Origin of the sequence: Pseudomonas sp. Xaverov 259 (assembly GCF_019352915.1) — a bacterium.
Lineage (GTDB): Bacteria > Pseudomonadota > Gammaproteobacteria > Pseudomonadales > Pseudomonadaceae > Aquipseudomonas.
Window position 1 is genome coordinate 35497 of record NZ_JAAAFV010000072.1, and the last position, 41671, is coordinate 77167.

Genomic DNA, 41671 nt, shown 5'->3' on the forward strand with positions numbered 1-41671 from the left:
GGCAAGCCTGCTCGCCACAGGGGGCATGGGGGTGCCTTCAAACATTGTCAGCCAGCTCCCACAGAAAATCTTTGGTATGTCAGGGATTGAGGCGGCAGCCTTGGCGATCACCCAGCCACCGCGCCGTGTGCGTGCGCCCTAAGCCGCTTGCCGTGACTTCACTGCGTTCCGGCGAGTCGGTGAACGCACTGATCGGCACGTACTGCTTCACATACTCCAGGCAATACTCCGCCGGGTTGTTCTCCACATACCGGCACGAGCAGTACTCCTTGGCCGTGTACGCCGCGATGATGTCGGGGAAGGCTTGCAGGTTGACGCGCTCGTGCCACACCCAGCCCAACAGGGCGAGCAACAGCAGCAAAAACACACTGATAAACGGATGACGGCGGATCATGGTTGCACCGCCGCCAGCACGCGTTTGAGCAGTTCGTTGTGGCGGTAAGTGCCGTCACGGTCATCGCCGTAGCGCACGATCACCAGGTGTTCGTCGGGCAGCACGTACAGCGCCTGGCCCCAGTGGCCGAGGGCGGCGAAGGTGTCGGCAGGCGCATCGGGCCAGGGTCTTGGGGCGCCTTGTACTTCGAGGTTGAGCCACCATTGCCCGCCGGGGACGGCTTCGTCCTGGCCAGCCTGGTATTTTTCGAACGGCTGGCGGTTGAAGGCCACCCACTCTTTCGGCAGTAGTTGCTGTTCCCCCCAACGACCGTCGCGCGCCATCAGCAGGCCGACTCGCGCTAAATCGCGGGCAGTGAGGTAGGCGTAGGAGGAGGCGACGAAGGTTTCGTCGGCGTCGGTTTCCCACGTGGCGTTGTGAATGCCCAGCGGCTTGAACAGCGCGTCCCACGGGTAGCTCATATAGGCCTTGTGGCCGAGCATGCCTTTGAGAGCGGCGGACAGAATATTGCTGTCGCCACTGGAATAACGAAAGGCCTGACCCGGTGCGGCGGCGGCCTCGGTGCCTGCGGCGAACTCGGCCATGTCGCTGCGGCCACGGGTGTAGAGCATCGCCACCACGGAGGATTTGAGTGGGGCGTACTCGTAGTCTTCCTGCCAGTCCAGGCCCGAGGCCCAGTGCAGCAGGTCGGCCATGCTCACTTTGGGGTGCTGCTTCATCGGTGGATAAAAACGCGCGGCCGGGTCAGTGAGTTTGAAGCGGTTTTCGCCGTAGGCCACGCCGAGCACGGTGGCCATCAGGCTTTTGCTCACCGACCAGGTCAGGTGTGGGGTGCTGGCGGTGGTGGGCACGCCGTAGCGCTCGTAAACGATCACGCCATCGCGGATCACCAGCAGTGCATCGGTGCGGATGCCTTCGCGGGTGGCGTTGTCACGGGGTGGGAAAGCGTAGGCATTCAGCGCGTCGACAGCGGGGCCTTCGAGCGGCGCGCCCTTGGCCCATTCCTTGTCCGGCCAGGTTTCGGCGTGGGCGGCAGCGGTGACTAACAGCAGGGCAACGCACAACAGGCCTCGGACCATGGACGCAAACTCAAGGGGGCTTTCAAGCCCGCGAGCCTAGCCCAGGCGCATGACAGATTTGCGACAGGAAGGCCTGTCATCCAAGCGTCACCATAACTTCATGGAGCTGACACCGAGCCTACATAGCCTGAGTTTGGACAAACAAGTCGACCGGCCGGTACGTGGCCGGCACTCGGAGATTCGCCATGACTCAGATCGCCCGCATCAGCGACACCGGCAATGAACGCCGTCTGCAAGCCGAACGCCTGGTTGGCGCCAAGGCTTTGCAGGAAGCCCAGGCCCTGCGTTTCAACGTGTTCAGCGGCGAGTTCAACGCCAAGCTGAAAGGTGCGGAACAGGGTTTGGACATGGATGACTATGATGTTCACTGCAGCCACATCGGCGTGCGGGATTTGAACAGCGGTCGACTGGTGGCCACCACCCGTTTGCTCGACCACCAGGCCGCCAGCACCTTGGGCCGGTTCTACAGCGAAGAAGAATTCAGCCTGCATGGCTTGCTGCACTTGCAAGGCCCGATCCTGGAGATCGGCCGCACCTGCGTCGACCCGGCCTACCGCAACGGCGGCACCATCGCGGTGTTGTGGGGCGAGTTGGCCGAAGTGCTCAACCAGGGCGGTTACAGCTACTTGATGGGGTGCGCGAGCATCCCGATGCACGACGGCGGCATCCAGGCCCACGCGATCATGCAGCGCTTGCGCGAACGCTACCTGTGCAACGAGCACCTGCGCGCCGAACCGAAAAAACCACTGCCGGCGCTGGACCTGCCGTCCAACGTCATCGCGGAAATGCCGCCGTTGCTCAAGGCCTATATGCGCTTGGGCGCGAAGATCTGCGGCGAGCCGTGCTGGGATGAAGATTTCCAGGTGGCCGACGTGTTCATCCTGCTCAAGCGCGATGAGTTGTGCCCGCGTTACGCCCGCCACTTCAAGGCGGCCATGTGATGAGCCGCCTGCGCATTTACGGGCGCATTGCCCGCGTGCTGCTGGTGGTGGCGCTGGGGTTGAGCATGGCCAGTGTGTTTGGTGTGTTCGAACGCATGGGCGTCGCTAACTCGATGGTGCGGCGCCAACGTTGGTCGCGGTTCTTTATGGCGCGGCTGACCAACGCCCTGCCCTTTCGCGTGACGGTACACGGTGAACTGCCGACGCAGCCGATGCTGTGGGTGAGCAATCACGTGTCCTGGACCGACATTCCGCTGCTCGGCGCAGTGGCGCCGATGTCGTTTTTGTCCAAAGCCGAAGTGCGCACCTGGCCGGTGGCTGGCTGGTTGGCAGCCAAGGCTGGCAGCTTGTTTATCCGCCGCGGCTCGGGCGACAGCCAGTTGATCCGCAAGCAGATGACCCGGCATTTGGAGCAGCAGCACCCGCTGCTGATGTTCCCCGAAGGCACCACCACCGACGGGCGCAGCCTGCGCACGTTCCACGGGCGCTTGCTGGCCAGTGCGATTGATGCGGATGTGTCGCTGCAACCGGTGGCGATTCGTTACCTGCGTGGTGGGCAAGTGGACGCGTTGGCGCCGTTTATTGGCGATGATGATTTGCTCTCGCACCTGATGCGTTTGTTTAGTAATGATCAGGGTGATGTGGAGATTCATGTGCTCAAGCCGATTGCCTGTGCCGGGCAGGAACGTGCGGCGCTGGCGTATCAGGCGCAGCAGGCGGTGCAGAAGGCGCTGTTTGGGCCGGTGCCGGAAGTTGAGCAGGTGGCGGCTCGGCCGGCGTTTGCGGCCTGAGATGAGCTGAACACAGATTCAAATGTGGGAGCTGGCTTGCCTGCGATAGCAGTCTGTCAGTTGAAAGAGATGTGGCTGACCCACCGCTATCGCAGGCAAGCCAGCTCCCACATTTAGATCTCAGTTAGAGCTCAGTCATCAGTTGGGCTTGGGCAAACTGCTGCAACTCGGGATAGAACAACCGGAAGTCTTCACTCAACGGCTCATACAACTCCCGCAACTCCTGCATCGCATGCCCCAGCTCCTGTGGCTGGGTGAGCCGCCGCGAAATCCCGCGCAACACCTGCTCCATCACCGCAAACTCGCGGTAGGAACCTAACCAATCATCCGCCGCCATATACGGTGCAATCTGTGCCAACCGCCCCGGCAACAGCGGCTCGGCCGCCAGCACCCGGTACACCTGCGCGGTGAAGCGCTCCAGCGGCTCGTCGGCGTACAACGCCCAATCCCGCGCCAGGCAATGGTCGAAAAACACATCGAGGACTATTCCGGCGTAGCGCTTGCGGGTCAGGCTGAAGCGTGACAACGCCTCACTCACCAACGGGTGGCTGTCGGTAAAGCGATCGATCGAGCGATGCAACTGAATCGCCGACTCGATTTGCGGGCTGTACTGGCCTTGCAGACGGCCTTTTACAAAGTCGCCATACAGGCTGCCGAGCAATTGAGCAGGAAGTTGGCCGCCCAGGTGCAGATGTGCGAGATAATTCATGCCGCGCAGTCTACCACTGCCGATCACGTATCGTTATAACCCGATATACCGAAATAGCCTGACCTCAGATCAAAATCATATTGGTATATCGGGATAGACCGATTTAAAGTTCGCCTCATCGCGATATAACGCTGTACGAAACCGAGCAACCGCCATGTCCATCGACCTCGACGAAATAATAAAAGCCCTGGCACACCCAGTACGACGAGACATCCTCACCTGGCTGAAAGACCCGAAGGTGCAGTTCCCCGAGCAAGTGCACAACCACGAATACGGCATCTGTGCCGGGCAGATCGACCAGCGCTGCGGCCTGTCGCAGTCGACCGTGTCGGCGCACCTGGCCACCTTGCAACGCGCCGGGTTGATCAGCAGCCAGAAGGCCGGGCAGTGGCACTTTTTCAAACGCAACGAGGAAACCATCCAGGCCTTCCTCGCGGCGCTCATCACCGAACTCAGCGCTGACGAAAACGCAGCGCTGTAACAAGGAAACGCAAATGCCCCTCTCGCTACTCATACTGGCCCTCAGCGCCTTCGCCATCGGCACCACCGAGTTCGTCATCATGGGCTTGCTGCCCGATGTGGCGGCGGACTTGGGCGTGTCGATCCCCGGCGCCGGCTGGCTGGTCACCGGCTACGCCCTGGGCGTGGCCATCGGCGCACCGTTCATGGCACTGGCCACCGCCAAGCTGCCACGCAAGGCCGCGCTGGTAGCGTTGATGGGCATCTTTATTATCGGCAACCTGCTCTGCGCCCTGGCCAGTGACTACAACGTGCTGATGTTTGCCCGTGTGGTCACCGCGCTGTGCCACGGTGCGTTCTTCGGGATCGGTTCGGTGGTGGCGGCCAACCTGGTACCGGCCAACAAACGCGCTTCGGCCGTGGCCTTGATGTTCACCGGTTTGACCCTGGCCAACGTACTCGGCGTGCCGCTGGGCACCGCGCTGGGCCAAGCCACTGGCTGGCGCTCGACGTTCTTTGCCGTCACGGTGATCGGCGTGATCGCGCTGATCGGCCTGATCCGCTTTCTGCCCGCCAAGCGTGACGAAGAAAAACTCGACATGCGCGCCGAACTCAAAGCCCTCAAAGGCGCAGGTATCTGGTTGTCGCTGACCATGACGGCATTGTTCTCCGCGTCCATGTTCACCCTCTTTACTTACGTCGCACCGCTGCTCGGCGATGTCACCGGGGTGTCGCCCAAAGGCGTGACCTGGACCCTGCTGCTGATCGGCCTGGGTCTTACCGTTGGCAACATCATCGGCGGCAAGCTGGCGGATAAACGCCTGGCCGCCACCCTGATCGGCGTGTTCATCAGCATGGCGGTGGTTTCCACGGTGCTGACCTGGACCAGCGTCGCGGTGATCCCGACGGAAATCACCCTGTTCCTGTGGGCCACCGCCTCGTTCGCCGCCGTACCGGCGCTGCAGATCAACGTGGTGACCTTTGGCAAGGCCGCACCGAACCTGGTGTCCACCCTGAACATCGGCGCCTTCAACATCGGCAACGCCCTCGGCGCCTGGGTCGGCGGCAGCGTGATTGCCCACGGTTTCGGCTTGACCAGCGTGCCTTTGGCAGCGGCGGCCCTGGCGATCCTGGCCTTGCTGGTGACCCTGATTACTTTCCGTCAGAGCGGCGATGCCGACCTGGCGCCTGCGACCAACTGATCAATCCACTTAAAGAGAAGGGTGTTTTCCCATGACGACTATTTTCGATCCGATCAAACTGGGCGACCTGCAATTGTCCAACCGCATCATCATGGCGCCGCTGACCCGCTGCCGCGCCGATGAAGGCCGCGTACCCAATGCGCTGATGGCCGAGTACTACGTGCAACGCGCTTCCGCCGGGCTGATCTTAAGCGAAGCCACCTCCGTGACGCCGCTGGGTGTGGGCTACCCGGACACACCGGGTATCTGGTCCAACGACCAGGTGCGCGGCTGGGCCAATGTCACCAAGGCCATCCACGGTGCAGGCGGCAAGATCTTCCTGCAGCTGTGGCACGTGGGCCGTATCTCCCATGAGTCGTACCTGAACGGCGAAACTCCGGTGGCACCGAGCGCCATCCAGCCTAAAGGCCACGTCAGCCTGGTTCGCCCGCTGGCCGACTACCCGACGCCTCGCGCCCTGGAAACCGCTGAAATCGCCGATATCGTCGACGCTTACCGCGTAGGCGCCGAAAACGCCAAGGCCGCAGGCTTTGACGGCGTGGAAATCCACGGCGCCAACGGTTACCTGCTCGACCAATTCCTGCAAAGCAGCACCAACCAGCGCACCGACAACTACGGTGGTTCCCTGGAAAACCGTGCTCGCCTGCTACTGGAAGTGACCGACGCCGCCATCGAAGTCTGGGGCGCCGGCCGTGTGGGTGTGCACCTGGCACCGCGCGCCGACTCCCATGACATGGGCGACGATAACCTGGCAGAAACCTTCACCTACGTCGCCAGCGAGCTGGGCAAGCGTGGCATCGCCTTTATCTGCTCCCGCGAAAAAGAAGCCGGCGACAGCCTCGGCCCACAACTGAAGAAAGCCTTCGGTGGCCCGTACATCGCCAACGAACGCTTCACCAAAGACAGCGCCAACGCCTGGCTGGCTGCCGGTAAGGCAGACGCGGTGGCCTTCGGCGTACCGTTCATTGCCAACCCGGACCTGCCGGCACGCCTGAAGGCCGATGCGCCGTTGAACGAAGCGCACCCGGAAACCTTCTACGCTAAAGGCCCGGTGGGTTACATCGACTACCCGACGCTGGCGATCTGATCTGACTCGCTGACTGAAAGGGCCAAGGCTTTATCGCTTCGGCCCTTTCAATAGCCTTCCACTACACGGTTGCACCCCCTTCCCCGCCTCAAAAGCCCGCCGCAAGCGACATTCTCCACGTCTCTGTATAGCCAGCCCACACGGGTTGCGCGCATTTCTATCCGCACGTTCAAACATCCTCCCGACACACACACGGAGATCTCTTATCTACACCTCGCGCCCGATTACGCAGGCTTACATCTGTCTGTTATCGAGTTAAGGATGGTCGAGGATGTTGATTAGAAAGAAGCGCCATTGCGCCAAGCCAGCGAAGGTTCCTTCGCCAGGATCGGCTTTGGGTTTGGCCCTGTTGGGATGCCTGTCACTGGCGTCGTTCAAGGCTCAGGCGTATGTGGAACAAGGGCGTCTGCATGACGCTGCCAGTTGGCGCAGCGAAGAGTTCAAGCTTGACTGGGGGTTGGCTGCAGTCGGGGCGGACTATGCCTATGCACGGGGGTTGAGTGGCAATGGCATGCGTGTCGGCCTCTTCGATTCCGGGGTTAATTTGAATCACCTCGAGTTCGCCGGCAAGACGCCTCAAAGCATTCACGTCAGCGCACCTGGGTGTAGCGGCGAGACCGTGCTGAGCGCGGACGCAGGGTGTTTTTTCAGCGAGGGTGACAAACCGCAGATCAACTACCAACACCTCTCGGCGCAAGACCTGCAAAGCCTTGCTGAACTGCTCGCCGACAGAGAGATCGAGCCTGAAGTAAAAGCGATACTTCAGGAGATACTCGACGATCAAGGGCCTCACTATTCTCCTCACGGCACTCATATCGCGGGCACGCTCCTGGCAAACCGCGATGGCTTGGGCATGCACGGGATAGCCTACGGTGCAGACCTGAGCACGATGAGGCGTGCCAGCCATACCTTCAGCCCTTCTGAAGAAGAGAGCGACACGCTCTCGATCAGCCCCCCCGCCGCGGTGTTTGCGGGCGTCTACGCACAAATGCACGGGCAGAACGTGCGCGTCATCAACCACAGTTGGGGCGTCAAACTTGAATTGATCCCGCTTGAACAGTTTGATAAGGCCATCGCGGACTATTACTTGACCGATGCACTGGGCCAGGGCACACGTAATTTCGGTCTGCTGCAAGTCTGGGCGGCCGGGAATACCGACACTGAGCTCCTCTCACCGCAAGAGGCACCGATTGCGGCAATAGATGCCTCGCTGCCTCGCTTGAAGCCGGAGCTTGAGCCCTACTGGCTGAGCGTAGTCAATCTGGACCATGATTTGCGCCTGAGCAATCGCTCCTATCGGTGCGGGCTGAGCCGGAACTGGTGCCTCGCCGCTCCCGGCATGGACATCACCGCCCCCATTGTCGGTGGCGAAATCGACGCAGATTTGAACGTTGACAATGAGGGTAAGGTGATCGGCTTTCGTGTCACCGCCGAACGTCCAACCTTTGGCTACGACACCTTTTCCGGCACCTCCATGGCCGCCCCGCACGTCACCGGCGGCCTGGCTCTGTTGATGGAACGCTTCCCCTATCTGGACAACCCACAGATCCGCGATGTACTGCTGACCACCGCCACCGACCTGGGTGCGCCCGGTGTGGATGACGTTTACGGCTGGGGCCTGATGAACCTGCAAAAAGCCATCGACGGGCCTGGCCAGTTGCGGGTCGATACCACCCTCAACATGGACCGTTACGCAGGCGGTGAAAAAGTCTGGCAGGGCGATGCCTGGGACGATTGGCGCAACGACATCAGCGGCCCGGGGCGCCTGGGCAAGGCTGGCGCGGGCTGGCTGCGTCTGAGCGGTGATAACAGCTTCGCCGGGGCTACGCTCACCCAAGGCATTCTGGAGCTGGACGGCCTCAATCGCTTGAGCAGTGACGTCAAGGTAGAGGGTGGCGCGTTTGTCCTCAACGGCACCTTGCAAAACACCGACCTCAACGTCCACGGCGGAATTGCCCGGATCAACGGCAGCCAAGTCGATGCCAGCACCTTTGTCGGCGAAAAAGGCACACTAACCGGCGCTGGCGTACTGGCCACCACTCGCGTTGAAGGCAGGCTCATACCGGGCAACCAGCGTCAGGCCTTGACCATTAATGGCGACTACCAGCACACCGCCGGTGCGACCCTGGTCGCCCTCGCCCAGGCCAGGCCTGAGCAATGGGCGCTGCGGGTTACAGGGGCCGCCCAACTCGACGGAGGTACCTTGCGCATTGTGCGCCAGGAAGGCGCTTTCACCTTGGGCCAGCGCTACAACATCTTGCACGCCAACAACGGATTGAGCGGTGGGTTCAGCGCCATTGACCACGGCGCGCATTCGCCCTTCCTGAACCTCAAACAGCGGCGTGACGCCAACGCCTTGTACGTCAATGTGGAACGCGGACGTTCCCTGGCATCCGCCGCCAGCACGCCTAACCAGCGTGCCGTCGCCGAGGCCGTTGACCGCGAGACGATGTCCGGGGCCTTACCGCAGCGCCTGACTGCACTGTTCCCTGAGCAAGCGCCGCCAGCCCTGGATCAACTCAGCGGCGAACTGCACGCCAGCAGCCAGGCGGTACTGATCGACAATAGCCGTGTGCTGCGTGACGCGGCCTTGGGCCGGGCACGCAGCACATCTACCCTTGGCAGCCGAGACTCCGCACAGCCACGTTTGAGCGCCTGGGTACAACTGCCTCATCAACCCGGAGCGTCAGGCGGCGACGGCAACACGGCGCGCACCACGCACATCACGACCGGCCTGTTGACCGGCGTTGATCATGAATTCGAGCAAGGCACGCGGATGGGCGTGGTGCTGGGCAGTGGGCGCACCGACGTCAACGCCGGTGCAAGCGGCAAAGCCAGCATTGACACCTATCAGGTCGGCGTGCACCTGGGGCATAGCTGGGAGGCATTGGGCCTGTATGGCGGAGCGGCTTACGGCCAGCATCTGATCCAGACCAGTCGCAGGGTCAATTTCCCCGGCCTCGATGAGCGCCTGTCGGCTGACTACAGTGCCCGCACCCTGCAAGTGTTCAGCGAGGCCAATTATCGCTTGGACCAGGGCGCATGGGTTTGGCAACCCTATGTGCAACTGGCCCAAGTGCGCCAGCGCAGCGACGCTTTCAAGGAGCGCGGTGGTGTTAGCGCACTGAAAGGCAAACGCGCAAAAGAGACAGTCAACCTGACCACCAGTGGCATGCGTTTCAATGTTGACCTGGGCAAAGCGCTTATAGGCCCGTCCTGGCTAAGCCTGCGCGGTGACGTGGCTTACACCTTGGCCAGCGGCGACTTGCAACCTGGCACCGAGGCTGCCTGGGGCGGTGGTTCACCGATGCACGTGAGCGGGGCGCCGATCAATCGCCGTTCCGTACAACTGGAACTGGGCGCCACGGCCAACTTGACCCGCGACAGCTCGCTGGACCTTGGCGTGCGCCAGCAACGGGGCGAACGCTTTCGTAATCACACCATCACGGCGCAGTATTCATTCCGGTTTTAAACATCAATACCGTGCGGTAGAGGCTGCAGAATAGCAACATGCTGAAACGAGAAAGCCCCGATTCACAGGAACCGGGGCTTTTTCATGGGTACTGGGAAACACTCCTTCACAGCCTTGCAACAATATCGCTACAAAATACTTAGGCGGCTACCTATCAACCGCCCGCCAGCCCGTATATAAAGTCACCCCACAAATCCTGCGAAGGGACGATTGACTGTCTCTGGACTTTACTGTTGACACAACTGGATGCAATTACGCATTTTGTCTTAATTGCGTAGGCTAGGGCTCAAGCGCAGCATGTCCAGCCCGACATCTACCCAGCGTTCAGCGTCCTGGTGCAATTGGAAGCTGTCGGGGACCAATAACCACTGGCCAATCAAGCCGTGGATGTAGGCATGAATGCACACCGCGCCCCGCGTGGTGTCGAGGTTTTCCGGAAGTTGCCCGCGATGGACCGCGTTGCGCAGTGTCAGGCCGATGCGCAGGTTGCATTCAAGGCTGTGGGTCTGGCGTTGGCGCCGCATGTCGCACATTTCATCGGTGAACTCGCACTTATGAAACAGGATTTCGTTGATGCGCCGGGTTTTCGGGTCCAGGGCCACTTGATGATAGAGATGGATCAACAGCTTGCGCATACAGCCCAGCGGGTCGACTTCATCCTCGCTTTCACTGGCCCTGGCCAATTCGTCCAGGGGTTCGTGCAGCGTGTCGAGCAGTGCCTGGAGCAAATCGGACTTGTTACTGAAATGCCAATAGATCGCCCCGCGCGTCACCCCGGCCAGTGCGGCGATGTCCGCCAGCGTGGTGCGCGCCACACCGCGTTGATAAAAGGCTTGCTCGGCGGCGTCGAGAATCTGGCTGCGCGTTTCCTGAGCTTCCTCTTTGGTGCGACGAACCATGGCAGTAAAACCTCAATCAGAACACTGTGGATGGTGCTTGAGCATCATCTGAATAATTGTGGGACGACGTCGTCTTGGGCGCCGAACGTACTAAAATCGAGGCTTTGGCGGATGCTTTGTCAACATTCCACGAAGCCTGTCAAGAGTTTACAAACAACCGTGAACGTAAGTATATTGCGTAGCAAGCTACTTATCCACTCATGGCTTGCTTTTTACCCTTCCACACTTCTTGTGCGCATTTTGCGCGCCTGACCCGAGGATCTTCATGCAACTTAAGCCAGCTGTTACCGCTCTGGTCACTGCCGTCGCCCTGGCATCGCTGCTCAGCGGATGTAAAAAGGAAGAAGCGGCTCCGCCCGCTCAAACCCCTCAGGTCGGCGTGGTCACTATTCAACCGCAAGCCTTTACCCTGACATCCGAGCTGCCAGGCCGCACTACCGCCTACCGCATCGCGGAAGTTCGTCCCCAGGTGAACGGCATCATTCTCAAGCGCCTGTTCAAGGAAGGCGGCGACGTGAAGGAAGGGCAACAGCTCTACCAGATCGACCCGTCGGTGTATGACGCCACCCTCAAAAGCGCACAAGCGAAACTGACCCAGACCAAGTCCATCACCGACCGCTACAAGCAACTTGTCGATGAGCAGGCCGTCAGCCGTCAGGAATACGACACCGCCGTGGCCAACCGCATGACGTCTGAAGCCGACGTGCAAACCGCCCAGATCAACGTGCGCTACACCAAAGTGTTCGCGCCGATCTCCGGGCGTATTGGTCGTTCTTCGGTCACCGAAGGCGCGCTGGTCAGCAATGGCCAGACCGACGCCATGGCCGTGATCCAGCAACTGGACCCGATCTACGTCGACGTTACCCAGTCTTCGGCAGAAATGCTGAAACTGCGCCGTGACCTGGAAAGCGGCCAGTTGGAAAAGGCCGGCGACAACGCCGCCAAGGTCAAGCTGACCCTGGAAGACGGCAGCGCCTACGCCCAGGACGGCAAGCTGGAGTTCTCCGAAGTGTCGGTTGACCAGACCACGGGGTCCGTAACCCTGCGCGCCGTATTCCCGAACCCTGACCACACCCTGCTGCCGGGCATGTTCGTGCACGCCCAGCTGCAAGCCGGTGTGAACAGCAAGGCTATCCTGGCACCTCAGCAAGGCGTGACCCGTGACCTCAAGGGCATCCCGACAGCGCTGATCGTGAACAAGGACAACAAGGTCGAGCAGCGTCAACTGGTTGCCAACCGCACCGCCGGCGCCTACTGGCTGGTGGAAAAAGGTCTGGACGCCGGTGACCGCGTGATCACCGAAGGCCTGCAATTCATCAAGCCGGGCATCGAAGTCAAGGTTAAAGACGCTGACAACGCCAAACCCGCCGGCACTGCCGCAGCGCCTGCTGCCGATGCTGGTAAAGGGGAGTAATCCATGTCGAAATTTTTTATCGACCGTCCCATTTTCGCCTGGGTAATTGCCCTGGTGATCATGCTGGTCGGGGCACTGTCGATCCTGAAGTTGCCCATCAACCAATACCCGGCCATTGCGCCAACCGCCATCGACATCCAGGTGACCTACCCAGGCGCGTCCGCACAAACCGTGCAGGACACCGTGGTGCAGGTAATCGAGCAACAGCTCAACGGTATCGACAACCTGCGTTATGTCTCCTCGGACAGTAACTCCGACGGCAGCATGACCATCACCGTGACGTTCAATCAGGGTACCAACCCCGATATCGCCCAGGTCCAGGTACAGAACAAGCTGAACCTGGCCACCCCACTGCTGCCGCAAGAAGTGCAGCAGCAGGGTATTCGCGTGACCAAGTCGGTGAAGAACTTCCTGATGGTGATTGGTCTGGTGTCCGAAGACGGCAGCATGACCAAGGACGACCTGTCCAACTACATCGTGTCCAACATCCAGGACCCGATTTCCCGTACTGCGGGTGTCGGTGACTTCCAGGTGTTCGGTTCGCAGTACGCCATGCGTATCTGGCTCGACCCGGCCCAGCTGAACAAATACCAGCTCACGCCAGTGGACGTCAGCAATGCCATCAAGGCCCAGAACGTGCAGGTGGCCACCGGCCAATTGGGCGGCCTGCCTGCCCTGCCCGGCACCCAGCTGAACGCCACGATCATCGGCAAGACGCGCCTGCAAAGCACCGAGGAATTCGCCAAAATCCTGATGAAGGTGAACACCGACGGCTCGCAGGTTCGCCTGGGTGACCTCTCGCGCATCGAACTGGGCGGCCAGAACTACAGCATCAGTGCGCAGTTCAACGGCAAGCCGGCTTCGGGTATGGCGATCAAGCTGGCAGCCGGTGCCAACGCACTGGACACCGGCAAGGCCATCCGCGAAACAGTGAAGTCCCTGGAGCCGTTCTTCCCGCCTGGCATGAAGGCGGTGGTGCCCTATGACACCACCCCGGTAGTGACCGAATCGATCTCCGGTGTGGTTCACACCCTGATCGAAGCGATCGTGCTGGTGTTCCTGGTGATGTTCCTGTTCCTGCAGAACTTCCGTGCCACCATCATCACCACCATGACCGTACCGGTGGTATTGCTGGGTACCTTCGGGATCCTGGCGGCGTGCGGCTTCACCATCAACACCCTGACCATGTTCGGCATGATCCTGGCCATCGGCTTGCTGGTGGACGATGCCATCGTCGTGGTGGAAAACGTCGAACGGGTGATGGCCGAGGAACATCTGTCGCCTAAAGAAGCGACGATCAAGTCCATGGGCCAGATCCAGGGCGCCCTGGTGGGTATTGCCCTGGTACTGTCGGCGGTACTGCTGCCGATGGCGTTTTTCGGTGGTTCCACTGGTGTGATCTACCGACAGTTCTCCATCACCATCGTTTCGGCGATGGCATTGTCGGTAATGGTTGCCCTGATCTTCACCCCGGCTTTGTGCGCCACCATGCTCAAGCCGATTGATCCGGAAAAACACGGCCAGCCCAAGCGCGGCTTCTTCGGCTGGTTCAACCGCACCTTCGACCGTGGCGTACTCAAGTACGAGCGCGGCGTGGGCGGTATGATCAAGCACAAGATCCCGGCATTCCTGGTGTATGCGCTGATCCTGGCCGGCATGATCTGGATGTTCACCCGTATTCCTAGCGCGTTCCTGCCTGAGGAAGACCAGGGTGTGATCTTCGCCCAGGTGCAGACTCCGGTCGGTGCTTCGGCTGAGCGCACGCAAAAAGTCGTCGACGACATGCGCGCCTTCCTGCTGAACGACAAGGAAGGCGAGCCAGGCGAAGGCAAGGCGGTGAAGTCGGTGTTTACCGTGAACGGCTTTAACTTCGCCGGTCGTGGCCAGAGCTCGGGGCTTGCGTTCGTGATGCTCAAGCCGTGGGATGAGCGTGACTCTACCCAATCGGTGTTCGAAGTGGCCAAGCGTGCCCAGGGTTACTTCTTCGGGGCCTTCAAGGACGCCATGGTCTTCGCCATCGTGCCGCCTTCGGTACTGGAGCTGGGTAACGCCACTGGTTTCGACGTGTTCCTGCAAGACCAGGGTGGCGTTGGCCACGACAAGCTGATGGCAGCGCGTAACCAGTTCCTGGGTGCGGCAGCGCAAAGCAAGGTGCTGGCAGGCGTGCGCCCTAACGGTGTGAACGATGAACCGCAGTACGAGCTGACCGTTGACGACGAGAAGGCCAGTGCCCAGGGCATCAGCCTGTCGGATATCCAGCAGACACTGGCCATTGCCTTGGGTGGCAGCTACATCAACGACTTCATCGACCGTGGTCGCGTGAAAAAGGTGTATGTACAAGGTGACGCCGCCAGCCGGATGTCGCCCGAAGACCTGAACAAATGGTACGTGCGCAGCAACGACGGAAAAATGGTGCCGCTGTCGGCCATCTCGTCGGGCAAGTGGATCTACGGTTCGCCCAAGCTTTCGCGATACAACGGTGTAGCGGCGATGGAAATCCTCGGTACCCCGGCACCTGGCTACAGTACCGGTGACGCGATGGCCGAAGTCGAACGCATTGCCAAAGAACTGCCGGCCGGTGTCGGTTATGCCTGGACAGGCCTGTCGTACGAAGAGCGCCTTTCCGGTTCCCAGGCGCCAGCGCTGTACGCACTGTCGCTGCTGGTAGTGTTCCTGTGCCTGGCGGCACTGTACGAAAGCTGGTCGATCCCGATCGCGGTGATTCTGGTGGTACCTTTGGGGGTGATCGGTGCGTTGATCGCCACCAGCCTGCGCGGCTTGTCCAACGACGTGTTCTTCCAGGTGGGCCTGTTGGTGACGGTGGGCCTGGCGGCGAAAAACGCCATCCTCATCGTGGAGTTCGCCAAGGAACTGCATGAGCAAGGCAAAGGCATCGTCGAGGCGGCTATCGAAGCGTCCCGCATGCGTCTGCGCCCGATCATCATGACCTCGTTGGCGTTCATGCTCGGCGTATTGCCGCTGGCGATCTCCACGGGCGCCGGCTCAGGCAGCCAGCATGCGATCGGTACCGGCGTGATCGGCGGTATGATCACGGCCACTGTGTTGGCGATCTTCTGGGTGCCACTGTTCTACGCAACTGTATCCGCCGCTGGCGAACGCAAAAAGAAAGACACTACTGAAACTCCTAAAGAGGCTGGCCAATGAGCAAGTCGCTACTTTCCTTAGCCGTCACGGCATTCGTGCTCAGTGGCTGCTCGCTGATCCCTGACTACCAGCGCCCTGAAGCGCCGGTAGCAGCCCAGTTCCCGCAGGGGCCGGCGTACTCGTCGGCCCAGGCGCCGGGCCAGGCCGCTGCCGAGCAAGGCTGGAAGCAGTTTTTCCATGACCCTGCCCTGCAACAGCTGATCCAGACCGCGTTGGTCAACAACCGTGACCTGCGTGTCGCGGCCCTGAATATCGACGCCTATGCGGCGCAGTACCAGATCCAGCGTGCTGACCTGTTCCCGGCGGTTTCGGCCACCGGCAGCGGCAGCCGTTCGCGTACCCCGGCCAAGCTGTCGCAGACCGGCGAATCGAGCATCTCCAGCCAGTACTCGGCGGGCCTGGGTATCAGCTCGTATGAGCTGGACCTGTTCGGTCGCGTGCGCAGCCTGAGTGAAGAAGCCCTGCAAAAGTACTTCGCCACTGAAGAAGCACGGCGCAGCACCCAGATCAGCCTGGTGGCCAGTGTGGCGAATGCCTACCTGACCTGGCAGGCCGACAAGGAACTGCTCAAGCTGACCCAGGACACCCTCGGCGCGTTCGAGCAGAGCTTCAAGCTGACCTCGCGCAGCAACGAAGTCGGCGTGGCCTCGGCCCTCGACCTCAGCCAGGCACGCACCTCGGTGGAAAACGCCCGTGTTCAACTGGCGCGCTATACGCGCCAAGTGGCCCAGGACGAAAACAGCCTGACCCTGTTGCTGGGCACTGGCCTGCCAGCCAACATCACCAGCAAGCCGCTGTCGGATGACCTGCTCAGCGAAGTGCCTGCCGGGTTGCCATCCGACCTGCTGCAACGCCGTCCCGACATTGTGCAGGCCGAATACAACCTCAAAGCCGCCAACGCCAACATCGGCGCGGCCCGTGCTGCGTTCTTCCCGAGCATCAGCCTGACCGCCAGCGCCGGTACCGCCAGCCCAACCCTGGGCGGCCTGTTCAAAGGCGGTTCGGGCACCTGGTCGTTTGCTCCGCAGATCAACATCCCGATCTTCAACGCCGGTAGCCTGCGCGCAAGCCTGGACTACTCGAAGATCCAGAAAGAGATCAACGTGGCCAACTACGAGAAGGCCATCCAGACCGGCTTCCAGGAAGTCTCCGACGGCCTCGCCGCCCGTGAGACCTACAAGCAGCAGTTGGATGCCCAACGTGGCTTCGTCGCGGCCAACCAGGATTACTACCGCCTGGCCGAGCGTCGCTACCGCATTGGTGTCGACAGCAACCTGACCTTCCTCGACGCCCAGCGCCAACTGTTCAGTGCCCAGCAATCGCTGATCACCGACCGCCTGGCGCAGCTCAACAGCGAGGTCAACCTGTACAAGGCCCTCGGCGGTGGCTGGAACGAGCAGACCGCAAAGAACGAGCCGTTGAAAGAAGAAGCACCGGCGCTGAAGTTGTTCTGATCGCGCTGATGTAGATGAAACCGCTTCCCTTACCGGAAGCGGTTTTTTTTTGCCCGCCAACTTGCGTTCGATCATCGCCCACAACCCGCTCTCCCCCACTTTCATAGCCCCCGCACCGCCGCGCACCATGGCCCGCACCTGCATAACCCCAATAACAACAGGTCCAACACCATGAGCACGTTCCGCCCGCGCCAGCTATTGCTGGCAACCGCTGTCACCAGCCTTGCCCTGCCCGTCGTCGCCGAAGAACATGGCTTTCTCGAAGACGCCAGCGCCAACCTCAACCTGCGCAATTTCTTCTTCAACCGCAATTACACCAACCCGACCAAAAGCCAGGGCGGCGCGCAGGAGTGGACGCAAAGTTTCATCCTCGACGCCCGCTCCGGCTTCACCCAGGGCACGGTGGGTTTCGGTATGGATGTGCTGGGCATGTACTCACAAAAGCTCGATGGCGGGCGTGGCACCGGCGGCACCCAGCTGTTGCCGCTGGACCGCGACGGCCGCCCGGCGGATAACTTCGGGCGTTTAGGCGTGGCGTTCAAGGCGCGGATTTCCAAGACCGAAGTCAAAGTCGGCGAATGGATGCCGGTGCTGCCGATTCTGCGTTCGGACGACGGCCGCTCCCTGCCGCAAACCCTGCGTGGCGGGCAGATCACTTCCAGGGAAATCGACGGCCTGACCCTCTACGGCGGCCAGTTCCGCGCCAACAGCCCGCGCGACGACAGCAGCATGACCGACATGTCGATGTTCGGTAAAACCGCCTTCACCTCCGACCGTTTTAACTTCCAGGGCGGTGAATACGCCTTCAACGACAAACGCACCCAGATTGGCGTGTGGAATGCCCAACTCAAGGACATTTACAGCCAGCAGTACGTCAATCTGATCCACAGCCAGCCGCTGGGTGATTGGACGTTGGGCGCCAACCTCGGCTTTTTCTATGGCAAGGACGACGGCAGCGCCCGGGCAGGCGAGCTGGACAACAAGACCTGGTCCGGCCTGTTCTCCGCCCGTTACGGCGGCAACACCTTCTACGTCGGCCTGCAAAAACTCACCGGCAACAGTGCGTGGATGCGCGTCAACGGTACCAGCGGCGGCACCCTGGCCAACGACAGCTACAACTCAAGCTACGACAACGCCCAGGAAAAATCCTGGCAAGTGCGCCACGACTATAACTTCGCCGCCCTCGGCATACCCGGCCTGACCTTGATGAACCGCTATATCAGCGGCAGCAACGTGCACACCGGCACCGTCACCGACGGCAAGGAATGGGGGCGCGAGAGCGAAGTAGGCTACACGGTGCAGAGCGGCACTTTCAGGGATCTGAACGTGCGCTGGCGCAATTCCACGATGCGCCGGGACTACAGCAACAATGAGTTTGATGAGAACCGCTTGATCGTCAGCTATCCGATCAGCCTCTTGTAAGCGACCAGGCCGTCTCCGCTGCAGCCGCGCGTCTTGATTGATCGCGGCTGTTTTGTAGCAAATTGTCTTACTTAGAACAGGAACGTTTCCCTCCCATTACTCGACTGAAGGCGTGCATCTATGCGGCAAATGCCGACTTAAAAAACCACGCTATCCGACACGAGGCTAACCGTCCATGAACTCAGTCACTTCGCATCACCACCCTTTCATGGCGCCACCCCAACTTCCACCCAGCAATAGTCAGCCCCAACCGCCCACAGGCCCACCACCCACTCGAACCAAAACGCAGATGCTGGTGGATGACGGCTACCTGCGTGTCGGCCAAATGCTGATCGAGGGTCTCAAAAACCCCGGACGCCCAGAGACGCTGGAGAACATTTTGATCATCGAAACCGGCGATCAATCGGACCGGATTCACATCAGTCAACGTCTTGACGGCCAGCTGTACGCGCGGATAAACGGTCGCGACTACGCCTTCAGTACCTTCGACGGCCGTTCAAACGCAACAACCTTCCTCCACATCAAAAGCGCGGCGGGTGACGACCGCATTACGCTCGACCCCAATGTCACTGTGCGAGTGAAGATCGAAGCCGGCGATGGCGACGACACCGTGCAGGCTGGAGGCGGTCACACCAGCATCTATGGTGGGCGCGGCAATGACCATATTCGCCTTGGCAGCGGCACAGGCTATGCAGAGGGCAATGAGGGCGACGATACGATTGCCGGCGGCACTGGCCACGCCGCCCTGTACGGCAATAATGGCAACGACCGTTTGTACTCAGGCAGCGGGCCGGCGAGCAAACACAGCCACCTGGATGGCGGTGCCGGCGACGACCACCTGTATGCGGGCAATGGGCACACGGTGCTCAATGGCGGCCAGGGTAACGACCTGATGGTCGGCTACGACCAGACCACTGTTTACACAGGGCCAGGTCGCGACACGGTGTGGGCTAACACCCTCAAAGCGCGTCTCTACGCTAAAACGACAGACCACCTGAAAGGAACCCAAGGCTCGACTGCCACCCACATGACACCCAACGAAGCGGGCCGACAAGCGTTCAGAATCCATGGATCACCGGACTTCATCCAGCGGGTCGAAGACGATCTGGCGCTGCTTCGCGCTTCGCCCCAAGGGCAAAAAATGCTGGAAGCGCTGGATAAGGCCGCGGTTCAAAACGGCGCCCCTGTTCACATCAGGCAATCTAACAGCACCAATAACCTCTACGATTTCTGGAGTACTGAGCTGCAAAGAATGGCCGATGCCCATCAGCATCCCGAGACCCCGGATGACCCAAGGATGGGTTACATCAAGGACGGTGTGCCTGGCGCCCGCGCGGACGACGCTACGATTTTCTATAACCCGGCGCATATCCATGGCAGCGATATGCCGTTGGTCCAGCTCTACCATGAGATGGCGCACGCCTGGAACGGAGCCAACGGCACGTTCCTGGCCGGTGAGAGTGATCCGACCAGCGCTCACCCTCAGCGCCCCGGCCCACCCAATGACGAACTGCAAGCCGTGGGCCTGCCAAGCAGCGCGGCGCCCTACGACTTCGATAACGACCCCTCCACCCCGCCAACCTCTACCAACCCAGCCCCTTTTACCGAAAACACCCTGAACGAAGAAATGGGTAAACCACTGCGCATGAGCTACACCTGACGTTTGAAAGCGGGCTGGCGCAGCAGCCCGCCGTCCCAAGACACCCGACTTTATTTCCCGGTGATCACCGATGTGCACATGCTGTATGGTGCATGCGCCCTTCAGTCGATACAGGGATTTCATCGACGCCAACCCCTCTCTTGACCCTGGCCGCCATGAAATACCTTGTTATCGCGTTGTCTATCCTGCTCAGCGGCTGCATCAGCGCCCCCATCGCCATGACCCCGCAGACCGCGCAGCGCCTGCAAACCCAGGCGCCGATCCGCTTCCTGTTGACCTTCGATGACGGCCCCAGCGCCTCTGGCTACAACAACCCGAGCCGTTCCGTGATTGCCGACCTCGCGCATAACCCGGTGCTGCCTGGCATCAAAGCGGTGTTTTTCCTGCAGACTGAAGCCTCACGCTCCGGCGGCAGCCCGCGAGGCCGCACGACCATGCAACGTGAATACGCTGCCGGACATGTATTGGCCTTTCACACGGCCACAGCGTTTCACACCAACCATCGCTGGCTCACTGATGCCGAGCTGGAATGCACCCTCACCGAAGGCGCAGCCGACATTGCCTCAATCACTGGCACTGCGCCCACCCTGGTACGCCCGCCGTTCTGGAACTACGACAAACGCACTTTCGCCGCCTACCAGCGCCACGGCATGCATGTGCTGCTGACTGACCTGAGTGCCAATGACGGCAAGATCTGGGGTTTCAATGGCAGCCCACGCCGGCGGGCGAATTTGTATCGGCAACTGTCGGTGGTGCGCGAGCGCATTGCCTTGGGCGAACTGCCCACAGTCGACGGCGTGATACCGGTGGTGGTGACCTTCCACGATATCAACCGTTACACCGCGCGACACCTGCAGGAATACTTGCAGATCCTGATGGACAGCGCGCGGATCAACGGCATGAAGGTCGCTGCCGAGCCGTTCTACACCGAGCATGCCGAACTGGAGCGCGCAGCACTGGCGCGCACGGTGAAGGATGTGAATGAAGCCGTGCATTTGCCGGGGGTGTGGAATTGGGTGTGGGATGCGGACTCCCACTGACCTCGCACACACAGGAGGTTTCCTGTGGGAGCTGGCTTGCCTGCGATGGCATCACCTCGGTTTAGCTGAGAGACCGAGTTGCCTGTATCGCAGGCAAGCCAGCTCCCACATTTGAGCGTATTTCACATTCAGACTTGCTGGCGCGACTCGACACCCAACTCATCCCACACCGACTCGGCCAGGTGAAACGTGGCATTGGCCGCCGGTATCCCGCAGTAGATCGCGCTCTGCATCAGCACCTCCTTGATCTCTGCACGAGTCACGCCATTGCTGGCGGCGGCGCGCAGGTGCAGTTTCAACTCTTCACTGCGGTTCATGCCGATCAGCATGGCAATGGTGATCAGGCTGCGGGTGTGTCGAGGCAGGCCGGGGCGGGTCCAGATATCACCCCAGGCGTGGCGGGTGATCATTTCCTGAAATTCACTGTTGAACTCGGTCAGGGCATTGAGGCTGCGGTCGACATGCGCATCGCCCAACACGTCGCGGCGCACTTGCAGGCCATCGGCGTAACGTTGTTTTTCGTCCACAAAAACTCCTTTTAACATTTGATAGAAGCCCGATCACTTGTGGCAAGCAGGCTTGTTGTGGCGAGCAGGCTTGCCCTGCGCTGGGGCGCGAAGCGGCCCCAAAACCTAGCGATGAGGTTCATCGGGAAGAACGCGGTGGCTGTATCAGGGCCGCTTCGCAGCCCAACGCAGGGCAAGCCTGCTCGCCACAACAAGCCTGTCTGTCACAGATTTAATCAGCCAACAGGAACGCCAGCACGCGCTCGCTGAACGCCGCGCCGGCTTGTACGTTGGACAGGTGCGCCGCGTAGAACTCGGCGTACTCGGCCCCCTTGATCTGGTTCTGGATAAAGTGGCTGCCGGCCGGTGGGGTCACAGCATCTTCGGTGCCGGCAATCGCCAGGGTCGGCACTTGGATTGTGGACAGTTGCTCGCGCAAATCCGCATCCCGTACAGCTGCGCAGTTAGCGGCGTAACCTTGGGGCGACGTGGCGGCGAGCATGTCGGTAATCTGCTGGGCCTGGTGCGGGTTGGCGGCGGCGAAATCAGCGGTAAACCAGCGTGCAATCGACGCATCGCGCAGCGCTACCATGGCCGCCGCACCGTCACGCAAAACCATCTCGATTCGCGGGTCCCAGATCTCCGGCGTGCCGATCTTGGCGGCGGTGTTGCACACCACCAGCCGCAGCAGGCGATCACCTGCGTGGATGCCCAGCCACTGGCCGATCAGGCCGCCCATGGACAGCCCGCAAAAATGCGCACGCTGTATATCCAGCGCATCAAGCAACGCAATCACATCGCGACCCAGCTGCTCGATGCTGTACGGCCCCTCGGTGACCAGAGATTTGCCATGGCCACGGGTATCGAAACGCAGCACACGAAAATGCTCGGTGAAGGCCGGAATCTGTACGTCCCACATATGCAGGTCGGTGCCCAACGAGTTGGACAGCACCAGCACCGGCGCGCCCTCAGGCCCGTCCAGCTGGTAATGCAATGGGCCATCGGCCAGTTGTATAAAAGCCACAGCGTTCTCCTTACGCGCTCAATGCAAAATGGTCGGTCACCGCACGGGTGACCCAGGTTTGGGTCTGGCCCAGGTAGTGGGCCGGGTCGAGCAGGCGGTCCAGTTCGGCCGCCGACAGCTCGGCGGTGACCTGCGGTTCGTCTGCCAGCACTGCGCGCAGATGGCGCCGTTCGGCCACGGCGCGTTTACAGCATTGCTCCAAAAGATGGTGAGCGGTCTCGCGGCCCAGGCGTTGGGCAAGCACGATACTCACAGCTTCGGCCAGCACCAGGCCTTGGGTCAGGTCGAGGTTGTGCGCCATACGCTGGGGGTCGACCTCCAGGCCTTGGCTCACCAGCAGCGCCTGTTTCAAGGCTCCCGACACCAACCGGCAAATCTCTGGCAAGGTTTCCCACTCGGCGTGCCACAGGCCCAGGCTGCGCTCGTGCTCCTGGGGCATGGCGCTGAACATCGTCGCTACCAGCCCCGGCACGCGGGTGGCCGCGCTGATCAACACGGCGGCGCCCACCGGGTTACGCTTGTGCGGCATGGTCGAGGAGCCGCCTTTGCCCGGCGCTGACGGCTCGAACACTTCCGCCGCTTCGGTCTGCATCAACAGGCTGAGGTCGCGCCCCAGCTTGCCGAGGCTGCCAGCGATCAGGCCGAGCACACTGGCAAACTCCACCAGACGATCACGCTGGGTGTGCCAGGGTTGCTCAGGCAGGCCCAATTGCAACTCAGTTGCCAGAGCGTGCGCCACCGGCATGGCGTGCTCACCGAGTGCCGCCAAGGTGCCGGACGCGCCACCAAACTGCAGCACCAGCAAACGCGGCTTCAGCTCGGCCAGGCGCTGGCGACTGCGCGTCACCGCGCCCAGCCAACCGGCGATTTTCATCCCCAGCGTGACCGGCGTCGCATGCTGCAACCAGGTTCGCCCAGCCAGGGGCACGTCGGCATAACGCTGGGCCTGCACAGCAAGCACCTCGCCCAATTGCGTCAGGTCCGCTTCGATGAGCGCCAACGCCTGGCACAGTTGCAACACCAGCCCGGTGTCCATCACATCCTGGCTGGTCGCACCCAGGTGCACGTAACGCTCGGCGCCGGCATCTTCAGCGGCAATCAACTTGCCCAAGGCCTTCACCAGCGGAATCGCCGAATTCCCCGCCGTGGCAATCGCCGCACCGAGGGCGTCCACATCGTAAAGTGACGCCAGGCACGCCTGGGCAATCGGCGCGACGGCGGCTTGGGGAATCAGCCCGACCCGGGCCTCAGCCCGGGCCAGCGCCGCTTCAAAATCCAGCATGCCCTGCAAACGTCCCTGGTCGCAGAACACCTCGGCCATGCTGTCAGCGGTGAAGTAAGCGTCGAACAGTTGATTGCTCGTGCGCAGTGTCATAACTCATCCCTAGAGGTCGTGGTGTAGATAAGCCGCCTGTTTTGGCAGACGCAGGCTAAACAGGAAGGCAATCGCCATCATCGCGGTGACGTACCAGTAAAAGGTATTTTCCATGCCGATGGATTTCAGGCTCAGCGCGACAACTTCAGCCGAACCACCGAAAATCGCATTCGCTACCGCATAGGCCAGGCCCACACCCAGTGCGCGCACCTGCGGCGGGAACATCTCGGCTTTGACCAGGCCGCTGATCGAGGTGTAGAAGCTGACGATCGCCAAGGCCAGGGTGATCAGCACAAAGGCCAGGAACGGACTGGTGACGGTTTTCAAGGTCAGCAGGATCGGCACGGTGAACAGCGTGCCCAGGCCTGCGAACCAGAGCATCGAATTACGTCGACCGATCTTGTCCGCCAGCATGCCGAACAGCGGCTGCATGCACATGTACAGGAACAGCGCGCCGGTCATGATGTAGCTCGACGTCTTGGCATGCATGCCCACGGTGTTTACCAGGTATTTCTGCATGTACGTGGTGAAGGTATAGAAAATCAACGAGCCACCGGCGGTGTAGCCCAACACGGTGATGAAGGCTTTGCCGTGGTCGCGGAACAACGCGACGATGCTGCCGGCGTCTTTGTCTTCACGCATTTCCTTGCTGGTGGTTTCTTTCAAGGTGCGACGCAGCAGTAGGGAGATCACCGCAGCAATGGCGCCGATCACGAACGGAATACGCCAGCCCCAGGCGCGCAGTTCTTCTTCGGTCAGGATCTGTTGCAGGATCACCACCACCAGCACCGCCAGCAATTGGCCGCCGATCAGGGTCACGTATTGGAATGAGGCAAAAAAGCCGCGCTGGCCCTTGAGCGCCACTTCACTCATGTAGGTCGCCGTGGTGCCGTATTCGCCACCCACCGACAGGCCCTGGAACAGGCGCGCCACCAGCAGCAAGGCCGGCGCCCAGGCGCCGATATCTTTGTAGGTGGGCAAAAAGGCGATGACCAGGGACCCGGCGCACATCATCAGCACCGAGATCATCATCGAGTTCTTGCGCCCGTGCTTGTCGGCCACTCGGCCAAACAGCCAACCGCCGATAGGTCGCATCAGGAACCCGGCGGCAAACACACCGGCGGTGTTGAGCAGTTGCACCGTGGGGTCGTCCGAGGGGAAAAACGCCGGGGCAAAATAAATCGCGCAGAAGGCATAGACGTAGAAGTCGAACCATTCGACCAGGTTGCCGGAGGAGGCCCCGACAATCGCAAAAATCCGTTTGCTGCGTTCTTCTCCGGTGTAGTGACTCGTTGTTGTCATGTTTTTTTCACTCAGTGGGAACGGTTATAGCCTAGACATACTTTGCAACAACCATGTTCCGCAAGCAGACTTTTGGTGATCGTTCCCACGCTCTGCGTGGGAATGCCGCCTGGGACGCTCCGCGTCCGCTCTGTAAATCGTGACGCAGAGCGTCACAGGATGCGTTCCCACGCGGAGCGTGGGAACGATCACTCAATAATCGAAGAACACCGTTTCCTTGTCTGTGCCCTGCAAAATCACATCCCACTGATGCACACCCTGCGCATCCGGCTTGGCAATCAACGTAGCGCGACGCTCAGCGGGCACGCACGCCAGCAACGGGTCATCACCATTCAACGCTTCACCGTCGAAATAGATCCGCGTCAGCAGGTGCTTCACCAAGCCACGGGCAAACACCAGCACCACCAGGTGCGGCGCCTGGGTCGTGCCCTGCAGGCCCGGCACACTGCCCGGCTTGATGGTGGTAAACCGAAAACGGCCTTCGGCATCCACCGGCACGCGGCCAAACCCTTCAAAGTTGGGATCGACGGCCTTGGCCTGCTCGTCTTCCGGGTGGTCGTACTTGCCGGCGGCATTGGCTTGCCAGACTTCCAGCATGGCGTCATTGACGACATCACCGTTGCCGTCCACCACTTGCCCGCTGATTGCCACGCGCTCGCCCAAGGTGGCCGGCACAGTCAGGTCTTCGCGGTTCAGCCAAGTCAGGCCGATGTGGTAATACGGCCCGACGGTGTGGGACGTGGTCGCATTGAGGGTCATCTTATTTCTCCATCGGCGTGGCGTCGCGGCCGCGCAAAACGATGTCCCAGCGATAGCCGAGGGCATAGGACGGAATGGTTTTTTCCAGATCAAAACTGGCGATCAGCCGCTGCTTGGCGCTGGTGTCCGGCACGCAGTTGTAGATCGGGTCGTATTCCAGCAGCGGGTCGCCGGGGAAATACATCTGCGTGACCAGCCGCGTCAGCACGCTGGGGCCAAACAGCGAGAAGTGGATATGCGCAGGGCGCCACGCGTTGTGGTGGTTGCCCCACGGGTAGGCGCCGGGCTTGATGGTCTGGAACTGATACCAGCCGTCGGCGTCGGTGACGGTGCGGCCGGTGCCGGTAAAGTTGGGGTCCAGCGGCGCGTCGTGCAGGTCGCGTTTGTGGTTGTAGCGACCGGCGGCGTTGGCCTGCCAGATCTCCACCAGAATGCCCGGCACCGGCAGGCCGTTTTCATCCAGCACACGGCCGTGGATGATGATGCGCTCGCCCTGGGGCTCGCCTTCGTGCTGAGCGGTGAGGTCGTTGTCCTTCTCGTCGACTCGCTCGGCGCCGATGGTCGGGCCGGTAATTTCCGACAACGAGTGCGGCAAAAACACCAATGGCTGGGACGGCGAACGCAGGTTCGTCGACTGGTAGGCCGGGTGCAGGTAATCAGGTTGGGTGCCCGCTTTCGGGCGCCGGTAACCGGGCTTGTCACTCATGGAACAATCCTCTCTTATTAGATGCGTTCAATCGCCAGGGCCAAGCCTTGGCCGACGCCCACACACATAGTCGCCAGGCCTTTGCGGCCGCCGGTTTTCTCCAACTGATGCAGTGCCGTCAGCACCAACCGCGCGCCGCTCATGCCCAACGGATGGCCAAGGGCGATGGCGCCGCCATTCGGGTTGACCTGTGCTGCATCGTCGGCGATACCCAGTTCACGCAGCACCGCCAGGCCTTGGCTGGCGAAGGCTTCGTTGAGTTCGATCACGTCAAAGTCGGTGACCGCCAAACCGAGGCGCTCCACCAGTTTGCGCACCGCCGGCACCGGGCCGATGCCCATCACACGCGGCGCAACCCCGGCGCTGGCCATTCCCAACACGCGGGCGCGGGCGGTGAGGCCGTGCTGTTTGACGGCTTCGGCAGACGCCAGAATCAACGCCGCCGCACCGTCATTCACGCCCGACGCATTGCCGGCGGTGACGGTTTTATCCGGGCCATTAACCGGCTTGAGTTTGGCCAGGGCCTCCAGGGTGGTGTCGCGTGGATGCTCGTCGTGCTCCACCAGGGTTTCGCCTTTTTTATGCGCGACGCGCACCGGCACGATCTCTTCGGCGAAGAACCCGGCGGCTTGCGCGGCGGCCGTGCGTTGCTGGCTGCGCAGGGCGAAGGCATCCTGATCGACGCGGGACACGTTGTAGTCGTCGGCGACGTTATCGGCGGTCTGCGGCATCGCATCCACGCCGTATTGGGCCTTCATCAACGGGTTGATAAAACGCCAGCCGATGGTGGTGTCTTCCAGTTTCATGTTGCGTGAAAACGCCGCGTCAGCCTTGCCCATCACAAATGGCGCACGGGACATCGACTCGACGCCACCGGCAATCGCCAGCTCCATTTCGCCGCTGGCGATGGCGCGAAAGGCCGTGCCGATCGCGTCCATGCCCGAGGCGCACAAGCGATTGAGGGTCACGCCGGGAATGCTTTCCGGCAAGCCCGCCAACAGCAACGCCATACGCGCGACGTTACGGTTGTCTTCACCGGCCTGGTTGGCGCAACCGAGGAATACTTCGTCGACGGCGCTCCAGTCCACCGACGGGTTGCGCTCGATCAGCGCCTTGATCGGCAAAGCCGCCAAGTCATCGGCGCGCACCGTGGACAAACCACCGCCAAAACGGCCGATGGGCGTGCGGATGGCATCACAGATAAACACGTCGCGCATCAGGCTTCTCCCGGTGCTTGGCCGTGGGCAGCGGCAGTGCGAGCTTCGAGATCACGCAGCGCGGTCAGCTCCACGTCGGTCGGCTCGGCGGTGGTGCTTACATGGTCGGCAAAACGAATTGCCCAACCGGTGGCCGCCACCACTTGCTCGCGGGTGACGCCAGGGTGCAAGGCGGTGACCACGAACTCATGGCTGCCCTCCTCCGGTTCCATGATGCACAGGTCGGTAATAATCCCGACAGGGCCGGCGCCGGGCAGGCCCAAGCGCTTGCGTGAGTCACCGCCCTCGCCGTGGCCGACCGAAGTGATGAAGTCCAACTTGTCGACAAACGAACGCGCCGACTGCTTGAGGATGATCAACACGCTCTTGGCGGAACCGGCAATCTCCGGCGCGCCACCGGCACCCGGCAGGCGCACTTTGGGTTGGTGATAGTCCCCCACCACGGTGGTGTTGATGTTGCCGAAGCGGTCGACCTGGGCGGCGCCGAGAAAGCCGACGTCGATGCGCCCGCCTTGCAGCCAGTAGCGAAAAATCTCACCGGTCGGCACTACGGTGTCGGCGGTTTCGGCCAATTCGCCGTCACCGATGGACAGCGGCAGCACCGATGGCTTGGCGCCAATCGGGCCGGATTCGTAGATCAGCACCACGTCCGGCGACGACGTCAGGCGTGCCAGGTTGGCGGCCTTGGAAGGCAAGCCGATGCCGACAAAGCACACCGAGCCGTTCTTGAGGCGGCGCGCAGCGGCGACGGTCATCATTTCATTGGTCGAGTAAGCCATTACTTGGCCTCCTGCGCGTTGGCCAGCTTGGCCTGGAATTCACTGAAGTCAGCGGTGCCGTGGATGTATTCGTCGATCCACGCAGTAAAGGTCCCACGGTCACGGGCGATCGGGTCCCACGCCTGATAGAAGCGGTTGTCACGCTCGTTGTAGCCGTGGGCGTAGGACGGATGCGCACCACCGGGTACATGGCACACCGCAGTCAGGGCCCAGGTCGGCAATACGCAACTGTTCATCGGCGCATTCAGGTCGTCGACGATTTCTTCGACGGTGACGATGCAGCGCTTGGCCGCCAAGGCTGCTTCCTTCTGCACGCCGAGAATGCCCCAGAGCAACACATTGCCCTTGCGGTCGGCCTTTTGTGCGTGGATCACGGTGATGTCCGGGCGAACCGACGGCACCGCCGCCAGCACTTCGCCGGTGAATGGGCAGGTCACGGTTTTGATCAGCGGGTTGACCTTGGGCAGGTCGGAACCGGCGTAGGCACGCAGCACCGCAAACGGCAGGCCCGAGGCGCCGGCGACGTAGGCATTGGCCAGGTCGGCGTGGCTGTGCTCTTCGATCTCCAGCGGCTGCGGCCATTGTTTTTCAACGGCGTCGCGCAGGCGATGCAGGGAGCCCACGCCCGGGTTGCCGCCCCAGGAGAAAATCAACTTGCGCGCGCAGCCGGCACCGATCAACTGGTCGTAGATCAAGTCAGGCGTCATACGCACCAGCGTCAGGTCTTTCTTGCCTTGACGAATGATTTCATGACCTGCCGCCGTAGGGATCAGGTGGGTGAAGCCTTCGAGGGCGACGGTGTCGCCGTCGTTCACGAAGCGCTTGACCGCATCACGCAAGGTGAGAATTTCAGCCATGGGGTTGGGCTCCCGGTGTGGATCGAAAAAGGCGCTGAGGTGGCGCCGAAGTGCTTGAAGATTAAGCCGGGCAAATGGGCCAAACAATCCGATAATCGACTCAGCGTTCGATTATCGAACAGATTGTTGGCAGGCTATCGATCTACGTCAGGTCGCATCCGCATGGCTGACCATGCCCTTGATCACCACAGCAGCCGTGGCCAACGCCGCCGGAATCACCAGCGCCGTCAGCACTTGTTCGAAGTTCCAGCCCAGGCCCAGCAAGGTGGCACCCATCCACGCGCCAAGGATCGCGCCGAACCGGCCAATGCCAAGCATCCACGACACACCGGTGGCGCGGCCTTGGGTCGGGTAGAAGCGCGCAGCCAGGGACGGCATTGCCGATTGCGCGCCGTTGACGCACATCCCGGCGATCAACACCAAGGTCGCCAACAGGGTGATGTTGCCCAGGCTCTGCCCGACAGCGTAGGCAAACACCCCGGCCAGCAGGTAGAAAGTGCCGATGACCTTGTGAGGGTTGAAGCGGTCCATCGCCCAGCCCACGCCGACCGCACTGAGCACGCCGCCAAACTGGAACAACGCGCCGATAAAGGCGGCCTGTTCCATGCTGGCGCCACTGTCGCGCATCAGGGTCGGCAGCCAACTGGTCAGCAGGTAAACAATCACCAGGCCCATAAAGTAGGTGAGCCACAGCAGCAAGGTGCCGGCGCTGTAGGTGCCGGAGAAGATCACCGCGAACACGTTGCGGGCCTTGACGGTGTTTTGCTCGGGCACGCTGAAGCGGGTGGCCTGGGCAACGATCGTGGGCTCGATGGGTGACAAGGTTTTGCGCACCTTGTCGGTACCGCGATTGCGCACCACCAGGAAACGCGCCGACTCCGGCAGCCAGACCAGCAGCACCACCGCCAGGATCAACGGCAGGATGCCGCCGATCAGCAGCAGGCTATGCCAGCCGAACGCAGGGATCAGCTTGGCCGAGATAAACCCGCCGCCGGCCATGCCCAGGTTGAAACCGCAGAACATGCTGGTCACCAGCAACGATTTGTGGCGCTCGGGGGTGTATTCGGACAGCAGCGTGGTGGCGTTCGGCATTCCCGCGCCCAGGCCTAGCCCGGTCAGGAAGCGCAGGACCAGTAACTGGTCGACGTTGGTGCTGTAGGCCGAGGCCAGGCTGAACGCGCCAAACACCAGCACCGCGCTCACCAGCACCACTTTGCGGCCGAAACGGTCCGCCAGCGGGCCGGAACCGAGTGCGCCGAAGACCATGCCGATCAACGCGGCGCTCATCACCGGGCCGAGGCTCGCACGGTCGATGCCCCAATCCTGGGACAACGCAGGCGCAATAAAGCCCATGGCGGCGGTGTCGAGGCCGTCGAGGAAGACAATCAGGAAACACAGGATCACCACGCGCCACTGGTAGCGCGACAGTGGCTGGGCGTTGATAAAGGACTGCACGTCCAGAGTGGTACCGACAGAAGGCTGATTCATTATTTTTATTCCACACCGATGGCGGGCCAACGACCTGGGGTCGTCATTATTATTGGGCGGCTCCTCAGAGCGCTGCCGCACAGTAATAAGTCGGGGGAAACAGCGTCAATTGATCAAACCGGGATCTGTGCGGTCACCGAACACTTAGGCAAACAGTTGCGCACTCAGCTCGCGGCTGGCGCTGAGCATGCTCGGCAAAAAACGCTGCTCCAGTTCGCTGCGGCTGACACGCCCGGCGTGGGTGCTGACATTGAGCGCGGCCAACACCTGGCCGGAAGCGTCGTACACCGGCACGGCGATGGAACGCAGGCCCTGCTCCAGTTCCTGATCGACGATGCACCAGCCCTGTTGACGCACTTGTTGCAGGCATTCGAACAAGGCTTCGGGCGTGGTCAGGGTGCGGCTGGTCTTGGTTTGCAGGTCGGCGTGGTCGAGATAGTCCTTGAGCGAGGCATCGTCCAGCGCCGCCAGGAGGATGCGCCCCATCGATGTGCAATACGCCGGCAAACGCCCGCCCACAGACAGGTCCACCGAGATCAGGCGCTGGGTGGTGGCAGAGCGGGCGATATACAGGATGTCATCGCCTTCCAGGGTCGCCATGTTGCAGGCTTCGTGCAATTGCTCGCTCATGCGGTCCAGGTACGGCTGGGCCGATACGGCCAATGGCGTGGAGGACAAATAGGCATGCCCCAGGGTCAGGACCTTGGGCAGCAGCGAATAGGTGCGCCCATCGGTGGTGGCATAACCGAGTTTGATCAAGGTGTGCAGGCAACGGCGCACGGCGGCACGCGGGATTTCGGTACGGTGGCTGATCTGGGCGATGGTCAGGTGGCGCTTGCGCTCCTGAAACGCCTGCACCACGGCCAGGCCACGCGCCAGGGAGGTCATGAAGTCCGGATCACCGGTAAACGCCTGGATACGCTTGGCCGGTGAAGCCACGATCGGCGGCGCCACTGATGCGAAGGAGTTGCGCAATTGATCGTTCATTTCAAGGGTCCTTTCTCTTGTTTTCAACCGCGGGGAGGGTTGGCCGCCATTACAAGCCGCGCCAGCCGGGATGCACAAGGTGGCGCCCGCAACATTGGGCGATTATCGGACGGCCATGCGATTATCGCAATTCTGCCGGTGGAACCCGACAGCCGGTGGGACCACTACAGTAATGCGCAGAACGCGCGAATGACTCACACCGCCATGTAACAAAAGTCTCACACGAAGTTGACGCTTTTTAACTTAATGCTGATAGTTTTATCCAAATGCGCCGCTATAATGCAGCTTGTGCAGAGGTCGGCCCGGTTTGATTGTCATCGGGAGTGGAGCTCACCAGGCGATGCGTGTTGCATGCATCATCGGTCACACATACCTGTTTATAAGATTTGCCCTTTGGTCTTTTTTTCAAACTTGAATGGTTCAACTGTTCAATTTCAAACAACCCGAGGACGACTTTCAGGCATGCCGTTGCACAGTCAATACACTCAACTTAATTAGGTAACACTGTGACGAAAGACGAACTGCGCGCGGAACTTGAGCGCCAGGAACAACGTTACAAGGACGTTTACGGCGGGGAAGTCACCACCTACGCCGCGCAACCTGAGCCGGAGCGCAAACCCTGGCGCAAACGCGCCAGTTTGCTCGATCAGGCATTTGCCCAGGAAATCCAAAAGATTGAACAGGAACTCAAAACCGAAGAGCCATAAGCCCTTCGCTCTGAGTTTCCAGGGTCTTGCTGTCTCTGCCGGCTCACCGCCGGCGGAGGGCACCGCGCATGGACTTACCATTGGTCAGCGTCCTGCTGCTGCCAACGAAATTTCATACAAATGTTTCAGACATGACGTTTGCATGTCAAATCCGTGTCTTTTCGGCCCCATACTTTATAAATCAAAGACTTGCCAAAGCCCCGAAAACCCTGGGATGCACCGCTTTGCCCGATGCTTTTTCAGTGAAGATTGTTACCGATGAGCAGCTAATGCATCGATTACTGAGGTTTTCTGGCATAATCGCGCCCCCTTACGACCGGGTCAGAAAACCTTCATGATCGATTTATTCAGCGGACTGGATGCTTGGGTTCTAGTGAGCCTGTTGCTCGCCCTGGCCTTTGTCCTCGCCTTCGAGTTCATCAATGGCTTTCATGACACCGCTAACGCGGTGGCCACAGTCATCTATACCAAAGCCATGCCGCCGCACCTGGCCGTGTTCTTCTCCGGGGTGTTCAACTTCCTTGGCGTGTTGCTCGGTGGTGTCGGTGTCGCCTACGCCATCGTGCACCTGCTGCCGGTGGAGTTGCTGATCAATGTGAACACCGGCCATGGTCTGGCAATGGTCTTCTCTTTATTGGCAGCGGCGATCACCTGGAACCTGGGCACCTGGTACTTCGGTATCCCGGCCTCCAGTTCCCACACCCTGATCGGTTCGATCCTCGGTGTCGGCCTGGCCAATGCCCTGATCAACGACATTCCCCTGGCTGATGGTGTGAACTGGCAGAAAGCTATCGATATCGGTGCTTCCCTGGTGTTCTCGCCGATGGCCGGCTTTCTGGTCGCAGCCCTGGTGCTGATCGGCCTGAAATGGTGGCGCCCACTGTCGAAGATGCACAAGACCCCGGACCAGCGCCGCAAGCTTGACGACAAGAAGCACCCACCGTTCTGGAACCGTCTGGTACTGGTGATCTCGGCCATGGCCGTGAGCTTCGTGCACGGATCCAACGATGGCCAGAAAGGCATCGGCCTGATCATGCTGGTGCTCATCGGTATCGTACCGGCGCAGTTCGTACTCGACCTGGGCAGCACCACCTACCAGATTGAACGTACTCGCGATGCCACCGTGCATTTGAGCCAGTTCTACCAGCGCAACAACGCCACCCTCGGCGAGTTCCTGGCACTGGGCAAAAGCGTAAAGGACGACCTGCCGGGCAAGTTCCAGTGCAACCCGCAGCAGACCGAGCCGACTATCAATGCATTGATGGAAACCCTCAAAGGCGTTTCCGACTACCATTCGCTGACTGCCGAGCACCGCATTGAAGTGCGCCGCTACCTGCTGTGCCTGGACGACACCGCGAAGAAAGTCGGCAAGCTGCCGGGCCTGGAAGCGCGTGAGAAGTCCGACCTGGACAAGCTGCGCAAAGACTTGACCGCCACCACCGAATACGCCCCGTTCTGGGTGATCCTCGCCGTCGCACTGGCCCTGGGCCTGGGCACCATGGTGGGCTGGAAGCGTGTGGTACTGACCATCGGTGAGAAGATCGGCAAGCAAGGCATGACCTATGCCCAGGGTATGTCGGCACAGATCACCACGGCGAGCATGATTGGCCTGGCCAACATCTTCAGCCTGCCGGTGTCGACCACCCACGTGCTGTCGTCCGGTGTGGCCGGCACCATGGTCGCCAACAAGAGTGGCCTGCAAGGTGGCACCGTGAAGACGATCCTGATGGCCTGGGTGTTGACCTTGCCGGCAACCGTGGGCCTCTCGGCCGGGTTGTTCTGGCTGGCGTCCAAGGCGTTAGGTAGCTGATAGGCTGCGGTTAAAAAGAAGGCGTGATCCTGATGGGGATCGCGCCTTTTTTTATCTCCGCAGATCGTTCCCACGCTCCGCGTGGGAATGCCGCCGAGGACGCTCTGCGTCCGGCACTTATTGTTGTGACGCGGAGCGTCAACGGATGCATTCCCACGCGGAGCGTGGGAACGATCATCTAAATAAAGGCCAAAAAAAAGGGCGACCGAAGTCGCCCAAAATGCCTTGCGTGCTCATGTAACCCAGAAGAACTTACGGTTCTTTACGCTTATTAGCGTCCTTCCAGATAAAAATCCCAAACCCTACAAAAAACAGCACCATGAGGCTGACAGTCAGCACCCCGGCAAACACCACATTATCGAAAAACATGACCGGCCTCCTGCTCATGCCCTGTTGCGATAGGGCTAAGTTAATCGAGAAGGCGGATTGGAAAATTGACGGGGATCAATGTCGCCCGCAACGGGGCGTAAAGAAGGGCAATAACTGACCTGCATCAAGGGATGCAGGTTGTTTCAACGCTTTTTCGGTTTGTTCTTCGACTTCTTCTTGGTCTTGCCTAAAGGCATCGCTTGTTCAAACGCCTGGCGCACTTCGTTAAGGCGCTTGTCGTTCAGGTCATGCACACGCTTGGCGCGTTCGGCATTCAGGTCAATCAGCTTGTCGTCATCACTCATGGCTTGGCATACGTCGTGGCGGGAATGGGCTAATAATGCGGCCTCCTCTGCCCGACGGCAAATCAGCTGGCGACAAAAGGCAGACCATCACCCAAAATCGGCACACACCCAAACACACCAAACCCGGAGACGAACTCAGGTGGCACTGCACAAGGACCTTCCACCCCTGCTGGCCCTGCGCGCCTTCGAGGCCGTGGCGCGCAACTTGAGTTTTATCAAGGCGGCAAAGGAGCTGTCAGTGACCCAGAGCGCCTTGAGCCATCAGGTCCATAAGCTCGAAGAACACCTTGGCAAACCGCTGTTTATTCGACGCACCCGCGCGATTGATCTGACCGCCGACGGCCAATACTACTACGACGAAATCCGCCCGGCCCTCGACATGATCGCCGCCGCCACCCGCGCGCAAAAAGTCGCCCCCACGAACACGGTCCTGCGCGTGGGCCTGCTGGCCTCGTTTGCCACGCTGTGGCTGGCTCCGCGCCTGGCAGGGTTTCTCAATCGTTATCCGCATATCCAAGTGGAGCTGCTGCCAGCGATTCAATTGGCCAACGTCGCCGCCGCCGAGGTCGACCTGGCCATCCGCTATGGCAAGGGCGACTGGCCCGATGTGCAGGCCACACGCTTGATGGCGGAGGTCATCTCACCGGTGTGCAGCCCGGCCTTCAAGGCCAGTCAACTGCACAACGCGCCCTTGTTGATGGCCACCTCGCACCGCCCTTTCGAGTGGACGGATTGGTCTGCGCACTACCGGGTCGACCTCGAACACCACCCACGCGTGATGCTGCACGACTACAACATCGTGGTCGAAGCCGCCGTGGCTGGCCAAGGCATCGCCATGGGCCGTCATCGTCTGATAGAGCGCAAGCTCAAGGACGGCAGCCTGGTGGAAGCCTTTGACTGGCCGCCCTATCACAGTGAAATCGGTTACTGGCTGATCGTGCCTCAAGGCCCTGCGAGCCAAGCCGTCGAATGCTTCAGTCAATGGTTGCAAGACACCTGCGCCGACGCATGAGCTATTTCGATACGTCGCGTGAGATCTATCCGTTTGTCGCCCATTGCTACAACAAACATGCTCAAACCTCTTAACCCGAGAGGATTCAACATGAGCGACTCCATCCGCCAACGCGTACGAGCCCTTGGCCTGATGCTGCCAACTCCCAGCCAACCCGCAGCCAATTACATCAACCATGTGATCAGCCAGAACCAGCTGTTTATCTCCGGGCAAATTCCCATGGTCGACGGTAAACCTGCCTACATCGGCCGGCTGGGCGAATCCCTCAGCGATGAAGAAGGTGCCCAGGCAGCAGAGCTGGCGGCGCTGGGCTTGCTCGGCCAGTTAAGCGCTGCCGTCGGCGATGACCTGTCGCGCGTGGTGCGTATTCTCCGTTTGGGTGTGTTCATCGCCAGCAGCGGCGATTTCACACGCCAAAGCGTGGTTGCCAATGGCGCCTCCAATCTGCTGGTCAATGCCCTGGGCGACAAAGGCCGGCACGTGCGCACCGCCGTCGGCGTTTCGAGCCTGCCCGCCGGCGTCGCCGTGGAGGTGGACGCCATTTTCGAGCTGCAGCCGTGAGCCCGCTGCAAGTCCAGCACCTGCGTGACGACACACCCGGCTGCCTATCGGGCATCGTGCATTTCAACCACGCCGGTGCCTCGCTGCCGAGCCAAGCCACCCTCGACGCCATCATCGACCAGTTGCAGCGCGAAGCCCGCGATGGCCCCATGGAAGCCGGCGAGCATGGCGCGATCCTGGTGGAAAAAGCCCGGCGCGCAGCCGCGCAATTGCTCAATGCGCCCGCCTCCTCGATTGCCTTTGCCAGCAGCGGCTCAACCGCCTGGAATATGGCGTTCCAGGCCTTGGGCCCCTGGCAGCCGGGCGAGCGCATCCTGGTCGGCCGCCATGAATGGGGCGGCAACCTGGCGAGTATGCAGCTGGCGTTGCAAGCGGGTGCACAAGTGGAGGTCATTCCCTGCGATGCCACCGGCGCAGTGTGCCCGCTGGCGCTGGAAGCGATGATTGATGCCAACGTCAAGCTGATCGACCTGACCTGGCTGCCGGCCAATGGCGGCCTGATCAACCCGGCCCAGGCCATCGGCGAAGTGGCCAGGCGCCACGCAATCCCCTACTTCATCGACGCCGGCCAAGCCGTCGGCCAGTTGCCGGTGGATGTACAAGTGTTGCACTGCGACGTGCTCAAGTCGGCCGGGCGCAAACACCTGCGCGGGCCGCGTGGCACGGCGCTGCTGTATGTACGACCGGACTTTCTGCAACGCCTGAACCCCGCCCAGCGCGATGTGTTCTCGGCGCCCTGGACTGCTGAAGGGTTCGACCTGCGTAACGATGCCCGCCGCTTTGAAACCAGCGAAGTGTCCTACGCCTTATTGGTGGGCCTGGGCAATGCGTTGCAGGAAATCAACCGACTGGGCGTGGAGCAGACATGGGAAAGGGTCCTGCAGCTCAGTGGACGAATCCGCGACGCGCTGCGTCAGATTCCGGGCATCTCACTGCACGATTTGGGCACGGCCCACTCAGGACTGATCGCCTTTAACCTCGCCGGTTGGGACGCGTTTGAACTCAAACGCAGGCTGGGATTGAAGCGCATCAACATCGGCGCCAATGGCGTGGCCTACACGCCGCTGGATATGCAGGCGCGGGGGCTTACAAGCATTGCGCGGGTGTCTGTCAGCCCGCTCAACACCGAGCACGACATCGAGTTGCTGATCGCCGCGCTGCGCGAGTTGCGCAATTAAACCTCGACGTCCACCCACAAACCCTGGCGCGGCGCGTCTTCGATCAGCGGCGCTACCGGCACCGTGTTGTCGGCGTTGAGCTCATCGCCGGGGATCGCCAGGTGCGCGTCAGGGTCTTCATCCGCTTCGCGCCGGCGTTTCTGCTGCTCTTGCTGACGGCGTTGTTCTTCGCGCAGTAAAAAAGTCGACTGCTCGGCATCGCCCTTTTTCAGATCGATGGTGCTTTCGTTGGAGCCCGGCTGAACAGGCACCACGGGCGGGATATCCGGCTTCTGGCGCACCGGGTCAAGCTGTGACGTAACCGGCACAACACTCAGGGGCAGTATGGGTGGCAGCATGGCTTTTAGTCTCCTGTTCAGCAGACTGTCGGCTGCGGGAGGGGCGACTTGAGTGCCAAGCCCCCAACTTGTGAACCAATCGTCATCTATCCGACGAACATATCGCCCTTTTTCTTGCCGCTTGTAGCTTAAAGCTTGAAGCTGCACCTATTCCTTTTGGTCTGGAAGCCGTGTTCCGTTAGAATAGTCGGCTTTTTCACGGCGGGAGTCAGGCAGCATGGCGCAGCAGTATCAACCGGGGCAACGCTGGATTAGTGACAGCGAAGCAGAGCTGGGGTTAGGCACCGTTCTGGCACAGGACGGGCGCTTGTTGACCGTGCTCTATCCGGCCACTGGCGACACTCGTCAGTATGCGCTACGGAATGCGCCCCTCACTCGTGTGAGGTTTTCGCCGGGTGACAGCATCACCCATTTCGAAGGCTGGAAAATGACCGTACAGGAAGTCGACGACGTCGATGGCCTGCTGGTCTACCACGGCCTCAATGGGCAGAACGAGCAGGTCACCCTGCCGGAAACCCAACTGTCGAACTTCATCCAGTTCCGTCTGGCCAGCGACCGTCTGTTCGCCGGGCAGATCGACCCGCTGGCCTGGTTCTCGCTGCGCTACCACACGCTGGAACACACCAGCCGTCAGTTGCAGTCCTCGCTGTGGGGCTTGGGCGGCGTGCGTGCGCAACCTATTGCTCACCAACTGCACATCGCCCGCGAAGTCGCTGACCGTATCGCGCCACGGGTATTGCTGGCCGACGAAGTGGGCCTGGGCAAGACCATCGAAGCCGGCCTGGTGATCCATCGCCAACTGCTGTCGGGCCGCGCCAACCGCGTGCTGATCCTGGTGCCGGAAAACCTGCAACACCAGTGGCTGGTGGAAATGCGCCGCCGCTTTAACCTGCAGGTTGCGCTGTTCGACGAAGAACGTTTTATCGAAAGCGATGCCACCAACCCGTTCGAAGACACCCAGCTGGCGCTGGTAGCCCTGGAATGGCTGGTGGACGACGAGAAGGCCCAGGACGCGCTGTTCGCCGCCGGCTGGGACCTGCTGGTAGTCGACGAAGCCCACCACTTGGTGTGGCATGAAGAAAAAGCCAGCCCGGAATACGCGCTGGTCGAGCAACTGGCCGAAGTGATCCCTGGCGTGTTGCTGCTCACCGCCACCCCGGAACAACTGGGCCAGGACAGCCACTTCGCGCGCCTGCGCCTGTTGGACCCGAACCGCTTCCACGACCTGCACGCCTTCCGCGCCGAAAGCGAGAACTATCGCCCGGTAGCCGAAGCCGTACAGGAGTTGCTGGACAAGGGCCGCCTGTCGCCAAAAGCACACAAAACCATCCAGGGTTTCCTCGGCAACGAAGGCGAAGCGCTGCTTGCCGCCGTCAACGATGGCGACACCGAAGCCAGCGCACGCCTGGTGCGTGAGCTGCTCGACCGCCACGGCACCGGCCGCGTATTGTTCCGTAACACCCGCGCCGCCGTGCAGGGTTTCCCGGAGCGCAAGCTGCACGCTTACCCGCTGCCGAACCCGGACGAATACCTCGAGCTGCCGCTGGGCGAACACGCCGAGCTGTACCCGGAAGTCAGCTTCCAGTCGCAGCCGGATGTTGAAGAAGAAAACCGCTGGTGGCGTTTCGACCCACGCGTCGAGTGGCTGATCGACCAGCTGAAAATGCTCAAGCGCACCAAAGTGCTGGTGATCTGCGCCCACGCCGAAACCGCCATGGACCTGGAAGACGCCCTGCGCGTGCGCTCCGGCATCCCCGCCACGGTGTTCCACGAGGGCATGAACATCCTCGAGCGTGACCGCGCGGCTGCCTACTTCGCAGACGAAGAGTTCGGCGCCCAGGTGCTGATCTGCTCGGAAATCGGCAGTGAAGGCCGTAACTTCCAGTTCTCCCACCACTTGGTGCTGTTCGACCTGCCGTCCCACCCCGACCTGCTGGAACAGCGGATCGGCCGTCTGGACCGGATCGGCCAGAAGCATGTGATCGAACTGCACGTGCCGTACCTGGAAACCAGCCCGCAAGAGCGCCTGTTCCAGTGGTACCACGAAGCCCTGAACGCATTCCTCAATACTTGCCCGACCGGCAACGCCTTGCAGCATCAGTTTGGCCCGCGCTTGCTGCCGCTGCTGGAAAACGCCGACGACGGCGAGTGGCAAGCCCTGATCGACGAAGCGCGTGCCGAGCGCGAGCGTCTGGAACAGGAACTGCACACCGGTCGCGACCGCTTGCTGGAGCTCAACTCCGGCGGCGCGGGTGAAGGCGATGCGCTGGTGGAAGACATTCTTGAGCAAGACGACCAGTTCGCCCTGCCGATCTATATGGAAACCCTGTTCGACGCCTTCGGCATCGACAGCGAAGACCATTCGGAAAACGCACTGATCCTCAAGCCCAGCGAAAAAATGCTCGATGCCAGCTTCCCACTGGGCGACGACGAAGGTGTGACCATCACCTACGACCGTAACCAGGCGCTGTCGCGTGAAGACATGCAGTTCATCACCTGGGAACACCCGATGGTGCAAGGCGGCATGGACCTGGTGCTGTCCGGCTCGATGGGCAACACCGCCGTGGCGCTGATCAAGAACAAGGCGCTCAAGCCGGGCACCGTGTTGCTGGAACTGCTTTACGTCAGTGAAGTGGTTGCACCGCGCTCGCTGCAACTGGGCCGTTACCTGCCGCCGGCGGCGCTGCGCTGCCTGCTGGATACCAATGGCAATGACCTGTCGGGCCGTGTGTCGTTTGAAACGTTGAACGACCAGCTGGAAAGCGTGCCACGCGCCAGCGCCAACAAGTTCGTGCAGGCTCAGCGCGATCAGCTCACGCCGCGCATCAACGCCGGCGAAGAGAAGATCACCCCGCGTCACGCAGAGCGTGTGGCCGAAGCCAAACGTCGCCTGGCAGCCGATACCGACGAAGAACTGGCGCGCCTGACCGCGTTGCAAGCGGTCAACCCGACCGTACGCGACAGCGAGCTGGTGGCCCTGCGCCAACAGCGCGAGCAAGGCCTGGCCATGCTCGACAAGGCGGCGCTGCGGTTGGAAGCGATTCGGGTGTTGGTGGCGGGTTGATAACCGCCCTGCCCTGCTAAAAAGAAGGCCCGCGCATTGCGGGCTTTTTTATTGGCCTGAAGGACCTCATCGCAGCATAAGTATCTACACAACCGGCTAACACGAAGTCTGTGGCAGGTGGGCTGTTGTGGCGAACAGG

General features: G+C 61.1%; 36 protein-coding genes. 18 read left to right on the forward strand and 18 right to left on the reverse strand.

Going from position 1 to position 41671, the window contains the following annotated elements; genetic code table 11:
- Positions 1 to 79 precede the first annotated feature (79 nt).
- Complete coding sequence (locus K0H48_RS28870; protein WP_219337671.1) at positions 80 to 394, reverse strand: amidase; 315 nt, start codon at positions 392 to 394, stop codon at positions 80 to 82.
- Positions 391 to 1473, reverse strand: a complete 1083-nt coding sequence (locus K0H48_RS28875; protein ID WP_219337672.1) for a serine hydrolase — start codon at positions 1471 to 1473, stop codon at positions 391 to 393. Before K0H48_RS28875 ends, K0H48_RS28870 begins: the two co-directional genes overlap by 4 nt.
- Positions 1474 to 1658: 185 nt before the next feature.
- Between K0H48_RS28875 and olsB the strand changes: the two genes are divergently transcribed.
- Together olsB and K0H48_RS28885 are read left to right on the forward strand one after the other, a co-directional pair.
- Complete coding sequence (olsB, locus tag K0H48_RS28880; protein WP_017137255.1) at positions 1659 to 2414, forward strand: L-ornithine N(alpha)-acyltransferase; 756 nt, start codon at positions 1659 to 1661, stop codon at positions 2412 to 2414.
- On the forward strand, positions 2414 to 3205 hold the full coding sequence (locus K0H48_RS28885) for a lysophospholipid acyltransferase family protein (protein WP_219337673.1): 792 nt from the start codon (positions 2414 to 2416) through the stop codon (positions 3203 to 3205). Before olsB ends, K0H48_RS28885 begins: the two co-directional genes overlap by 1 nt.
- A 124-nt stretch (positions 3206 to 3329) precedes the next feature.
- Here K0H48_RS28885 and K0H48_RS28890 read toward each other — a convergent pair whose 3' ends face one another.
- A complete protein-coding gene (locus K0H48_RS28890; protein ID WP_219337674.1) occupies positions 3330 to 3914 on the reverse strand; it encodes an ACP phosphodiesterase in 585 nt (194 codons plus the stop codon).
- Positions 3915 to 4068: 154 nt separating this feature from the next.
- On the opposite strand from K0H48_RS28890, the gene K0H48_RS28895 reads away from it, so the two are divergent.
- From K0H48_RS28895 to K0H48_RS28910, 4 genes are all read left to right on the forward strand, one after another.
- Complete coding sequence (locus tag K0H48_RS28895; RefSeq protein ID WP_099485801.1) at positions 4069 to 4395, forward strand: helix-turn-helix transcriptional regulator; 327 nt, start codon at positions 4069 to 4071, stop codon at positions 4393 to 4395.
- Between the two features lie 13 nt (positions 4396 to 4408).
- A complete protein-coding gene (locus tag K0H48_RS28900) occupies positions 4409 to 5575 on the forward strand; it encodes an MFS transporter (protein WP_219337675.1) in 1167 nt (388 codons plus the stop codon).
- A gap of 31 nt (positions 5576 to 5606) precedes the next feature.
- Positions 5607 to 6662, forward strand: a complete 1056-nt coding sequence (locus K0H48_RS28905; protein WP_219337676.1) for an alkene reductase — start codon at positions 5607 to 5609, stop codon at positions 6660 to 6662.
- 334 nt (positions 6663 to 6996) lie between these two features.
- Entirely contained in the window at positions 6997 to 10134 is a 3138-nt protein-coding gene (locus tag K0H48_RS28910; protein WP_219337677.1) for an autotransporter domain-containing protein, read from the forward strand.
- A gap of 266 nt (positions 10135 to 10400) precedes the next feature.
- Here K0H48_RS28910 and K0H48_RS28915 read toward each other — a convergent pair whose 3' ends face one another.
- Positions 10401 to 11033: a TetR family transcriptional regulator gene (locus tag K0H48_RS28915; RefSeq protein ID WP_219337678.1), complete on the reverse strand. Its 633-nt coding sequence runs from the start codon at positions 11031 to 11033 to the stop codon at positions 10401 to 10403.
- 265 nt (positions 11034 to 11298) lie between these two features.
- Here K0H48_RS28915 and K0H48_RS28920 point away from each other — a divergent pair, with 265 nt between their 5' ends.
- The 6 genes from K0H48_RS28920 (at position 11299) to K0H48_RS28945 (ending at position 21188) form a co-directional block, all read left to right on the forward strand.
- Positions 11299 to 12447 carry an efflux RND transporter periplasmic adaptor subunit gene (locus tag K0H48_RS28920; RefSeq protein WP_219337679.1) on the forward strand — a complete coding sequence of 383 codons (1149 nt, stop codon included), beginning with the start codon at positions 11299 to 11301 and terminating at the stop codon, positions 12445 to 12447.
- Between the two features lie 3 nt (positions 12448 to 12450).
- Positions 12451 to 15612, forward strand: a complete 3162-nt coding sequence (locus K0H48_RS28925) for an efflux RND transporter permease subunit (RefSeq protein ID WP_219337680.1) — start codon at positions 12451 to 12453, stop codon at positions 15610 to 15612.
- Complete coding sequence (gene adeC, locus K0H48_RS28930) at positions 15609 to 17066, forward strand: AdeC/AdeK/OprM family multidrug efflux complex outer membrane factor (RefSeq protein WP_138816382.1); 1458 nt, start codon at positions 15609 to 15611, stop codon at positions 17064 to 17066. Before K0H48_RS28925 ends, adeC begins: the two co-directional genes overlap by 4 nt.
- Before the next feature lie 171 nt (positions 17067 to 17237).
- Complete coding sequence (locus tag K0H48_RS28935; protein WP_219337681.1) at positions 17238 to 18488, forward strand: OprD family porin; 1251 nt, start codon at positions 17238 to 17240, stop codon at positions 18486 to 18488.
- Positions 18489 to 18777: 289 nt separating this feature from the next.
- Entirely contained in the window at positions 18778 to 20148 is a 1371-nt protein-coding gene (locus K0H48_RS28940; protein WP_257627148.1) for a M91 family zinc metallopeptidase, read from the forward strand.
- A 155-nt stretch (positions 20149 to 20303) separates the two neighbouring features.
- Positions 20304 to 21188 (forward strand): polysaccharide deacetylase family protein, encoded by an 885-nt coding sequence (locus K0H48_RS28945; RefSeq protein ID WP_219337682.1) that lies wholly within the window; start codon positions 20304 to 20306, stop codon positions 21186 to 21188.
- A gap of 128 nt (positions 21189 to 21316) precedes the next feature.
- Here K0H48_RS28945 and pcaC read toward each other — a convergent pair whose 3' ends face one another.
- The 11 genes from pcaC to pcaR form a co-directional block, all read right to left on the reverse strand.
- Positions 21317 to 21715, reverse strand: coding sequence for a 4-carboxymuconolactone decarboxylase (gene pcaC, locus K0H48_RS28950; RefSeq protein WP_219337683.1), 399 nt, complete (start codon positions 21713 to 21715; stop codon positions 21317 to 21319).
- Positions 21716 to 21926: 211 nt separating this feature from the next.
- Complete coding sequence (gene pcaD, locus K0H48_RS28955) at positions 21927 to 22718, reverse strand: 3-oxoadipate enol-lactonase (protein WP_219337684.1); 792 nt, start codon at positions 22716 to 22718, stop codon at positions 21927 to 21929.
- 10 nt (positions 22719 to 22728) lie between these two features.
- Positions 22729 to 24093 carry a 3-carboxy-cis,cis-muconate cycloisomerase gene (locus K0H48_RS28960; RefSeq protein WP_219337685.1) on the reverse strand — a complete coding sequence of 455 codons (1365 nt, stop codon included), beginning with the start codon at positions 24091 to 24093 and terminating at the stop codon, positions 22729 to 22731.
- A gap of 9 nt (positions 24094 to 24102) precedes the next feature.
- Positions 24103 to 25395 carry an MFS family transporter gene (locus K0H48_RS28965; RefSeq protein WP_219337686.1) on the reverse strand — a complete coding sequence of 431 codons (1293 nt, stop codon included), beginning with the start codon at positions 25393 to 25395 and terminating at the stop codon, positions 24103 to 24105.
- Between the two features lie 192 nt (positions 25396 to 25587).
- A complete protein-coding gene (pcaG, locus tag K0H48_RS28970; protein WP_219337687.1) occupies positions 25588 to 26154 on the reverse strand; it encodes a protocatechuate 3,4-dioxygenase subunit alpha in 567 nt (188 codons plus the stop codon).
- A gap of 1 nt (position 26155) precedes the next feature.
- Entirely contained in the window at positions 26156 to 26860 is a 705-nt protein-coding gene (pcaH, locus tag K0H48_RS28975; protein WP_219337688.1) for a protocatechuate 3,4-dioxygenase subunit beta, read from the reverse strand.
- Between the two features lie 17 nt (positions 26861 to 26877).
- Positions 26878 to 28080: a 3-oxoadipyl-CoA thiolase gene (gene pcaF / locus K0H48_RS28980; RefSeq protein WP_219337868.1), complete on the reverse strand. Its 1203-nt coding sequence runs from the start codon at positions 28078 to 28080 to the stop codon at positions 26878 to 26880.
- A complete protein-coding gene (locus K0H48_RS28985; protein ID WP_058421725.1) occupies positions 28077 to 28856 on the reverse strand; it encodes a CoA-transferase subunit beta in 780 nt (259 codons plus the stop codon). The genes pcaF and K0H48_RS28985 overlap by 4 nt, the downstream gene beginning before the upstream one ends.
- On the reverse strand, positions 28856 to 29713 hold the full coding sequence (locus K0H48_RS28990; RefSeq protein WP_138816393.1) for a CoA transferase subunit A: 858 nt from the start codon (positions 29711 to 29713) through the stop codon (positions 28856 to 28858). The genes K0H48_RS28985 and K0H48_RS28990 overlap by 1 nt, the downstream gene beginning before the upstream one ends.
- A 147-nt stretch (positions 29714 to 29860) precedes the next feature.
- Positions 29861 to 31201, reverse strand: coding sequence for an MFS transporter (locus K0H48_RS28995; protein WP_219337689.1), 1341 nt, complete (start codon positions 31199 to 31201; stop codon positions 29861 to 29863).
- 144 nt (positions 31202 to 31345) lie between these two features.
- Complete coding sequence (pcaR, locus tag K0H48_RS29000; protein ID WP_017137228.1) at positions 31346 to 32188, reverse strand: pca regulon transcriptional regulator PcaR; 843 nt, start codon at positions 32186 to 32188, stop codon at positions 31346 to 31348.
- Between the two features lie 506 nt (positions 32189 to 32694).
- Between pcaR and K0H48_RS29005 the strand changes: the two genes are divergently transcribed.
- Both K0H48_RS29005 and K0H48_RS29010 read left to right on the forward strand, forming a co-directional pair.
- Positions 32695 to 32895 (forward strand): hypothetical protein, encoded by a 201-nt coding sequence (locus K0H48_RS29005; protein WP_003189295.1) that lies wholly within the window; start codon positions 32695 to 32697, stop codon positions 32893 to 32895.
- A 334-nt stretch (positions 32896 to 33229) separates the two neighbouring features.
- Entirely contained in the window at positions 33230 to 34705 is a 1476-nt protein-coding gene (locus tag K0H48_RS29010) for an inorganic phosphate transporter (protein ID WP_138816395.1), read from the forward strand.
- Positions 34706 to 34957: 252 nt separating this feature from the next.
- On the opposite strand, the gene ccoM is transcribed toward K0H48_RS29010, so the two are convergent.
- Both ccoM and K0H48_RS29015 read right to left on the reverse strand, forming a co-directional pair.
- Positions 34958 to 35074, reverse strand: coding sequence for a cytochrome c oxidase subunit CcoM (ccoM, locus tag K0H48_RS31000; RefSeq protein WP_017137226.1), 117 nt, complete (start codon positions 35072 to 35074; stop codon positions 34958 to 34960).
- Positions 35075 to 35217: 143 nt separating this feature from the next.
- Positions 35218 to 35379 carry a hypothetical protein gene (locus K0H48_RS29015; RefSeq protein ID WP_164484814.1) on the reverse strand — a complete coding sequence of 54 codons (162 nt, stop codon included), beginning with the start codon at positions 35377 to 35379 and terminating at the stop codon, positions 35218 to 35220.
- Between the two features lie 139 nt (positions 35380 to 35518).
- On the opposite strand from K0H48_RS29015, the gene K0H48_RS29020 reads away from it, so the two are divergent.
- From K0H48_RS29020 to K0H48_RS29030, 3 genes are all read left to right on the forward strand, one after another.
- Complete coding sequence (locus tag K0H48_RS29020; protein WP_219337690.1) at positions 35519 to 36391, forward strand: LysR substrate-binding domain-containing protein; 873 nt, start codon at positions 35519 to 35521, stop codon at positions 36389 to 36391.
- A 90-nt stretch (positions 36392 to 36481) separates the two neighbouring features.
- Positions 36482 to 36952 carry a RidA family protein gene (locus tag K0H48_RS29025; RefSeq protein WP_219337691.1) on the forward strand — a complete coding sequence of 157 codons (471 nt, stop codon included), beginning with the start codon at positions 36482 to 36484 and terminating at the stop codon, positions 36950 to 36952.
- Positions 36949 to 38130 (forward strand): aminotransferase class V-fold PLP-dependent enzyme, encoded by a 1182-nt coding sequence (locus tag K0H48_RS29030; protein WP_219337692.1) that lies wholly within the window; start codon positions 36949 to 36951, stop codon positions 38128 to 38130. The genes K0H48_RS29025 and K0H48_RS29030 overlap by 4 nt, the downstream gene beginning before the upstream one ends.
- Here K0H48_RS29030 and K0H48_RS29035 read toward each other — a convergent pair.
- Entirely contained in the window at positions 38127 to 38468 is a 342-nt protein-coding gene (locus K0H48_RS29035; protein ID WP_138816400.1) for an aspartate-semialdehyde dehydrogenase, read from the reverse strand. The two genes, K0H48_RS29030 and K0H48_RS29035, sit on opposite strands and share 4 nt — an antisense overlap.
- Before the next feature lie 217 nt (positions 38469 to 38685).
- On the opposite strand from K0H48_RS29035, the gene rapA reads away from it, so the two are divergent.
- On the forward strand, positions 38686 to 41532 hold the full coding sequence (gene rapA / locus K0H48_RS29040) for an RNA polymerase-associated protein RapA (protein ID WP_219337693.1): 2847 nt from the start codon (positions 38686 to 38688) through the stop codon (positions 41530 to 41532).
- Positions 41533 to 41671 lie beyond the last annotated feature (139 nt).

Excerpts from the sequence above, each read along its gene's own strand:
- K0H48_RS28870 (WP_219337671.1), bottom strand. The coding sequence starts at position 394 with ATGATCCGCCGTCATCCGTTTATCAGTGTGTTTTTGCTGCTGTTGCTC.
- K0H48_RS28875 (WP_219337672.1), bottom strand. The coding sequence starts at position 1,473 with ATGGTCCGAGGCCTGTTGTGCGTTGCCCTGCTGTTAGTCACCGCTGCC.
- olsB (WP_017137255.1), top strand. The coding sequence starts at position 1,659 with ATGACTCAGATCGCCCGCATCAGCGACACCGGCAATGAACGCCGTCTG.
- K0H48_RS28885 (WP_219337673.1), top strand. The coding sequence starts at position 2,414 with ATGAGCCGCCTGCGCATTTACGGGCGCATTGCCCGCGTGCTGCTGGTG.
- K0H48_RS28890 (WP_219337674.1), bottom strand. The coding sequence starts at position 3,914 with ATGAATTATCTCGCACATCTGCACCTGGGCGGCCAACTTCCTGCTCAA.
- K0H48_RS28895 (WP_099485801.1), top strand. The coding sequence starts at position 4,069 with ATGTCCATCGACCTCGACGAAATAATAAAAGCCCTGGCACACCCAGTA.
- K0H48_RS28900 (WP_219337675.1), top strand. The coding sequence starts at position 4,409 with ATGCCCCTCTCGCTACTCATACTGGCCCTCAGCGCCTTCGCCATCGGC.
- K0H48_RS28905 (WP_219337676.1), top strand. The coding sequence starts at position 5,607 with ATGACGACTATTTTCGATCCGATCAAACTGGGCGACCTGCAATTGTCC.
- K0H48_RS28915 (WP_219337678.1), bottom strand. The coding sequence starts at position 11,033 with ATGGTTCGTCGCACCAAAGAGGAAGCTCAGGAAACGCGCAGCCAGATT.
- K0H48_RS28920 (WP_219337679.1), top strand. The coding sequence starts at position 11,299 with ATGCAACTTAAGCCAGCTGTTACCGCTCTGGTCACTGCCGTCGCCCTG.
- K0H48_RS28925 (WP_219337680.1), top strand. The coding sequence starts at position 12,451 with ATGTCGAAATTTTTTATCGACCGTCCCATTTTCGCCTGGGTAATTGCC.
- adeC (WP_138816382.1), top strand. The coding sequence starts at position 15,609 with ATGAGCAAGTCGCTACTTTCCTTAGCCGTCACGGCATTCGTGCTCAGT.
- K0H48_RS28935 (WP_219337681.1), top strand. The coding sequence starts at position 17,238 with ATGAGCACGTTCCGCCCGCGCCAGCTATTGCTGGCAACCGCTGTCACC.
- K0H48_RS28940 (WP_257627148.1), top strand. The coding sequence starts at position 18,778 with ATGCTGGTGGATGACGGCTACCTGCGTGTCGGCCAAATGCTGATCGAG.
- K0H48_RS28945 (WP_219337682.1), top strand. The coding sequence starts at position 20,304 with ATGAAATACCTTGTTATCGCGTTGTCTATCCTGCTCAGCGGCTGCATC.
- K0H48_RS28960 (WP_219337685.1), bottom strand. The coding sequence starts at position 24,093 with ATGACACTGCGCACGAGCAATCAACTGTTCGACGCTTACTTCACCGCT.
- K0H48_RS28965 (WP_219337686.1), bottom strand. The coding sequence starts at position 25,395 with ATGACAACAACGAGTCACTACACCGGAGAAGAACGCAGCAAACGGATT.
- pcaG (WP_219337687.1), bottom strand. The coding sequence starts at position 26,154 with ATGACCCTCAATGCGACCACGTCCCACACCGTCGGGCCGTATTACCAC.
- pcaH (WP_219337688.1), bottom strand. The coding sequence starts at position 26,860 with ATGAGTGACAAGCCCGGTTACCGGCGCCCGAAAGCGGGCACCCAACCT.
- K0H48_RS28985 (WP_058421725.1), bottom strand. The coding sequence starts at position 28,856 with ATGGCTTACTCGACCAATGAAATGATGACCGTCGCCGCTGCGCGCCGC.
- K0H48_RS28990 (WP_138816393.1), bottom strand. The coding sequence starts at position 29,713 with ATGGCTGAAATTCTCACCTTGCGTGATGCGGTCAAGCGCTTCGTGAAC.
- K0H48_RS28995 (WP_219337689.1), bottom strand. The coding sequence starts at position 31,201 with ATGAATCAGCCTTCTGTCGGTACCACTCTGGACGTGCAGTCCTTTATC.
- pcaR (WP_017137228.1), bottom strand. The coding sequence starts at position 32,188 with ATGAACGATCAATTGCGCAACTCCTTCGCATCAGTGGCGCCGCCGATC.
- K0H48_RS29010 (WP_138816395.1), top strand. The coding sequence starts at position 33,230 with ATGATCGATTTATTCAGCGGACTGGATGCTTGGGTTCTAGTGAGCCTG.
- ccoM (WP_017137226.1), bottom strand. The coding sequence starts at position 35,074 with ATGTTTTTCGATAATGTGGTGTTTGCCGGGGTGCTGACTGTCAGCCTC.
- K0H48_RS29015 (WP_164484814.1), bottom strand. The coding sequence starts at position 35,379 with ATGAGTGATGACGACAAGCTGATTGACCTGAATGCCGAACGCGCCAAG.
- K0H48_RS29025 (WP_219337691.1), top strand. The coding sequence starts at position 36,482 with ATGAGCGACTCCATCCGCCAACGCGTACGAGCCCTTGGCCTGATGCTG.
- K0H48_RS29035 (WP_138816400.1), bottom strand. The coding sequence starts at position 38,468 with ATGCTGCCACCCATACTGCCCCTGAGTGTTGTGCCGGTTACGTCACAG.
- rapA (WP_219337693.1), top strand. The coding sequence starts at position 38,686 with ATGGCGCAGCAGTATCAACCGGGGCAACGCTGGATTAGTGACAGCGAA.